Raw genomic sequence first — 56,672 nt, forward strand, 5'->3', positions numbered from 1 at the left:
GTAGTGCTCTGCGTAGGTTGTCTTCGAGCATACCGCCCAGAATAAAGCCCAGTAGCATTGGTGCCATAGGGAAGTTGAGCAAGCGTAAGCCCAAGGCTGCCATACATATCGCCACCATGATCATGATGTCCATGCTGTTAAACGACACCAGATACACCCCAGTAATTGAGAACAGCAAAATCATCGGTACCAAATAAGGGCGAGGAATGCTTAGTAGCTTGGCGAGGTAGGGGATTAGCGGCAAGTTTAAAATTAGCAAAATCACATTACCAAAATACATAGAGATGATGATCGACCAAAATAGGTCGGGGTGCTCGATGTACATTCTTGGGCCAGGTTGAATACCATAAGCGATAAGTGCACCCAGCAATACCGCGGTGGTGCCAGAGCCAGGAATACCCAAGGTGAGCAGAGGTACAAAAGAACCGGTAGACGCCGCGTTATTGGCCGATTCGGGCGCTGCCAAGCCTCTTAAAGAGCCTTCACCAAATTCTTTCTTTGCGTCGCCTTTGGCGAGATTTCTCTCTACGCCATACGCCAGAAAAGAGGCGATAGTCGCGCCTGCGCCGGGTAATACCCCAACAAAAAAACCAAGAAATGATGAACGAAGAGTAGGGGCTGCTACCGACTTTACCTCTTCCTTAGTGAGCTTAAGGCTACCCAGCTCCGACATCATTTTTTGTTCGGTAGCGCTGTTATTGGGGTTCTCGGGTTTTAATACCGACATTAAGGTTTCGGCTAGGGCAAAGGTTGCCATGGCTAACAGTAAGAAGCTAAAGCCGTCGATTAAGTCCATCTGGCCAAAGGTAAAGCGCTCTACGCCTTCACTTCTGTCGGTGCCTACGGTGGCTAACATTAAACCCACAATGGTCATCATTACCGCTTTTAATACTTGACCTTTGCCTGAGAAAGCAGCCACGGCAGAAAGACCAAGCACCATTAAGGCGAAGTAGTCGGCGCTTTGAAAACTCAAAGAGACAGAGGCCAAAGCAGGCGCGGCAATTAACAGCATAATTGCGCCCAAAGTGCCGCCAGTGAATGAGGCATAAGCAGCAACGGCTAAGGCTTTACCCGCTTGGCCTTTTTTAGCTAAGGGGTTGCCATCAAAAGCGGTCACTACGGTGGCACTGCAACCTGGCGCATTAATTAATATCGACGAGGATGATGCGCCAAATATAGCGCCGTAATAGACACCCGCCATTAAAATTAAACCTGATGAAGGCTCTAAACTATAAGTCAGTGGGATCATTAAAGCGATGGCGGTAATTGGCCCAAGGCCGGGTAACATGCCAATAAAGGTGCCCACTAAGCAGCCTACAATTACCATCATTAAATTCATTGGCATAACGGCGGTGCTAAGCCCAGCTAAAATTCCATCTAACATCATCGTGTCCTTATTTTGCTAGCCATTAAACCAGTGCCACAGTTGCCCAGGTTCTAAATAAATATCTAATACTTGGGTTAATAGCGCCCAAAAAGCCACAGTGAACAAAATGGCTACTACCAGTGCTTTTTTATGGTGGGTTTCACCCATGATGCGAAAGCTCACTACCAGGAAAATAATGGTGGCTAATACAAACCCCATCCAATTGACGAGTAGGCCATAGGCGAACATAGCTACTAGCAATTTGGCGGCGGGGCGCCATACCAAATGTTTTACGCTGGTTCTAAAATCACTACCGCCGGTGAGCATCAAAATGATTGAGCAAGCAATACCGCACAGGGCTAAAAACTGCGGCAGAGTGCGCGGGGTGAACGGTTCATATTCTGCGCCGGGAAATAGCGGAATGTCGTAGCTAAAATAGCCGTAGAACAAAGAGAGCAGCAAAAAAATTAGGCCGCCAATTCGTTGATTGCTAATTTGCATTGTTAGCTCCAAATGTAAAAAAAGTCCGGTGCCTAGGCACCGGTGCTTAACTGAGTACTACCGATAAGCAAATAAAGCAGCAAGGGAGTTGCTGGCTAATAGGATTACTTTAGAAAGCCTAGCTCTTTCATTAGGCTGCCTACTGTTTTCTCTTGTTGTTCTAGAAAGCCGAAGAACTGACCATAAGGTACAAAGTTATTTACCCAGCCATTACGTGAACGCACGGTTTCCCATTCTGGGGTGGTGTACATTTCTTTAAGCATGTCTGAGAACTTCTCAGCTTGCGCTTTGCTGGTGCCCGGTGCCGCAAAAAAGCCACGCCAGTTAGCAAACACAGTGTCGTTACCCATTTCTTTTAAGGTTGGTACTTCGGGGGCGTCTTTAACTCGTTTTTCTGCGGTAATGGCTAAGATACGAATTTGGTCGTTTTTCGCCATTTCTAGCGCTTCGCCTAAGCCGGTTGAAAGTAGCGCTGTTTCTCCAGAAAGCAAACCAGCCATGGCTTTACCGCCGGCATCGTAAGCTACGTAGCGTAATCTTAGTGGGTCTAAGCCTTCGTTTTTAATAGCAGCGGCTGCTACTAGGTGATCTAAACTGCCGCGCGCACTACCGCCAGCAACTTTTACTTTATTGGGGTTGTCTTTGAAGTCGGCAATTACTTGGTCCCAATGAGTATATTTGGAATCGGCTCTAACAATTAACGCGCCGTAGTCAGCAATTGTGGCAGCGATGGGAGTAAGATCGCGGAAAGACTGCGGGAATACGCCGGTTAATGAGCGAACCACAATCGGCGTTGAGTTCACCATTAAGGTATGTTCTTGGGTTTTAGCGGTTTCTATTAAGTGAGCAATGGCTTTACCGCCGCCTCCGCCACTCATGTTTTGGTAAGACACCTTATCGATAATGCCCGATTTCATTAAGGCTTCGCCGGTGCCACGGGCGGTTCCATCCCAGCCTCCGCCTGCGCCGCCGGGGATTAGAAAGTGCACTTCTTCTGCGTGAACTGTGCCGCTTAGGCCTGCGGCCAATACTGCGGCCCCTATTAATGTTTTGACCAATTTAATCTTGGCTAACATGTTTGCTCTCCTTGTTGCATAGGGCTTTCAGCGTGGCTGAAAGTGGTTGCTGCCATGCTTAAATACCGCTAGCTGGCGAATAAAGTTAAATTAATGTTAATGGAAGCCTGAGATTTTGAAATGTAAGCCAAGTAATGGCTTTAAAGTCCATATTGGTAATTAAGTGCATATTGTTCACGGGAGCTGCTCGCTAAGCTCGTGCTAAGCTAAATTGAAACAAACAGGGAAAAGTTTAGATGTATCAACAAGCTCGCTTACCAAGCTACCGTGCTCGCTTATTGTTAATAATGCTGATTTACAGCCTTATTCAATTAAGCATTGTGGTAGTGACCAGCTATTGGTACGTAAGTGATTCTGAATACCAAGACAAAGGGGAGCGGGCCTTAGATGTAGCGCGAGTGGTGGCTAAGCTGCCCGATGTAGTGAGTGCGGTAGAGCGCCGAGATAGTGCAAACTTACAGCCTTTAGCAGAAGAATTACGCCGCACTATGGGCGCAAGTTTTATTGTGGTGGGGGATGTTGATGGGATCCGCTTGGCTCACCCCAAAAGCGAACGTATTGGCAAACCGATGGTGGGAGGCGATAACCATGCGGCTCTGGTACTAGGGCAAGAGTATGTGTCGCAAGCCAAGGGATCTTTGGGGGTATCGGTACGCGGTAAAGTGCCAGTTAAAGATCAACAAGGGCAGATCATAGGTATTGTCTCGGTTGGATATTTGCTAGAGAAAATCGACGTACAACTGCAACCCTATTTGCACTTTATGGTGCTGTTGGTGATGGCGGTGTTGTCTCTCAATATGCTGATTGGTTGGTGGCTGGCACAACGGATTAAAGACACATTGTTGGGTTTTGAACCAGAGCAGATGACCCGTTTATATGCGGAACTGCAAGCCACGCTTAATACCATTCGTGAAGGGGTGATAGCGATTAACCGAGAAGGCATTATTACTAATGTGAATGCTAATGCGATTCGCTTATTAGGCAAAGACCTGCAAGGAAAATCGATTAGTCCGGTTGGTTTACCGCTGCGAGATTGGCTACCCGATAGTGATATGGCCGAATTACTCGATCAGCCGCAAGCGCAAAGCGATGTGGAGTTACTGCTTAACGGGCACTTAGTGATTGCTAACCGAGTGCCAATGAGAGACCAGCAACAAAACTTTATTGGTATGGTTTCCAGCTTTAGGCGGAAAGATGAGATCACCTTGCTCACTAAGCAGTTATCGCAAATTAAGGCGCATTCAGAAGCCTTGCGGGTACAAAACCATGAGCATTCTAATCAGCTAAATACCATTGCTGGTTTAATTCAGTTAGGCGAAAGTGATAAAGCCTTATCTTTTATTGGCCAAGCTAATGATCAATTCCAAGAACTGATTCGCTTTTTGATAGAAGCAGTGGAAGATTCGGTAATAGCAGGCTGTATTTTGGGTAAGTTTCACCGGGCGAGGGAGCTTGGTTTAACCCTAAATATTGATCCCGACAGCAGCTTGCGCGACTTACCAGCACACTGTGGCTCGGAGCAAATCGTTACCATAGTGGCTAACCTGTTAGATAACGCTTTTGAGGCAACTCGCGCTAGCAATGGCCGCGAGCCGATTAATCTCTCTATGACCGATTTGGGTAACGACATAATCATAGAAGTGGAAGATTTTGCTGGTGGTATTCAAGATAACTTACAAGCCAATATCTACGAGCAGGGAGTGACCACCAAAACCCAAGGCGACCACGGCATTGGCCTGTACCTAGTAAAAGAAACCGTGCAAATTTTGCGTGGAAATGTTGAGTTTAGTAGTGACAATTTGGGCACCCGTTTTACGGTGTATATTCCCAAGCAGTTAAAGCAGGAGTAGCCATTTGATTCAGGTATTAATTGTTGAAGATGATGCGGGGATTGCCGAGATCCATCGCCAGTACTTGCAGCGCGTGAGTGATTTTGAAGTATCCGGCATTGCCTTGAGCATTGCCGATGCGATGATTCACATTAAGGCTAAACCTCCACAACTTTTGCTGTTAGATGTGTACCTACCCGACGGCACCGGCCTAGAATTGCTAAAACACATTCGCAGCCAAGATCTTGCCATTGATGTTATGTTGCTCACCGCCGCTAAGGAAGCCTCTACCTTGCAAGAAGCGCTGCGTAATGGCGTGTTTGACTACATTCTAAAACCGGTGGTATTTCCGCGTTTACAAGAATCCTTGAATAACTATAAAAATTATTTACGCAGGCTTGATCAAAATAGCTCTTTTGAGCAGCAAGATGTAGATAAGTTAATGCCAATGAGTGAAGGCGCAGTAGCCGAAAGCAAAAAGCGCTTACCCAAAGGCGTGGACGCGGTAACGCTAGATAAAGTGCGCGCACTGTTTAGTGAACATGCTTCATTAACTGCCGAGTTAGCCGGCAAACAAATTGGCAGTAGTCGCACTACAGCAAGGCGTTATTTGGAGTATTTAGTGAGCTGTAATGAGCTTACGCCTGAGGTGGCTTATGGTGCAGTAGGCCGGCCAGAGCGGGTCTATCATCGGGTTAATTAAAAGTTATTCACCAGAATTTAAAATCAAAAAGGCTCGCTATTGCGAGCCTTTTAGTTACGGAGCGTTGCTTATTGGTTGCAAAGACTTGCTTAGTTTACAGCGTTGTCTGCTTGGCTGGTCATGCTTGAGCCAAAAGAAATACCTTGGTCGTTCACGGCCATATTCATTTGCGCTTTAATTCGGTAGTCTTTTAAGTCCATCAATTCTTGTGGCACTTCTTCTCCGCTTAATTCAATACCACTAATAATCGGTTCAAACATTTGCTGGTAGTCGATGAACATGCTTAAAAGCCCATTGTTGGCCACTGGCTCTGAAGCTAGTTGCTGACTCACTTCTGCAGCACGCTGGCCGTTAAACAATACAAGGTGGTTACCTTTAAGTGCTAGCTGAGGCTGTATGTTGGTGGTAGGTGGTAGCGGTAATAAATGGCTAACATCAATCGGTGTGCCATCGGCTGGCAAGCTTACACTGGCTAGCTCTGGTGAGAACTGTTTGGCAATGTCGAACAAGGCACCTGGGTTGTCGGCAGACACACTAATAATGGCATCTAGGCTTTCAAGCTCTTCTGGGCGGCTGATGTCAGCGAGTTTGTAATCAAACACGGCCATGCCAATGCCCTTAAGGCCGTTAGCCATGCCGGTCATCATGCCAACCATGCCTGGGTTTTGTTGCTGCATAGCCATTTGCACGTTTTGTAGCGGCTCACACTGGTAATCAGGGGTAAGCATTTCTTCCCAAACGGATAGCAATGAAGGCACTAATTGGTTTACATCAATGCCATAAGCCATGCTAAATACCGCATTTTCGGTGTTTGAAGCATAAGAAGGAATAAAGCCGCTCATCGCTTGGTAGGCGCTAAGTAATACGCTGTTGTTGCTCTCTACCACCATGCGCACGCCAAAGCTGCTTTCTTTGTCGTTAATGCTTAAGCTATCAAAACCCATTACCGTTTTTGGCCAGTTAGCGGTAATACTGGCAAACTCTTGTTCACAAACTGGAGTACGTAAGCTTGTAAGCTCGTTGCTATTATCCATTTGGGCTAACTGAGTAAGGTGTTTTGCCAGTAGGTTTCCATCTTTTGTGGTTATTGCTTTAGCAATCTCTTGGTGGTTAATAAAGCCAATGCCTTCTTCCATGAAACCGTGCTTGGTTAGGCTGTCTTGGATTAATGTGGTGGCGTTGATCGGCTGCTCTGCTGGTTTAAGGCCTAACGCTGTTTCTAACAAGCTGTTTTGATTAAGTGAGGTATTTAAAGTAATGGTAAGTAGACCATTATTTACGGCTACGATTAAATCTGCGGTTTCTGAGTCGCTGTCATCGCTCAAACGATAAGCGCGATACTCTACGCCGCTAAGTGTTTGCTTAGTATGGCTAAAACCACTTTGCTGTTCGGCTTTATCTAACCAAGCCCAAATAGCATCGGCTTTGCTTATCTCTACTTTCATCACCGGGATGATGCCTAAGGTGTAAAAGTAGCTGTGAATATCGTTGGCTAAACCAAAGGTATCTACAAAGGTTTGCCCGTCTTTTAGTGCTTCGTTGTAGCTTTCGAACAAGGCAATGAAAAACTTACCGCGCGGGTCACTTACATCTGTTTCGGCAAAGGCGTCACTTGGTAAATTGTTGTATGAACCTGCCATTGAATCAACATAGGCTTTGATTGGGAAAGGTTTTAGTTGAGCAGAAAATACCGCAGTATCGGCAGGAATATACGCGAGTGCACCCGCTTCGCTATTAAGGTTTGTAGCCTGCTGAGAATACCAGTAGCCACCCGCTCCGGCCCCAATGGCTAACAAACCGCCTGCGATAAGAACATTCTTCATCTAAAACTCCGTGTATATTTGATTAACTACCTTTAGATGAAACGCTTTTAGCTTCAACTTTACAGGTGCAAAGGGGCTATTAAATCATTGATAAAAATGCACTTCAATTAATAAGTGATTAAACAATTAATTGGCGGTTTTGTATTAGCCGTAGGGTTAAGTTGCAGGGTGTTTTGTAGGGCACTTTAAAGGCGATATAACGCTCAACAATGAGCTTTAATTTGGCTGCCAATTATCCGGTTAAGGCATCGCCTAAGTGTGTTATTAGGGGGGAGAGTAATAATCTTGCCTAGTTTTCCCAATAAGGGGGAGCGCCATAGTATTCTGCGAAGTAATCAAGAAAGGCTCTCACTTTAGGTGCCAATAGCCGAGAGCTGGGATACACCGCCCAAATAGCAGCCGCATCATTAAGGCTATAATCTTGTAGCACTTCGACCAAGCTGCCATTTTCTAGCTGCTTGTAGACTAACCACTCTGCACACATTGCAACACCCAAACCTTGCAAGGCTGCGTCGCGTACCGCTTCTCCGTGGTCTACTCTAACTCTGCTTTTTAGCTTTATGTTTTGCAGGCCATTAGGGGTATTGAAGCTCCAAGTATCAAAACCCATCTGCTTAATACAGCTATGGTGCTTTAAATCTTCGAGGGATGTTGGGTTTCCGTATGCTGCAAGGTAATCCGGTGAGGCGCAGATAATCCGTTTATCGGTAGCCAGCTTTTTGGCAATAAGGGTTGAGTCTTTAAGATCTGCATCTCGGATGGCGACATCAAAGCCACCTTCAATCATATCTATCATGGAGTCGGTCAAACGAATATCGACAGATAGCTCTGAATGCTTATCTAAAAAACCTTTTAGAGCAGGTATAACATGCATTCGGCCAAAGGAGGCGGGAGCGGTAATTCTTAATGTACCCGTTGCTTGGGCTTTGCCTGTTCCCACTGTTGAGCGGGCCGCATCAACACTAGCTAGTATCTCATCGGCATAGGGCAAAAGTGCTTCGCCTTCCTCGGTGAGTGAAACCTTACGGGTGGTGCGATGAATAAGTCGAGCGCCAATGCTTTCTTCAAGTTTATTGATATGCATGCTGGCTACTGGTGCAGACAAGCCAAGTTCTTTTCCCGCAAGGCTAATATTATGGGTGGCTGCGACCCTTACAAACAAGCGGAGGTGCTCAATATTCATCGTGTTATTTAGACCTTTTTGTTAGGCAAGTTGTGAACGGGTAAACTGAAGCGCAGTGCACTGTTTTAGCTTAAACCATGCGTAAGCGCCTGCAAGTGTATTGGCAATACAAGCCGCGACAACTGTTTGAATAATGCTTTGTGTTGCTGTGCCAAGCCAAATGGCTGGAACATATAAAACCAATAAACGAACCATAGATACAAACAAGGCTCGGCGAGCTTCCCCTAAGGCATTAAATGCTGAAACCACCAGCATGCAAAGGCCAAGAGGTGCATAGCTAAAAGGAATAACCCACAGAGCGATACTAAACCAGTTTTGCATCATCATATCAGCACTTATCAGCGGAATAATATAAGGAGAGCTACTCGCTGCGATAAGAGCAATTACTAGATGAAACACCAGTAAAAATTTAGCGGTAACCGTTAACACCTCAACAATTTCGTTTAGCTTACCTTCGCCAAGGTAGCGGCCAATAATAGGCGGAATGGCCATGGTTAAGGCTAGGGTAAAAACCAGAAGAAAGCTTTCTAGTCGAGATAATAGGCTCCAGAAGGCGATTTCTTCGGTGCCAATCTGAGCAATTAGCAGCATACAAATAAAAGCACTTAATGAAGGCAGCAACTGATTCAATATGGTTGGCACAGTAGTGCGAATTAACTCTTTGCCATAGTAAAAATAGGGAGAGTTTTGTATGGCTTGCTGTTTAGTACTGCTGCTGGGAGAGCTAAAGCTTATAGCAGCAAACCACTGTTTGCCGCGTGCTTTATTCAGCATATACAGAGTACAAATGCCGTAACTTAAGGCAGAGGCAAGGGCTGCTCCTACAATGCCCATGTTAAAACCAAAGATAAGCCAAGGGTCTAGTATCAGGTTGATAATACTGGCCAACAGGAACATTTGTCCGGTGGTTTTTGTATCTTCATTTGCTCGATAGACACAAGATACCAAGTATAGCGCGGCCACAGAGATAGCACTTAACAGCCAAACTGGCCAATAGCGATTAAAGATCGCTGCCAACGCTAGTTGTTTTGCCGAGCTTACATCGGAGGCAATGAAGGTCGCTAATATTGGCTCTTGTAACAGCCACAACACCACGCCCAGTAGAGTGATAAGCAAGGTGCCGCCAGCCGCTGCTAATGTGGCAACGGTTTGAGATTTTAGCTTATCGCGGCCGCCACAGGCCTTAGAGATAACAGACGTTGCCGCAACCCCAATACCTACTTGAATACCTATAAACGCCGCTTGAAAGGGTAAGGTAATGCCATGAACCGCAAGCTGGTTAACGCCAAGCATGCCGATAAATACCGAATCAACCAGTTGCACCAACATAATGGAAAACAAACCCACGGTGAGTGGCAGCGTGCGCTTGATGATGAGTGTTAAGGTTGGCGATACGGCAAACATCTAGATAACCTTGGTTTAGGTGAGGGCAGAAACAACAGTGGCTTGCTTTACGGCAAGCTACTAAGCGTTATGGGTAGCGACTAGGGTCTGTTGGCCATTGCTGATGGTTTTTGCAGCAATTTATTAGCCATTTAGGCAAGGCAGTGAGTGTGCATTTAAGTGGGCTTAATAATCACTCGCTAACGCTGAATAAATGGCTAAGAAATGCTGCCCGAAGGGTTCGGATAAGCGAACTTTACTCTTAGTTAAGCACTTCTTGCTTAGCCCACTAGGCTTCTAAGTGCTCGCCGCGATTAAAGCCCGCTTATCTCGAACAGAATTTCAACACCAAAGATCATCAGACCCTAGTTAATATCAATGACAACCTTGCCAATTGCTTGACCACTGGCTAGGCGATCGTGCGCTGCCGCGGCATCGGCTAAGGCAAATTGTTGGCTATCAAGTACTGGTTTTAGTTCGCCAGCCTCAACAATTTTTGCCAGTGCTTCAAGGATCTTACCGTGTGCAGCTCGACCTTGGTTGTATATCATCGGTAAAAGCATAAACACAACATGTAAAGACAGGCCCTTCATGTGCACCACGGTTAAGTCTTGTTCGTGCATAGACAGCGTGGTAGTAATTTGACCGTTTAGCTTGGCCGCTTCAATTGAGTTATTGATATTGGCACCGCCCACTGAATCAAAAATCACGTCAAATCCAGCACCCTTGGTGTACTTTTCAACATAGTCTGCAACGCCTTCGGTTTTAAAGTCGATAGCTGTAGCGCCAAGCGCTGCGATGAGATCAGTTTGCTCGCCAGCAGCACCAGTTGCAAAAACCTCAGTACCAAAATGTTTAGCAAGTTGTAGTGCAACATGTCCCACGCCACCGGCGCCGCCATGAACAAGTACTTTTTGACCTGTTGTAATGCCTGCTCTAACCAAACCTTCGTAGGCGGTAATACCCACTAACGGCAGCGCAGCGGCTTCTCGCATTGAGATGTTGCTTGGCTTGTGAGCCACTAAATTCGCGTCTGCCAGCATGTATTCTGCCAACGAGCCTTGCAGTTCACCAAGACCACCAGCACAGCCGTATACTTCATCTCCAACCCTAAAGTTGTTTACGCCTTCACCAACCGCTTCAACTGTACCTGCGAAATCCATTCCCAAAACACCTGGGAGCTTAGGGTGAAATGGTAAGGCTTCACCCATGTCACGAATCATCATGTCGATGGTGTTAACACTAGACGCCGCAACCTTTATTAACAGGTGACCTGATTTAAGTTCTGGTTTGGCTATTTCTGCTGTTTCAAGTACCTTGCTGTCACCGAATGCGCGAATCACAGTTGCTTTCATGATGATGAACCTCTATCCGTTATTGTTTGTCATTGATTGGGGTTCAGTATAGGCAGCATGTTTAGTTTGATAAGAAGGACAATTACAAAATCAGTTTTAAGTTTTTGTTAATAATGAAGTGTCTCTTGGAATAGTGAGACCTATCAGGCCCTAATAACATTTTGGAAGTAGGTTTTTCAGCGACCTTACCTTAGCTGCATTATTAAATTTTTATTAACACTGATTCTGCGTTTCAGTTTCTTATCCCTGCTCAGACATAGCAGTAGACTTCTCGGCAATAAACGCCCTAGGTTGAGGAGCCTAATATGCATTATGAAGGTAAAATCTATCGTCCTTGGATGGAAGCCAAGAGTGTACTTATTCAAACCACGCTAGGTTGCAGCAATAACCAGTGTACCTTCTGTACTATGTTCGACGACAAGCGTTTTAAAGTGCGTGAGCTTGAGGCGATCTTTAAAGACATTGATGAAGCGAGATTGTTACATCGCCAGGTCGAGTCAATATTTCTTATCGACGGCAATGTAATGGCGATGCGCACCGACAAGCTGTTAAAGATCCTTGATAAAATTAAAGTGACCTTTCCTGAGCTAAAGCACTTGGCGCTGTATTCAGGCTTTAACGATTTTCGTCGTAAGAGTATGTCGGAACTAAAAGAATTGCGTTCGGCGGGGCTTACTACAGCTTATTCTGGATTAGAGTCTGGCGACCCTATCGTGTTGGAGCGGATTAAAAAGGGCATGACACGTGAGCATGCCATTAAAGGTATGGAGATGGCGCGTGAAGCTAACATTCAAGTGCTTGCCTCGTTTATTTTTGGTCTTGGTGGCAAAGAGCGTTCTGTTGAGCATGCGAAAAATACCACTAGTTTGCTTAATATTATGCGTCCAGATGCGATTGCGCCAATGGCGCTTGCTATTCAACCGGGTAGCGAGTTGGAGCGGGAGCTACACCGGGGAGAGTTTGCACTACCCACACCGCTACAGATTTTAGAAGAGGAAAAGTATTTGCTGGAAAACATGGATGATTTCCCGTGTTATTACTGGGGTGACCATGGTAACAACATAGCGTCTATGCGTGGGGTTTGGCCCGAGGTTCGCCAATCTTTCTTGCAGAATATTAATCAGCATATCGCGCATAATCCAATGGCGAAGAAAAATGCGATTGAGACCTATGCATGGTAGAAAATTGCCCATAGATTTAATCTAAAAACAATCAATATCAAGTTAATAAGCGGCTGCACTAGAGCCGCTTTTTTATTGGTTTAAATAAAGCTTAAAGTGACTTTTTAATGCTAGTTTGGCATTCACCACCACCGGTTATTTCTCAAGATATTTCTTATTAAGTGAGTTTCGGTTTGTAGTGATGAACTGCATTTTTTGTGTTCAGATTAGAAACACTTTTCGACCTTGCTGTAGCCATTCATTAATTAGGTTTCCCTTATGTTTAATCTTGAAAATAATGTTTATATTCAATCTCTTATATTATTAATCTTTTGTTTATTTAGTTTCGTTTTTTCTTTGATTGTTTAAACAATGAGCTAGGAATACTTTGTAATTAGTTATCCACGGGCTGATAACGAAACAATCATAAAATGGAAGGAACTGAATATGGCTTACCAAGGCTACACAACATTTAGCGCAAAACAAGATGACGCGATTTTATATGTCACTTTTGATTTTGGAACGGTTAACGTACAAGGTCAGGAGATGCTAGCTGACCTAAACGGTTTGGCGCTGCGTTTAGAACGCGATCGCAGTGTAAAAGTGGTGGTATTTCAATCGGCAAATCCAGAAATTTGGGTATGTCATTATGATACGGACTTGCTTAAAGACATGTCGACTGAGGCGGTATCTCGAGAAGACGCAAAACTACTCGACTTACAAGCAGTACTTGAGCGCATTAGCAAGCTGCCTCAAGCGACCATTGCGAAACTTGAAGGCTTTGCCCGTGGCGGCGGTCATGAGTTTGCCTTAGCTTGTGATATGCGCTTTGCGGCACGCGGCAAATACAAATTTATGCAAATGGAAGTGGGCATGGGCATCTTGCCATGTGGTGGCGGTGCTTCGCGTATGGCTCGCCAAGTGGGTTTGGGGCGCGCTTTAGAAATTGTATTAAGCGCGCGTGATTTTAGTGCTGACGAAGCAGAAGCTTACGGCACCATTAACAAGGCCTTAGAACCTGATGAAATTGGCCCCTATGTTGATGCGCTCGCGCAACGTATATCTAAATTCCCTGCAGAATCAATTAACGCTTGTAAGCAGATGGTGTACGAGTCAATCGATAAACCGATAGATGAAGCGCTTAGAGCAGAAGCATATTGGCTATACCAAGCTACCAGCAAAACGCCTGCTGTTAAGCGTTTCCAAATTGCCGACGAGCAGGGCTTAGAGCACGATATCGAGAACCAGCGTAACTGGGAACAGTTAGTTATGAATGTTCAAGATATTAACTAGAACAAGCTAACAAGAAAGCTCCTACGGTTTTAACTCGAAAGAGAAACGCGGAGCTTTCTTATTTCTATAGCTCATCAAGCCAAGCGCTAAAGCGAATAGTTTATTCACCCCAATCAACAAAATAAGAGGTTCACTATGCTAGGTGAAAGCCATTCATTACTGCACGAATTCCCCAAGTCTAAAGCAAGTATTTTAAGCTTAGTTAACAGCGACGAAAACTTTGCTAAAGATGCTCAGCACTACGAAAACTTAGACAATAAAATTAGAGATTTAGAACTCAGTAATTCGCCAATTGACGATCAAGCCATGCACCAGTTGAAGCACGATCGCTCCTTGCTAAAAGACTCGCTTTATCAGCGGATTTTGCAAGCGGAAACGGAACAGTAAGAGCAAATAGTTCATGGGCTCAAGCCTTAGCGCTTGAGCCTACAGGTGTGGTTAGTCTTTAAGGCGCCGGATATTCTTTGATAGCAAACGCTGGTGTTGTTACACCTTTAATATCATCAAGTTCTATGGCAAAAACGCCGCCACTTAGCGGATAATCGCGCAGCTGTTGTTCACTCATGCCTTCACGAGCGCTCACTACATATAAGGTGCTTAAGTTTGGTCCGCCAAAGGCACATTTAGTGACATTAAGCGCTGGAATGGCAATTTGCCGTTCTAGTTTTCCCTCCGGCGTATAGCGACTTACTTGAGCGCCGTTATAGTGGGCAACCCAAATGTGTTGCTCTGCGTCGATAGTGATTCCGTCGGGGTTACCAAAGCTGCGGTCAATCTTCAGCCAAGGCTCTAATGTTGATGCATCACCATCATCAGTTAACTTGCTACGAAGAATGGCAAAGTTTTCGGTATCTACAAAATAGCCGTAGCCTTGTTTATCACAGAAGGTTGGGCCATTGGTGACCCAGTATTTTTCACTCAATGAGCTAAGGCTAAGCGCTGGCGTTAAGCGGTAAAATTTTCCTGAGTCTTGTTTAATTTGGCAATCCATTGAACCTAACCAAAGATCACCATTTGGGGCAACCCAGGCATCATTAAGGCGGTTGTCTGGTAACTGAGGTTCTGGGTCGAGTAAAGGATAAACCGTTCCGTCGCGTAACAGTTTAACGCCGTCGGCATAGGTGGCGACAAAGGTGGTGCTTTCTCCGGGTATTTGGGTCGGTAAAACTGCGCTAATCATTGGCTTTTGCGACCAGCTTTGTTGTTCTCCTGAACTTGGCTGATAGCGGTGTAAAGTTTCTTTAAGAATGTCTACCCAATAGAGCGCTTGCTCTTGCTCTATCCATACAACGCCTTCGCCTAAACGCGCTTCGGCTTGCCAAATACATTCCACAGTATATTGCTTCGACATTCTTGTTCCTTTGCTACACATGCCCACTGAATGGGATTATCTCATCTCATTAAACCCTTATCGATGGTAACACTTCGTAGCTTGGGGATGTTTTGTTTCATCGGGTTTCAGCATGTTTGTGAGTTAAGGACAGGTGGAGTTACGAGGTGCTTGTAGAAGAGGGCGTTATTATTAAGAGCGCTTTAAACACTTGGCCGAACAGTTTTAGTCGGCCAAGTTGTTTTACAGGCTATTTTGCTCGCTTAATGCCAATATCTTGGTAGTTAACTTGGCTAATGGCTAAACCTTGCCAGTTACCAAAGGCTTTTGCTTGGCTTGTTTTTGCTTGATAAAAATAAGGTTGGCGCAAAGCGGCTTGCTCTGCGGGCATGGCAAAGTATAAACGGGCACTTTCGCCATTTAGTTGAGCACTAGTGAGATAGGCGACGAGTGCATGCTCGAGCGCGTGGTAATCACTTTTCCAAAGATGAATTTTGAGCCCCTGATTGGCAACCGGATAGGTGCCGCCATCTTCGGCGATAAAGCGCTCAAACCATTGTGGATAGGTATTGGCTAGGTAACGTTTAGCCTCAGGTTCAACTAAAGCTAGGCTTGCTGCCGCTTGGTTTAGCTCTGCATATTCCCACCAAATAGCTGGAGCGCCATTGGGCAAGCGACGCCATCCGCCTTCGCCTTGTTCAATAAAGGCGGCTTGCAAGGTGGCCTGAAGGCCTTGCTTACTTTGGCTAACTAGTTGCTGTTGGCCTAAATACTCGGCGGCTAACCAACTCATCCACCAAGATTTAGCCGTGTGACCAAAATCATTATGGCGGGCAGAGTCTGGTTGGTAATTATCGCCGTGCTTGGTTCCCCAAAAACGAAAATCATCGGGGCGCAGAAACTGCTGCGTGATGGTGTTAAGCAGTTTAGAAAGATCATTATCCCACTGGCTTTTGTGAGGTTCTGGTAACAATGGCGATATTAGCAACATATAGGCGTTTATTTGGTCGAGTTGCGCCACAAGCTCAACTTCTTCTCCAGTGCCGTTGGTGGATGCCGCATTTACCCAGCGCAAGCGTTGTTGTTGCTCGTCCCAATATTTATCAAATATATAATCTTTAACTTTTAGTAAGTCGTTGAGTACTGCTTTATCGCCAGTTAAGTAGTAGTAAAAGGCCATGCCTAATTGAGCGTAGGCAAGGTCTTGAGTGGTACGTTGTTTAGCTGAAAATTTTGATTGTCCGTTTTCGGTCACGCTCACTACTGAACCTTGCTCTTCTAGTAAATGCGTGCGTAAGTAGTCAACGCCAGCCTTGGCGAGTTGCAAGGCCTGCTTATCACCAGTGAGGTGAAAGATCACGCCATAAACAAAGGTGTGCCTAGCCTGCATGCGGGTGTAGCTTTCTCCCAAATGGGGCTTCATCCAGCTGGGAGCTGCGTTGAGCTCAGAACAGGGGGTAGCTTGAGTAAAAGCCGAGCCATCGTTACAACGAAAAGTTGGGAAGTTACCTATCGGTGAACCATGGGCATCTTGGTGCAGCCAAAAAGGAGCCAGCTCGTTCTCTACGCTATCAAGCCAGCGTTGGGCAGAAGGGATTTGCAAATCGCCCGCTTGGGCATTGCCGTTAGCAATTAAACACACACTGAGTAATACTCGTTTCACAGTCTATTTCCTCAAGCTAAAACGCCATCGCTTAAGAGTTTATCTGAGCATGAATAGAAAAAATCAGTGTTAGTACACAGTTTTAGGTGACTTATTGATAGATAAGATGGTTGGAAGATAGGCGATAGCAATGCGCTATCGCCTATAAGGTTTACCCGCGTTGTTTCAACTGCTTAACACTGTTTTGAACACGTCGATAAAACTTGCCTAAGTCTCTATCGGTGGCTCGTCGCTCAGCTAGGCTGGCGGCGTTAAACTGTTGCTCGCGCATTAGTTTGTGGTAGTTCACTAAGCGCCTTTCATCGAGTAAGCCCTGGCTTATGGCTTGTTGCACTTGGCAGCCGGGCTCACTGTTGTGTTGGCAATCGGCGAACTTACATTGCTCGGCGAGCTCAGTAATATCGTTGAAGGTGGCATTTACCCCTTCTTCACAATCGCTGAGTTGTAGCTCACGCATACCGGGAGTGTCTAGCAGTAAGCCGCCGTTCTCCATTAGATGCATTGAGCGCGCCGTGGTTGTGTGCCTACCTTTACTATCGGCTTCTCTAATTTCCCCTGTTTGGCTAGTTTGTTCACCTAACAGCGTATTAATAAGGGTAGATTTACCCACCCCAGAAGAGCCCATAAAGGCAACCGTTTGGCCCTGCTTACACCAAGGGTTAAGTTTGGCCACCTCGTTGGCATCCAGCGAGTTGACTGCTTCAACCATTAACATGGGATCAAGCTTTTGTGCTTGCTGGATAAAGCTGGGTACGTCGTCACAAGTATCGGCTTTAGTTAGCACCACTACTGGGTCTACTTTTGCTTCATTAGCTAAGGCCAAATAACGTTCAATACGGCTTAGATTAAAGTTATTGTTCAATGAACATACGATAAATACCGTGTCTACATTGGCGGCAATTAGCTGTAATTCTGCACGGGTACCTACTGCCTTACGGCTAAATAAGGTAGCGGGTTCGAGTTGCTTTACAAATTTAGCCTCGAGTGTATTGGCTTGCTCTAACAATAACCAGTCACCTACGGCCATTTTAGGCATATTTGGGTGAATGGTGATGCGTTGTAAGCCAAGTTCACTGGCGACCAAATATTCACTGCGGTGCTGTTCAAATACGCGCGCAGCAGTGTACGAACTTAGTTCGTCTAAATTAAGTTGTTGTTGAAAAAAGGGTTTCCATCCAAGTTGAGATAGAGAAAAAGAAATACCCATTTGAGATTACCCCAAGCACAGTTGTGCTATAAAAAGAATATAGGGGTCGTTGTTACGCCCCGGTAATAACCGGGCTGAGCAGGAGTAACAGAGTTACGCTTGTTCCTGAGCCCGAAAAGGTGTGATTACAATCATTTTGTATCCTCGCTATTGACTAAAAATCGGCTAAATAATAGCAAATGATGTGGGCGAACCCCACAATTACTTGAATAACTATTGAGACAAATCAGGTCTTGGATCTTTAAGGCTTAACAGCCACACTGTTTAAAACGATCTTATGAATAACTGCGTATAGCTTATTAAAGCTTAATTACTAACACGAGCAAGAGAAGTGGAGTAGGGTATGCATTATTTTCGACCCGCACGTGAACGCGGATCTGTTGATTTAGGTTGGCTTAAAAGCCAGCACAGTTTTTCCTTTGCCAATTATTACGACCCCAAACACATGGGGTATTCAGTATTGCGAGTTATTAATCAAGATAGTGTTGCGCCCAGTAAGGGTTTTGACACCCATCAACACAAAGATATGGAAATCATTTCCTACGTAACCCATGGCGCCGTTGAGCATAAAGATAGCATGGGTAATCGTTATCAAGTTCCTGCCGGTGATATTCAAGTCATGAGTGCAGGCACTGGGCTTAGTCATTCCGAGTTTAATTGCTCTGATGTTGATGACTTAGAGTTTTTGCAAATTTGGATTAAACCGCAGCAAACTGGTTTGGCTCCTGCCTACCAGCAAGCGCGGATTAGCCAAGGGGAATTGCTAACCCCACTTGTCACTCCTGATGGCCGTGATGGTTCGCTAATTATGAATCAAGACGCTGCTCTCTATCGCCTTGCACTTAAGCCGAATAGCCAATTTGAATTAGAAGTGATGAAAGCGTGTGGTTATTTGCATGTGGTAAGCGGTGCAGCAAACTTGCAGCAAGCTTCTGGCAGTGCTTATACGGTTAGGCCCGGCGATGGGGTAGGTGTATCAGGTGAAGAAGCCTTAAGCATAAAAACGGAAAGCTATGCCCTAGAAGCGCTTTGGTTTGATTTGCCCAGTGCCTGAACCTACAGGGGAACTTTTAATCTAAATTGGATTAAAAGTTCTCCGGCAAATTAAACGATATTGACTGATTTGGCAGCGTCAGCTGCCATATTTCTATACTTATCATTAATGTGAATTGTATCGCCGCAAATCTCACTTTCTATTCGGCAGCTTCCAAGTAATAGACTACTCTTTTAGTGAGTATTTAAGCCAAGTAGCTCTCTACTTCATGCAGTAAATCATCAGCTTAAATGCCCGTTGAAATTACACATCAGACTTGGATAAAGGAATATGCTGAGCCGAATCACCGCTGCAATTGTAGCGATATTAAGTTTACTGCTAGCTGCCAACGCTTGGTCTCAATCTCAAGTTGAAGAGTTTACTCAACAAGAAAAACAATGGATTGCTGAGAATACGGTGGTATCAGTAGCCCCCGATGCAAACTTTTACCCCTATGCATTTATTAACCTTCAAGGTGATTTTGATGGAGTGACTCGTTCGTACCTTGATGTTATTGAAGAAATTTCTGGGCTTCGTTTCGATTACACACTGGGTATGCAATGGAAAGACATGTTGCAGGGCCTAAAAAACGGCGAGTTCTCTTTGATTCCAATGATGTACTTAGATTCAGCCAAACAAGACTTTGTTAATTACTCGCATCCATTTTTGCTACATACCGAATATGTCTTTACCCAAAGCGATGTTCCTACCATTGCCAGTGTTGATGATTTAGCCGGAAAAGTGGTTGCCATTGTTGAAGGGTTTGAGCAAGTAAATTGGTTAAAAACAAACTTTCCCCAGCTAAAGTTTAAAACCTATCCAGAGCTGTCGCATACGCTACAAGCTGTGGCCGACGGCGAAGCCTACGCGGCTATTGCTGAGCTGAGTTCCGCGCTGTATATCAAAAACAAGTTGCGTTTAAGCAACATTAAAAATAACTCTGTGGTGTTGGGGCGGAAAAACATTCCTATTCATATGGGCTTGGCTAAACACTCTCCTGTATTGCTATCCATCATCGACAAATCAATCAAAAAAATAGACATCGCTACCCGCAACAAAATTCGTGGGCGTTGGTTAACAGATAGTTCGTCTCAGCAGTTGCTGCCGGGAGCATTTGGTTTTGGCCGACCACCCTACATGTATGATCAAAGTTCTGAAGTGGGCCTAGAGCTGGAAATCGTTCGCGAAGTCTTATCCTCTATTGGTTATCAACTAGGGGACATAGAACAAATTCCTACTGTGCGGGCTCATGAAATATTAAGTGAGGATCAAAGCTTAGATTTTTCTGCCGGCTTAGTGGCAAAAGAAGATGATGAGTTATTTTATTCCGATAACATTGTGCAGTTTCACAATGTGGCATTAACCCGTAAAACCGACCAGCTCAATATTACTAAGGTCTCTCAGCTTGCTGAGTTTAGCGTAACGGCTTTTGAGGGCGCATCAGAGGTGCTAGGTAAGTCCTTAGCCGGCGTTGCTAAGGTATCCTCGAACTATCAAGAATATGGTGTTCAAGAGCAATCCTTGGAGCAGTTCTTTTCTGGTAATGCTCAAGTGATTATCGCAGACCAAAACTTGCTGGAGTGGACGATAAAACATTCGGGATTAACGGCCTTACTGCAAAGTGATTTTGTGGTTCACGACATCTTTGAGCAAGCCGACGTGGGTTACGCCGTTGCATTTAGAAATGAATATTATCGCGACATTTTTAATCAAGCATTACAGGAGTTTAAGCAAAGTGCTGATTACTCCAAACTGAATGACTTATACGCCAAATCAGACTTTAGTAATCAAATAAAGCGCGCCAGTTTATTGAGTGATCTGCTTGCGCCACATATTTTCAATGATGACCTTAAAATCATTAAACATATCGTGGGTGTTTTTCAGAAAAACTCGAATATAAAAGCCATTGTTGTTAGTTCAGACTCCCCACCTAAGGTGATATTTAAAGCTCAGGAAATAGACGGTCAACTCAAAGAGGTTGACGTGCTGCAGATTAGCCACCTGAGCAAGCTGTCTAAAGAGAGCTATTTTGTGCATAACAACAACCCCGATAAAGTGGGAGAGGTTATTCTGTATTTTGAGGCTACAAGCTCCTCGCAAATTGGTAGCCCCAGCATTCCAAATATCAGTCGATTTACTTTATTAAACGAAGAGCAAACGGCCGTTCTAAGAGACAGTTACGAGCGCCACCAATTGTCTGGCCAACAAATCAACTTCACCAAAGAAGAATTAGCCTGGATGGCTGATAATCCTGAAGTTGCGGTAGCTGTTGATCCTTCTGCTTTACCCTATGAAGCCTTCGATGAAGATGGCAACTACATTGGGATAGTGGCTGATTACTTGCAGCTATTAAGTGTGAGCACGGGGTTAACGTTTAAACCCGTGCCCGTCGAGAGTTGGCAAGATTCTCTTAAGTTGATTCAAAATCGCGAGGTAAAGCTGGTATCTGCGGCACTTAATAATAAATGGTTAGAGTTGGATTATCATCCTGCGCTGCCTTTGGTGGAAAGCGAGTTGGCCTACATGGGCTTAGAGCGAGATGGCTTTTTTGGTTCAGCTGAGCAGTTGGCGGGTAAGAAAATAGGCATTATAAAAGGAGCTTCGCAAACCCGCAGTATTGTTAATCGTTATCCCGATATTGACTGGCAATACCCAGAAAACACCGAGCAAGGTTTTATCGCTGTGGCCGATGGTGAATATCACGGCATGGTTGATAGCTTGTTGGTGCTTAACTACCTGATTCAAACGCGTGGTTACAGCCAGATGGCGATCGCGGCTGACTTTGACCGAGAGATTGTATCTACTTTGTTTGTGATTAAGTCAGAGCCTTTGTTACATAGCATCATTAATAAAGCGATTGATGCCGTAAGCCAACAGCAAAGTGATGATATTACTTTAAGCTGGGTACCTAACAAACTGGTTGAAAAAGTAGACTACGGTTTGGTTACTCAAATTTCTATGGGTGCCTTGGTATTAATATTTTTAACGCTGTTTTGGAACCGAAAGCTGGCCTCACATATCAAAGCGAGAGAGTTAGCAGAGCAAAAAATTCAACAACGTGAGCAACTGCTGTTCGATATGCTCAATGCTGCGCCGATTGGGGTGGCTATTGTACAAAATAACAAAACTGTTTTTTCCAATAAAACCTGCCGTGACATGTTTGGGGTGGAAGCAAACGAGCTGGATGATTTTCAAGTTACCAATATTTATTGTGATATTAGCCAGCGCGATGAATGCTATCGAAAATTGGCGCAAGGAGAAGCTGTTGCCAATGTTGAAATGAATTTTAAACGCACCGATGGCAGTCAATTTATCGGCTCGGCTAACTACTTAAATACCCAGTTTAAAGACCAGCCAGCGGTATTGTTTTGGTGTTACGACATTAGTGAACTTAAAGATCTGAATAATCAGCTGAGCTTGGCCATTGATGAAGCCGACAATGCCAACAAAGCTAAGTCTGATTTCTTGGCCAATATGAGCCATGAAATTCGTACCCCAATGAATGCCATTATTGGCATGACTCACTTGGCGCTAAATGCGGAGCTGGACCGCAAAACTCGCGGTTACCTAAATAAAGTCTCCCATGCTGCGGCTTCTTTGCTTGGGATCATTAACGATATTCTCGATTTCTCGAAAATAGAAGCTGGCAAACTAGACATGGAATGCTTAGATATTAGCATTCAAGATATCTTGCAAAATCAGCTCAATTTAATCGAGTTAAAGGCTCAGGATAAAGGGGTTGAGGTGCTCACAGTAGTCGAGCCTTCGGTGCCGCATAACCTAATGGGTGATCCGCTTCGCTTAGGGCAAATATTCACTAACTTAGCCAGCAATGCGATTAAGTTTACAGAGCAGGGCGAAATTGCTTTCTCAGTTAAGTTATTGGAACAGCAAACCAACCGTGCCAAATTGCAGTTTTCGGTGCGCGACACGGGTATTGGTATTTCGCCCGAGCAACAACAAAAACTGTTTCAATCGTTCACTCAAGCGGATGCCTCTACCACTCGTCAATACGGCGGAACCGGCTTAGGTTTAACTATTTGTAAGCGATTAGTTGAGCTAATGGAAGGTGACATTTGGCTAGAGAGCGCCTTGGGTGAAGGCACCGAGTTCTTGTTTACTGCGTGGTTTAAGTTAAACCATGAACGGCCCGTCATGCGCAGTGCAATTAGCCCAACCAGCTTAGAAAATATGAGCATTTTAGTGGTGGATGATAATGAAAGTGCGGCTGAAATTATGGCCTCTATCGTGTCGTCTTTTGGCCCAGAAGTTAGCGTGGTGCATGCTGGTTCCGAGGCGCAGGCATTAGTGGCTGAAAACCCAGATAAGTACGATGTGGCAATTGTTGATTGGAATATGCCAGATATGGATGGGGTGGCTACCTGTGAAGCTATTCGCCAAGAGGCTGGCAGTCATCCGGTTAAATTTATTATGGTGTCGGCTTATGACCATGCCCGCTTTAAAGCGCAAAGTGAAGATGCTGGCGTTAGTGCATATTTAGCTAAACCGATTACTGCCTCAGAGGTATTTAATTCGATAGCGCAGGTAAGTGGCCGCGATGTCGCTTTATATACCCCGCTTGCCAAGTTGAGCGACAAACTCACTTTAGCCAAGCAAAAGCTGCAAGGAGCACACGTGCTGCTGGTGGAGGATAACGAACTTAATCAAGACTTAGCCATAGAGCTGCTTAATAGCATTGGAGTAAGTTGCGAGCTGGCAGAAAACGGCAAATTGGCTCTCGAGAAACTTCGTCATAGCTCTTTTGATGGGGTATTAATGGATATTCAAATGCCGGTTATGGATGGCTACACTGCCACCCAAAAAATCCGCGAGTTTGATTTGGAAATCGCCATTGTCGCCATGACAGCTAACGCTATGAGTGGCGACCGAGAGCGAGTGATAAGCGCGGGCATGAATGATTACATCAGCAAACCTATTGATGTAGAAGCTATGATAAACACCATGGCCGAGTGGATTAGCGCTTCTGGTTTGCAACAAACAGCACCTGTTAGTGCGCAAGAAGAGCCAGTGCCTTCGGGGATTACCGAAGGGTTAAATCCCGAGATTATTGATCAGGCTGCTGGTTTGGCAACCTGTAATGGCAACGCCAACTTGTACTTCAAACTGCTGAATAAATTTAGCATCAACCAGCGCAGTTTTGCGGAACAGTTTGAGCAAGCCTGCGGTGAGTCAGACTGGGTATTAGCTACACGTTTAATTCATACTCTAAAAGGTAACTCTGGGAATATTGGAGCGCTTTCATTGCAAGCCGCAGCTGCCGAACTTGAAGCGGTTGCTGCCAGTATCTTGTCGGCAGAGGGCAGCAACAGTTATAAAAATAGTCACGAGCGGATCCAGTCTTTATTGTCAGATGTAAGCACTTTGTTAGAGTTGGTCTTTCAAGAAATAGACTTGATACTGCCTAAAGGCACTGCTCATGAGATAGCTGAAGACGACAGTCAGGAACAAAACAACCTGCAGCAACTTAAGGCTGAAGTGAGTACCCTAGAAGCACAGTTGGAAGAGTGCGACGTTGATGCAGTAGAGCGAATTGATGAACTAGCAGAGCTTGCTTTTCCGCCCGAGGTGAAAAAGCAATTGTTAGGCATTAACAAGGCCGCAGCTGAGTATGACTTTGAAGCTGCGAGTGAGCAGTTGCAAAGCTTAAAATCACTCCTCAGTTGATGCATGTCATGAGAACCAGTGTTTCTACTGCAAGCGCTCGATTATTCACTTAGGCTAGGGGCTGTTTATCTTTCGCGATTAAATTTTGTTCGTGAAAAAATCGTTTTAGGCGCGGCAAGGAGTGTGTAGCCTAGCATTCTAAGTAAACAGGCCTTAACAAAGCATAAAACAATTTTAGCCGAACCCTTCGGGCAGCGTTTGTGGCTTATTTCTACTGCGTTATCAGCTTCTCATGTAGGCTCACTACACATCAAAGCTTCTGCCTTGTATAAATAGTCCACAAACAGCTGCAAAAATCAGCTCGAAAGATAAACAGCCCCTAGTAAATCGCATTTGGAAAAGGATAAACCAATGATTAAGCCATTTTGCCTCAGTGTTGTTGCAACGCTTAGTGTGCTAGTGAGTTTGCCCGCAGCAGCATTTCCACAAGCTTCGGAGTCTTCAAATCAGCAATTATTTGCTCAGTCGATTATTTATCATTCACTAAGTGGCCTTTGCGCAGCAAAACCGGGAAACAAAAGTTTAACAGGTGACTTTCAAGCCTGGAGATTGGGTAATCAAGAAGCGATTAAACTAGGGCGAGAAGAAGTTGCCGCTATGGCTAAACAGCAGGATAAACCGATGGATTCGGTGGTGTCTAACCTAGTTCACGTTGCGGAGCAGGAGTGGGGCCAGCTTGATAGCCAACAGCGTCAGCAAAAATGCCAAACCTTGCAGGCTTTTCTTACTCAAGCAGAGGCTACTGTTCACTAAGTTGAGAGTAAGGCCCGTTTAGCCAATCCGCTCTCACGGGCTGTAAGACTTAGATAGAGGCTAGCTGATAGTGCGGGGTAATTTGGCTTTTAGCTATATGCTCTGCAACATCTAAACCACGCAAAAAGCCGTGCTGTGTGACCAGTACGGTTTTAAAACCCATCGCATTGCCACCCAGTATATCGGTATGCAGAGTATCGCCAATCATTGCTATGCGCTGCGGATTTACTTCACCATAGCTTTGTTTTATTCGGCTGAGTGCTTCTTCAAATATTGGCGCATAAGGTTTACCAAAACAGCGAACGTTAGGGTACAGCTCTTTAGGTAGGGTAAGGGTAAAACTACCGGGCTCTTGTGATACACCATCTTCTAGGGGCGCAACTAGGTCAGAGTTGCCCACCCACACTCTGCGAGGGTTGTGATTAAGCTCGGTAATAAAACGCTGTTGTAAGCTTTCATTCCAAGCCTGCCCACTTAAAAACAAGAACTCTTCGGCTTGCCAAAACTCTTGGTCCTCTGGGTATAAACAAGGGCGTTGAATATCTAAGCGAAACTCAGGGAGGGTGATTACCCCTAAGCGCGAGTCGCTGTGTAAATCCATGTATTGCAGCAATACTTCTCGGCTGTTTACGATCTCTTGGTCACTAAAATCAAAACCAAGCTGAACAAACTTGTTAAACAGTTGCTGCTTGTTTTGGGTGGCGGCATTGGTGACCACCATTACTACTTTGCCAGCTTGTCGTAACTTATCGATTTGCTGTTTAGCTCCATCTATCGCTGTTCCACCAACATTTAATACGCCGTAGGCATCAAATAAAAAAACATCAACTTCGTCTACGATATCAGTAATGCTATCAATGGTTTGACACTTCTCTACCGGAATATTTTTAGGCATACGTTCAGGAATGCTTAAATAGGCGTTAAATGCCTCAGATGGGCTGTAAAACATGGTAAAACCTCAGCAAAAAATAGAGCGCTACTTTGGCAGGTTTTTAACTAAATTAAAACTCGAATTTGAGCTTAATCAGCATCAATTATTCACCATCAAATTTAGTCTTTGTTAGCCAGCAATTGTTCTTCGAGAACCTTTTTAATGAGTTGGCTTAACCATAGTTGTACGGGGTTGTTGCGGTTCTTGATGTGATACAAGCTTTGTATGCTTTCATTATAAATCAACTGGCTTTGTTCTATTTTTAAGACTCTTAAATTGGGATAAAACTCCTGAGGAAATAAGTTTGAATGAGGTAAAAACATGTTCGTGTGTAGTACAACATCAATCAGTGCCATCATTATTTCAGACCGAAAGCCGACCCTACTAGTTAAGCCTTTTTCTTCCATAACCTTTTGTAACCAAACAAAATTATCGTTCCAACCTGGGATGATCATTGACGCAATGTCGTACTTTGCTAATTCAGCTAGGGTGACAGTTTGAGCTGCTAAGGGGTGACCTTGTCTAACAATTGCTCGTCCTTCGAGTTGAACAAGGCGCTTACTATATAGCTCTTTGGGGTGTTTTAAATCGTAGTTCACACCAAGTAGCGTTTTTCCTTTTCTTATATCTTCAAGTGTTGAGTTAGACCACGCAGTTAATACTAACTTGGCGTTTGGGGCTTGTTTGGTTATGGCTTTATACAGAGAGCCAGAAAGGCAAGCCATTACTACTGGCGAAAGAGCTATTTCGAGAGTTTGATTTAGTGATTGAAGATCAAGTTCGATGTTTTTGTTTATAACACTTTCTAAGCCCGACAGGTGTGGATAAATATCGGCTTTTAGTTCATCTGCAAATGCAGTGGCTTCAAGGCCAGCAGATACTTTTACAAATAATTCATTATTGAAGTGGTAGCGTAATTTTTTTAAGGCTTGGCTTACGGCCGGTTGCGATATAAATAAGCGTTCAGCTGCTCTACGCATGTTTAGTTCTTCATATAAGATCAAAAAGGTTCTCAGTAGGTTTAAGTCTAATTGCTGGTAAAGGTTGTTATTCATTTTCATTTCATCCGGAACTTAGGTTCTCTTATGAGTTTTAGCTTTGTGATAAGTATAGCTTATGATCTTGATTTGATTTACTAATTAGAACTGCAAAATGTATCAAATAATAATGTCGCCAATTTACTGAGTTAATTAGGAAACATTATGAAAAATACGTTATTGGCATTAGTAATTGGCGGCTTGACCAGCCATTCTGTATTGGCCAATGAATTTTTTATTGGTGGTGGTGCTGGCTATCAAAATGTGAAAGTTGATGCTTCAGACACACTGTTAAGTAATTATTCGACTGATGCTGGGCGAGCTGCTATCCACGTTCGTGGTGGTGTGTATTTAAGTGAGAACCACCGTGTTACTGCAACGATAAACTACATGAGCGACGCTACTGTCTATCGCAATGCTTTAGGAGAGTATCCAAGCCATTTTGATTCTAAAGCCCAATTGGCGCAGAACGAATACTTACTTTCGTATGACTATCTTCATCCATTGAGTGAAAATTTCTCTTTGTTTGGTGGGGCTACAGTGGGGCTAGTGAATAACAAGGCTAAGCTATCGATAGAACACAAGCCGCAAGATGGTAATCCAAGCTCGCGTTATTCTCATCAATCAAGTAAAACCGATTTTACCTACGGCTTACAGCTTGGCATGCAATACAAGTTAACTGAAAGCCTATCTGTAGATGTTCAGTATCGTCATATGTTTGAGAGTTATTCCGAAGGCTTCACTAGAGAAAGTGGAGAATCTACATCGCTATCTTTTCCTTATAGCAATACTTACACTGTTTCTTTAGATTATCGCTTCTAGGTAATGATCTAATTGCTATTTGCTAGCTAATGCTGGTTCTAGGCATTTAGCTTGAGTCGATACGCTCTTTCACGGCAAGGGATGGTTTCTTTGCCTTGCTGTTGAGAGAGGGGGAAATGGATTTAGTCATTCTTCAATTAAAACGCCTAATGTAGAGCCTCCGCTATAGATGAGCAGCTAAGATACTCCATCACAGAGTCTCATCGCATTGTTTCTCTTGGCCTAACCAAAAAAATACAGAAAGAACTAGGTTTAAATCAACGTTGAATTGTTTGAACTTTTACTTGGTTTACAGCCAATAGCCATTACACTCTAGCCTTTGTTTATTATCAAAGACTTGTATGCAGTACTTACTATCTATCACTTTATTGTGGGCTTTTTCTTTTAGTTTAATTGGCGTGTATTTAGCTGGCCAAGTAGACGCGTGGTTCTCGGTGTTAATGAGAGTTGCTTTAGCCACCTTGGTGTTTCTGCCTTTTCTAAAACCTAAGCAGGTTAGCCGAGCACTAGCGCTTAAACTTATGCTGGTGGGGGCTATTCAACTAGGCTGCATGTATGGCTTTTATTATCAGTCATTCTTGTTCTTGTCGGTTCCCGAAGTATTGCTGTTTACAGTGATGACTCCCATTTACGTCACCTTGGTGAATGATGCTTTTGAGCGACGTTTTAATTGGCAGTTTTTGTTAAGTGCTTTTATCGCTACTTTAGGTGCGGTGGCGATCCGTTATGAAGGGATAGACCAAGGTTTTGTGACTGGCTTTTTATTGGTGCAAGGGGCTAATCTTTGCTTTGCCACTGGGCAGGTGGCTTATAAACGCATAATGGCCAAGGAGCCTAAGCTCTTGGCTCAGCAAACAGTATTTGCTTGGTTCTTTGTAGGTGCTTTGGTAGTGGCTGTGATTGCCTATTTGGCGATGGGCAATCCAGAACGTTTGCCTACTACCGCAACCCAGTGGGGAGTATTGGTGTATTTGGGCACAATAGCCTCTGGTTTGGGATACTTTGCTTGGAATAAGGGGGCTACCTTAGTCAATATTGGTGCGTTGGCCGTGGCTAATAATTTGCTTATTCCGGCCGGCATTGCAGTAAACTTGCTTATTTGGAACCATGATGCCGACATTATGCGCTTAAGCATTGGTGCCGCTATTATATTAGCTGCTCTGGCGATTAATGAGCGTTGGGCAAAGCGAAGAATGACTAAAGGCATGCGCAAGGTCTAAAAGCTAGGGCATGGCTCTGCTACAATTACCGTTTAATTCAAGCGCTAAATATTGGAAAACTTGATGAACGATTTGCAACAAAACAACCCCTTGCACGGCTTAAAGCTGGAAGTGCTGCTCGATGAAATTGTTGAGCATTACGGCTGGGAAACCTTAGCGTTTGCCTTGAATATGAATTGCTTTCGCAATAACCCAAATACTAAGTCTTGCCTTAAGTTTCTGCGCAAAACCGACTGGGCTCGCGAAAAAGTAGAGAGCTTTTATCTTTATCGTTTTAAGCATTTGCCGCGTCCCGATGATGTTCAATATGCACTGCCGCCGCGCGATCGCCTAGTGCCCTTAGATCAAAAGCCCCGCTCGCCAGTGGTGATAGATATTACCGCCAAACCTCAAGTGCAAAACAAACCTAAGCCGAAAGCTAGACCTAGCCGACCTGCTAAAGCTCGCAGCGCAAAACCTAAGACTGAGAAATCTAACCAGAGTAATAGTGCAGATCCATGGGCTGATTCGCCTAAATAACCTGATCTCAGGTTAAATAGTTTGCTCTAGTGAGTGGGGCGAGGCAGTAAACTCAGGTACAATTTCGCCTCGTTAATTTTGCAGTAATCAGTAAAGCGTTCCCTATAGGTTTTTATGTCTCAAAAGTTAGTTCAAATTGGATTAGTTAACCCTAAAAGTCCCAGCAATGTGGGTTCGGTAATGCGCGCCGCTGGGTGTTTTGGCGCTACTGCGGTTTATTACACCGGCCAGCGTTATGCTCGCGCAGCCCGCTTTAATACCGATACTAAAAACCAAAGTTTGAATATTCCACTAACTGGGGTTGATCAACTCGCAGAACAAGTTGGCGATGAGCTAAAACTGGTGTGTATCGAGCTGGCCGAAGGGGCTACGCCTTTACCGGAGTTTGTTCACCCAGAGCAGGCCTTATATGTTTTTGGCCCCGAAGATGGCTCCATTAGCCAAGCTTTAGTCGATAAGGCTGATGAAGTGGTTTATGTTCCCACCAAGGGGTGTTTGAACTTGGCCGCCACAGTGAATGTGGTGCTCTACGATCGCCTAGCTAAATCAGATAAAGCCAGTGGTGGCGAAGCACTTATTCGCAGTAGTCGCGACGTAAATAACCGCTTAAAGGCTAAGTAATCGAGTAAGGCTTGTTAGTCGATAGCTAACAAGCCCCAATTACTCGCTATTTTTTATCGGCTCGTTGCGCTTGGCGAAGTTGCAGCTTTTGTTCTCGGCGCTGTTGGCTATGCTCTGCCGCTTCCATCCCCACATGTTGCTCACCGCGCTGCTTAGCTAAGCGAACTTGTTTTTCACGCTCTCTAAAACGCATTTTTTGCTCGTCGCTTAGGCTGTCGTGGCAATGTGGACAGCTAACACCTTGCTCAAATTTGTCGCTTTGCTTATCACTGGGCGAGATTGGCATTCTGCAGCCGCTACAGAGTTCGTAGTCACCGGGCTGTAACTGGTGATCTACGGTTACCCGCTCATCAAATACAAAGCAGTCACCTTGCCATAAGGAGTTCTCTTCAGGGACGTCTTCTAAGTATTTAAGAATACCGCCTTCTAAATGATAAACTTCTTCAAAACCTTGCTCTTTTAAGTAAGCGGTGGATTTTTCACAGCGAATGCCGCCAGTGCAAAACATTGCTACTTTTTTGTGTTTTTCTGGGTCGAGTTCTTCAGCGACATAGTCTGGGAATTCGCGAAAGGTATCGGTATGCGGATTTACCGCATGCTTAAAACTACCGAGTTGAATTTCGTAGTCGTTGCGGGTATCAACCACCATCACTTCTGGATCAGCAATTAAGGCGTTCCAGTCTTCAGGTTTAACGTAAGATCCAACCACATGGTTCGGGTCTATGCCCTCCACCCCCATGGTTACAATCTCTTTTTTGAGCTTAACTCGAGAGCGGTTAAAGGGCTGCTGCTCACTGTATGAGCGTTTGTCGGTAAGTTGGCTTAATCGACTATCGCTTTTAAGCCAAGCCAACACCGTGCTTATGCCAGTGTCTGGACCGGCAATGGTGCCATTTATGCCTTCTTCGGCCAGTAATAATGTGCCGCGTACCTGTTGTTGTTTCATTAAGGCTAATAGCGGTTCTTGCAGTTCTTTATAATTATCTAGGCGAACAAATTTATAAAGGGCACAAATAGTTATTTCTTTCATAGACTTAGCTTCCTGCCTTGTGGGGCGTAATCCCAGAGCATGATTTTTAAAGAAGGCTATTGTAATGAAAATGCTAAAAGATGCAGCAATCTTGTGGTGCTTTGTTGAGTCTTTGTTGTGAATTTTTTCCAAGAAAACAGCTAAAATTGTGTTCTAGCCCGCTAAATCAAGTCTCTACAGCTACTTGCGTTTTTGCTCAGTGGGGTGTGGTGACTATAATGAAGTAATTATCTAACATGGAATAGGTTGAGTAGTATGTCTAGTGTTTTAGCCACAGTGGATCAACGCACCAAACTTGTCGGCGAGAACCGTTTAGAACTGTTGATTTTTAAACTCAACTCTATGCAGTTGTTTGCGATAAACGTATTTAAAGTTAAAGAGGTGGTTAAGTTACCTCGCATGAACAAACTACCGGGTTCTCACTCACACATTAGTGGGGTAGTAACCATTCGTGGTCATTCCATTCCGGTTATTGATTTACGTGCTGCGGTAAAAATGCCACCGGCCAAAGAAGAAGCCAAAGTCGACTGTAACCTGATCATCACTGAGTATAATCGCAGCGTTCAAGGTTTCATGGTGGGCGAAGTAATGCACATTGTGAATACATCTTGGAAAGATATTTTACCTCCACCAAGCTCGGTAGGGCGCAGTAACTACCTCACCGCAATCACCCGTATCGAACATGAAGAAGCCAGCCGAATTGTAGAAATTATTGACGTAGAGAAAGTGCTGGCAGAAATCGTCAGTTACAACATCGCAATTTCAGACGAAGCCTTAGACGAAGAAGTCTCACATCTGCTTAATGGTAAGCGAGTATTGGTAGTTGACGATTCTTCAACCGCCCGCGGTCAAGTAAAAGCCACTCTAGGCCAGCTCGGCATGGAGATTATAGAAGCTGAAAATGGGCTACAGGCCTTGAACATGCTAAAAGCTTGGGCCGATGAAGGTAAATCAGTTTACGATGAAATCTTACTAATGATTACCGATGCCGAAATGCCTGAGATGGATGGTTATCGCTTAACCGCAGAAGTACGTGGTGATGAACGCATGAGCGAACTGTTTATAGCCTTAAACACCTCGCTTAGTGGCAGCTTTAACGACGCCATGGTGGAAAAGGTGGGCTGTAATCGCTTTATCTCTAAGTTCCAGCCAGACTTGTTAGTAGACGTAGTACAGCAGCGAATGCGCGAATCGTTAAAATAACAGCCAATAAAAAACCAGCCATTAGGCTGGTTTTTTGCTTTTTAGCATTCTTTATTTGAAGAACAGTTGGCTAAATGGATTGAGTAGCGATGCTAAGCCCGAGGTGAAATGCAAAGGTGCATCCAACAAGGTTAAGCATAAGCAATCTTGGTTAGCGGCTGTTCGCGGGGTATGTTTGTTTTGCGCATCTTGAATGATGAAGTCCCCCGGTACGTAGGTTCCTGCGTCATCAATAAAGGTGCCTGCCAGTACTAAGGTTATTTCTTGCCCCTGATGAGTATGCTCTGGCAGTGCGCTGTCTTGATCCATGTAAATGAAGTTCATTTTACTGTCACTTACCGCATCCACTCGAGCACGTTGAATTTTACCCGGTAAACGACCCCAAGGGCCTATATGCTGCGGGTGAGCTTGCAAGGCTCGGGGCATTGGGAAACGCTTATTGCCAAGGGTGATTTCTTGCTGCAAGGCGGGCTGTGGGCTTTCAATCACGCTGTCAGGACTTTGCTGCATAATCATCGCTAACATCGAATCGAGTTCGCTGTTCATGGCTTCGGGCTGGGCTTGCTCAAGTTGAGTGGCCATCTTTTGCTCAGCAGCCTCTACGCGGCGGCGGCATTCTGGGCAGTATTCTAAGTGAGCACTAATCATAATGCTCATGGCTGGGTCCAGTTGACCGGCGGCGTAAAGTTCAAGGCTTTCATCAGCCGGATGAAATTGAATGTTAGTCATCCAATGCCTCCTTCATTTTTTTCAGCGCTAATCTTAGGCGACTTTTTACAGTGCCAAGCGGTAGGTTTAATATTTCAGACACTTGCTGTTGTGATTCACCGTGTAAGTAAACCCGCCTTACGATATCTGCTTGTTCTTCTGGCAACTTAGCAATTAAGTGTTTTAGCTCGTTGGTTACCAACTCTTGGTCTTCGGTCGACACTTTATCAGCGTCTTCTTCTTCACTAAGAATCGGCCATAAGTCATCGCCTTGTACCCAGCTTTGTTGGTGCTTGCCTTTTCGCATCAAATCAAACTTTACGTTTCTTGATACCGAAAATATCCAAGTCATTGCATTACCCTTGGACGAATCGTAAAGACCCGCTTTAAGCCAAAGTTTAAGCATGGTTTCTTGAACCATTTCTAGGGCAAGAGATTCATCAACAAATTGCTTCCTGGCCAAATTCAATAAACGTGGTGCTACTTGGCGGAACAATAAGTCATAACTTTTACGACATTGCTCACTGGCAATGTTCGCCAATAACAAAGCGATATCATCGTCGTTATTGGGCTGAGCTACTTGACTAGCCATAGGTGATTTTGGTCCACCGATTTTTGATACTGAACTGTGTATTTCCATATTGCCAAAATCGTTTGCGGATTGATAACAAGTTAACGAGCAAGGTGTGTAAAACGATCACTTTGTCGCAAAATAAATCCTAAATAACGAATACACAAAGAAGCAGAGGGTGATTTAAGCAAGCGCTGTTTGGTGCAAATGGGCAAAGGTAGTAGTTCTAACCAACGCCAGCAAAGGTTTTTTACTTGTTCGCTTTGCACGCTTTGTTCTAAGTTGGCGGTTTGTAATTCTGGGTACTGTAAATTGATGTTAGCCAAAGCGCTTTGCAGTGCTGCAGTGTTCTTTTGTGGGGAGGTGTTGGGCCAAAGCTCAATTTTATCGGCGCAAAGGGTAGGCGATACCCAAGTAGAAGAAAACCCCGGTTTGCCCGACGTTACTTTGCCCCAGTGCAGAACTTTAAATTCCACTTCAATTTGTGCTTTGCTTAGCCAATCAATATGGCTGACTTGGGCAAAACTCACTAAGTCGTTAGCTTGTACCGCACTGTTTCCATCACTGTCTTGAAAAGCCAGCCAAACCCCACCGGCTTTTTCAGCAGCACGCAAACTGGCGATGAAAACCATGCCTTGCCCCTTCATCCGTGCAAAGCGCTGCGGCATAAAGTGCTCACGAGAAATCATTAATGGAAAACAACAACTACTGCTCAAGTAAATATTCCTAGAAATGGATGGTTTGTCTTATATAACGCTAAAAGTTGCCAAAAGGATGAATGATCTTTCTTAATTTATCTGACGTACTATGATTAACGACAATAGAAACAAATGCTTAGATTTGTTTGGGAAAGGAAAATTAAATGAGTATCACGGCATCTGCACCGCATATTGTTAAGCAACTAGAGCAGTTTTACAGTGAGCTAGGTATGGCGCAGGTTGAGCGCTTATCTGATATTTATGCCGACGATATTGAGTTTATCGACCCTCTGCATCATCTTCACGGCTTACAAGACTTACGTAGCTATTTTGAACATCTTTTACAAAATACCAGCCAATGCCATTTTGAGTTTCACTCTCGGCTAATTGCAGAAGGTGAGTTTAGCCTTACTTGGCAAATGCAGTTTGCTCATCCCAAGTTAGGCAACGGGCGGATCTTGTCGCTAGATGGCATAAGCCACCTTAAGTTTAACGAAAAAATTTATTACCACCGTGATTACTATGACGTAAGCGCGATGTTGCATGACCATATTCCAGTAATTGGTTGGCTATCCAAAAAGCTTAAAAATGGGCTAGCACAATGAATATTCTCATCACTGGTGCAAGCTCCGGCATTGGCAAGCAGTTAGCGCTTGATTACCAAAAGCTAGGCCATACGGTGTGGGGGCAGGGGCGTAACCAACAGCGTTTGCAAGACCTAGCCGAACAAGGCATCACGCCGCTGCAAGTAGAACTTGGCGAGCTAGAACAGGTGCGCAGTAGCTTTGCCGATTTGCCATCAATGGATCTCATTGTGTTGTGTGCCGGCAATTGTGAATACTTAGACCCTCAGCATTTCGACGCCAAACTGTTTGAGCGAGTGTGGCAAAGCAATGTGCTTACCATAGCTAACTGCTTAGATGCCTTATGGGCTAACTTAAAGCCCGGCTCTCAACTGGCGTTAGTTGGTAGCCTTGCTCATTTATTGCCCTTTAGCCAAGCAGGCGCTTATGGCAGTAGCAAAGCCGCGGTGCATTATTTAACCCAAGCTCTAGGCACCGATTTGGGTGACAAGCAGGTGAGCGTTCATTGTATTCAACCAGGATTTGTTAAAACCCCACTCACCGACAAAAACAACTTTGCTATGCCCAGTATTATTAGCCCCGAGCAAGCTAGTCAAGCAATCATCAAAGGCCTCAATAAAGGTAAAACTGTGATTAAATTCCCTAGCTTATTCAGCGGCTTTCTGCACATACTCAATTGCTTGCCATATCGCTGGCAGCAAAATATCTGTCGCCGTTTAGCTCACAAGGAAGGAGCATAGATAGAATGAAAATCGCCATTATAGGTGCCGGCATATCCGGCATGACCTGTGCGCACTTATTAAAAGAGCAGCATGAGGTAACGCTATTAGAACAAAATGACTACTTAGGTGGCCATACCGCCACTAACCATGTGACTATAGAGGGCAAAGAGCATGCAGTAGACACCGGCTTTATTGTGTTTAATGACCGCACCTATCCTTTGTTTAACAAGTTGTTAGCCAAGTTGGGCATTCAAGCTCAAGAAACTGAAATGAGTTTTAGTGTGGTAAACCCAGAGCTCAACTTGCAGTATAACGGCCACGATTTAAATACACTGTTTGCCCAACGCAGCAACTTACTTAAACCCAGCTTTTATAAATTTATCAATGAAATACTGCGGTTTAATAAGCTAGCTAAAGCAGCGGTAGACATCGATACCGCGGTAAGCCTTGGCCAGTTTTTAGAGCAGCATCGCTTCTCGCGCATGTTTCAAGAGAACTACTTATTGCCAATGGGCGCGGCTATTTGGTCCTCTTCGTTAAACGGCATTATGCAGTTTCCGATGCAGTTTTTTGCTCGCTTTTTTGTGAATCACGGTTTGTTAGACGTAGCCAACCGGCCGCAATGGTATGTCATTCCCGGTGGCTCAAAACAATACATTAAGCCGCTGCTAGCGGGCTTAGATGAGCAGATCCGTTTGAATAGCCAAGTGAGTAGTATTCACCGAGATGATTCAGGCGTTAAGATTACAACCAGCGATGGCTGGCAATGGCAGGGCGACGCGGTAATTTTTGCTTGTCATAGTGACCAAGCGTTGTCGGCATTAGGCGCTCAGGCCAGTGATGATGAGCGTTCGGTACTAGGCAAACTCAAGTATCAAAATAACGAAGTAATTCTGCATACCGACGAGCGCTTGTTACCAAGCATTCATCGTGCGCGAGCTAGTTGGAATTACCTATTACCACCTAGTGGTGATAGAGGCGACCGCCTAGCCAGTGTTACCTACGACATGAACCGTTTGCAGGGCTTAAGCGATGCGCCGCAGTTTTGCGTTACCCTAAATCCCCTAGAGCCGATAGCCGAAGATAAAGTAATTAAGCGCTTTAATTACATGCATCCGGTGTTTTCAATAGATGGCCATCAAGCTCAACAACAACGCGACAATATTTGCGGGCACAACAACAGCTATTTTTGTGGCGCTTATTGGCACAACGGTTTTCACGAAGATGGCGTGCGCTCGGCTGTGGAGGTGTGTCGTAAGTTTGGAGTGGACCTATGAGCATAGAGCACTCGGCTATCGCCTTCGGCGATACCTTTCATCAACGCTTTGTGCCGCGCAAACACGGCTTCAATTATCGGCTGTATTACGCCTGGATTGATTTGGCGGAAGAACAAGCCGTGCAGCAAACGCTGCGCGGCTTTGGCCGTTTTCTGCCGTGGTTTCGTTTAAAAGCGGGCGACTATTTAGGCAGCGAACAAGGCACTATCCGTGACAAAGCCTTGCGCGCTCAGCAGCGTTTTCAGCCCGACTACCAAGCCAAGCAAGTGGTCTTGCTTGGTCAGCTACGCTGCTTAGGTTGGTACTTTAGCCCGGTTAACTTTGTGCTCTATGGCGACGGCGATAAGTTTGATTACATGCTGGCCGAAGTCACCAATACTCCTTGGAAAGAAAAACACCAATATTGGCTGGATTTAAACGAGTTAAAAGATCACGACAAAACCTTTCATGTTTCCCCTTTTAATCCCATGGACATGCGTTATCACTGGCAAGTAAAGCTAGTGCAACAACAGGTGAATATTGTGATTAATTGCTGGCGCGAACAGAAAGAATTTAGCGCCGGAATAAATTTAATTAAGCAGCCGTTAAACTCTTCTAGCCTTCGCCGCGTAATAAGTTCATACCCCTTAATGACTCTCAAGGTTGTTACAGGAATTTACTGGCAAGCATTGAAGCTATGGATGAAAAAAGTGCCTTTTTATGGTCATCCAGCCAGTGCTAAAAAATAATTAAAATTGCCCTAAGGAAAAACTATGGCTACTGCAAAATCGCTTTCTTCTGCTTCAGTTTCCAGTGGTTTAGATTGGACCCGCCACCTTGTATTAAAAACCTTTGACGGTTTAAAGGGCGGCGCCATTTTAATGAGTCAAGCAGGTTACGAGTCGGTTCATTTAGGTGAAGCAGACCACCCCGAAACCGTTGAAGTTCATATCCTCGATTCTCAAGTTTTTTCTCGTATTTTAAAAGGCGGTAGCATTGCCGCGGGCGAAACCTACATGGAAGGGTTGTGGCGCTGTTCTAATCTGCACCGCTTACTGCAGCTTTTGGCCGACAACCAAGATCACCTCGATAGCTTAGACAGAAAACTGCACTGGTTTACCGATGCGTGGTTTAAAGTGCAGCACTTCTTTCGCCGCAACAACAAACGCCAAGCGAAAAAGAACATTCTGGCTCACTACGATCTCGGCAACGATTTCTATCAATCGTTTCTTGACCCGCAAATGCAGTATTCTTCAGCCATTTTTGGCGGTCAAGACATTACCTTAGCCGAGGCGCAAGACAACAAACTTAAGCGCATATGCGAGCAGCTAAAGCTTGAGTCGGGTGATCACCTTTTAGAGATTGGCACCGGTTGGGGTGGGTTGGCGATGTATGCAGCCAGCCACTACGGTTGCAAGGTAACCACGACCACCATTTCCGACAAACAGCACGCCTACGTGGTGGAGAAGGTAGCAGAACGTAAGCTCAGTCACTTAGTGACTGTGCTAAATAAAGACTACCGCGATTTAGAAGGCCAGTACGACAAACTGGTCTCTATCGAAATGATCGAAGCAGTGGGCGAGAAATTTTTACCGGGTTTTGCCGAGCTATGTGCCAACAGGTTAAAGGCCGGTGGTTTAATGCTTATTCAAGCCATTACCATTGATGACCGCCGCTTTTCGGCCTATCGTAAAAGTGTCGACTTTATCCAGCAGTATGTATTTCCTGGTGGCTTCTTACCTTCGCCATCGCTGCTCAAACAACTCTTTTCTAAGCAAGGCTTACAATCTCTACAGCGATTAGAGATAGGTATCGACTACGCCGATACCCTGCAGCATTGGCATCAGCGGGTGCAACAACAGCACAATAACAATCAACGCTTCGGCTTCGACGAGCAGTTCTACCGCTTATGGCATTTCTACTTTGCTTACTGCGAAGCAGGTTTTAGAAGCCATAACATTGGTACCGAGCAACTTACTTTGGTTAAGGCCTAAGCTCATGCAATGGCCGGTATTGCTGCTATTTAAACTTAACTGGTTAGCGGCCTTCTTTTGGGGGCCGCAAGCGGTGATGTTTATGGCGCTGGGGTTAATCGGCTTAGTGGCTTTGCAAGTTCGCCGTTACCAATGGGCTGTGCTTATTCCCTGTGCCATGCTCAGCGTGGTTGGGGTTATTTTAGATTTCAGTTTGGTAAAAATGGGAGTGCTTAGTTTTAGCTCGCCCAATTTACCGCTGTTTATGATGTTGCTTTGGGCAAGCTTTGCCTTGTTGTTGCCAAGCCTCGCCAGTTTCCCCAAACCCTTCATGCCCTTATTTGTGGCGGTAATGGGCCCGGTGTCTTACTACCTAGCCAGTTTAGCGCAGGTATTTTCGATACAGCCCGATGCAATATTAGGTCTGCTTATTCTGTTCCCCTTGTGGGCGGGCTTTGCTTACTTAGCTAATTCGCTATTGGAGAAACGCTATGTTTAAAGCCATGGCACTAGCCAGTATTTTATTGGCGTTTTCTAGCCAAGCAGAAACACAAATGCAGCTGGTGGGTAACGCTAAGTTGCAAGTATTGTTTTGGCCTATTTATAAAGTGAGCTTGCACAGCCCAGATGGACGTTACCAGCAAAACCGTTACCCAATGGAACTCACTATTGATTACCTACGCAAAATAAAACGCGATAAATTGCTAGAAGCAACCGAGGACGAGTGGCAGCGCCTAGGAGTATGCGAGCAAGCACCTTGTGATCAATGGTTAGCAGAGCTTTCACAACTTTGGCCAGACTTAAAAAAAGGCGACCAACTAAAGCTGGTGGCTGAGTCAGCTAATCAAGGTCAGTTTTACTTAAATGGTAAGCTGCTGGGCTCTTTGGAAGATAAGCTATTTAGCCAACACTTCTTGGGTATTTGGCTATCCGAAGACAGCCGATTCCCTAAACAGCAACGTAAACTGATTGGCGCTAACTAAGTCTAACTAGCTTTTTCTAGGCATTTGCTTATCTGAAGACAGCCGCTTCCTTAAGCTGCAAAGAAAGTTGGTGGGCGCTAACTAGCGTTGTTGGTACATTCGTTAATTACTTGTAGTAAGGTTTCCACAGGCTGCGCGCCAGACAATAAGTAACGATTATTAAAGATAAAGGCTGGCACTGCTCTAATGTTCTGATTTTGCCACTGCTGCTGGCTGTCTCTTACCGCTTCCACATACATTTCATCTACCAACACTCGCTCGGCTAAATCTCGGCCTAGGCCAATGCTTTCAACCACATCTAACAAGGTATTGCGGTTTGAAGGATCTTTAGCTTGGCTAAAGTAAGCATCAAACAATGCCAGTTTTAATTCGGTTTGCTTGCCGTAAGGCTGTGCCCAATGCAGCAGTTGATGGGCCTCAAAAGTATTGTAGATACGAGAGTCAGGGCTAAAGTTAAAACTAAAACCAAGTTCATCACCCAAGCTTTTTAGTTGATCTCTAACCGCTTCACTTTGTTCAAGGGTGCTACCGTATTTCTCTTGAATATGCTCACGTAAGTTTTGCCCCTCGCTTGGCATGTTCGGGTTTAGCTCAAAGGGGTGCCATTCAATATGTGGGCGAATGTCATCGCTTAATTGGCTAAGTGCTTGTTGCAAGCGTAAGTAACCCACTATGCACCAAGGGCATACCACATCCGACACAATATCGATGCGCAAAGAAATACCAGCAGACATAAGCAACCCCTTCATTAAACCAGCTTAGAGTATGCGGAGTTGCCGAGAAATTGGCAACCATCGCGCTAAATTGACCGCCCAGCTTCTTTGCCGCCAGTGCAACATTAATTTGTTGTTTTTGATCTAAATAGATAACTGAGCTCTTGCTATTATGCTGTTAGCAAATGACTAGGAAGCTCACTCATGACCACATCATTGTTTGACACAATAAAGCTTGGTACTCAAACCCTAAATAATCGCATCGTTATGCCACCTATGACTCGCTCTCGTGCTACTCAGCCGGGCGATGTAGCAAATCAAATGATGGCCAACTACTACGCACAACGTGCCAGTGCTGGTTTAATCGTATCCGAAGGCACTCAAATCTCGCCAATGGGTAAAGGCTACGCTTGGACACCGGGCATTTATAGCGAACAACAAATTGCTGGCTGGAAAAAAGTCACCGATGCTGTTCACGCGAAAGGCGGCACTATGTTCGCCCAGCTTTGGCACGTAGGGCGAGTGACCCACCCAGACAATATTAATGGCGAACAGCCAATCTCATCTTCTGCCATTAAAGCCGAAAATGTAAAAGTGTTTATTGATAACGGTAGCGACGAACCAGGTTTTGTAGACGTAGTCACCCCGCGTGAAATGACTCAGCAAGACATTGATGAAGTTATTCAGCAGTTCCGCCAAGCAGCGCTTAATGCCATTGCCGCAGGCTTTGATGGCATCGAGCTTCACGCCGCCAACGGTTACTTGATTAACCAGTTTATCGATTCAGAGTCTAACCAACGCAGCGACAAATACGGCGGTAGCTTAACCAACCGTCTGCGCTTTTTAGATGAAGTAGTTGCAGCCATGGTAGACGCCATTGGCGCCGAGCGAGTAGGTGTGCGCTTAGCTCCGCTCACGACTTTAAATGGCACTGTAGACGCCAAGCCAGAAGAAACTTACACCGCTGCTGCTGCGCTGCTAAATAAACACAATATCGTGTACTTGCACATTGCCGAAGTAGACTGGGACGACGCGCCAGAAACGCCAAAAGCCTTTAAACAAGCGCTGCGTGATGCCTTTAAAGGTGTACTTATTTACGCTGGCCGTTACAAAGCCGACAGCGCCCAACAAGCTATTGAAGAAGGCCTCGCCGACATGATTGGTTTTGGCCGCCCCTTTGTAGCAAACCCCGATTTACCCGCACGATTACAACACGGCTACCCGCTGGCCGAACACGATCCAAACAGCCTGTTTGGCGGCGGCGAAAAAGGCCTAACGGATTACCCAAGTTATAAGGCCTAGTTGCTAGGTTGCATTTTAGCTATTGGAGCCAGTGAGTGAATAGACCCGCTCGCTGGCTTTTGGGGGTTGAAATAGCTATTACATCCCTTTGGCTTTTAGGGGATTTCGCCTATCGGCGACGTCATTAAGCTTTGGCGACCAAAGCTTAACGAAGCAAAAAGAAAGGTCGCCCCTCATTATCTTATTTCCTCGTTCCTCAGTACCAAGCGCGCCTGCGCAACTCGCTACGCTCAAACAATGCTCGGCTTAATCGCTTAGCACTTGCGTGACTTGTCGATAATAAAGGGGGAGGCTTGCTCCTTTATACACACCTGCTATCCGAAGCTTTATTAACTTTTGATTACTGAGCGTTAGTGAGCTAACTCAAGTAAAGGGTAGCTTGTTGAGTTAATAGTTATTTATTGGTGTGTTGTTACTGTATGATTAAACGACGTTTTTCTAGTGCTTGTTTGTGCTTACATTTTATGAGGGGCAACCTTGTAAGGTAGGCCACGTTTGCAAGGTCGCTGCAATTAAATGTTTTAACGCAAGGAAGGTATGGAAGCGTTAAGTAAACCCAGAGTATTAGCATACATAGTTGGTGTATTCATTTTACCAGTTGTCATTTCAGCGAGCTTTAAGTTAGCGAACACTGGATCAATTGGGCCAATTGTATTTTGGTATTCGTTGCTCTCATTTCCGGTACTGGCTTTTCTGTTATTTTTCATATTTGGGGAGCGAGTTGACGGTCGTGTAGCCGTTTTACTGAGCGTTGTAACAGGTCTAGTGTTCTCAACATTGTTGCTGAACTTCTTCATGTGGGTAACTTGGTTGTTTGGGGTCAATGATTATCAGGCTATGTAACTTGGGTTATAACAAGTTGCTCAAAGAAAACGTCGGCGAAAGGCGCTGGCTCGGACGCACGAACTGCGCACGCCCGTTAGCAAAGCGTTAAATGTTCATAGGAGGTGAACAATGAAATCATGGTTTATTATTTTGGCTGGTTTGTGGTCAACATGGCACTTCATGGAAATCGAGTCTGATAACGGGTTTTTCAGTGTGTTTCTTCCAATCCTATTTGGCTTTTTTGTTCTTGCCTTAGTGATAAAGCTTGCAGGTGTTTCAGGTAACGGCGGTGGCTTTGGTAGTGGAGATTCAGGCGGTGATTCGGGTGGTTGTGGCGGTGGTGACTGAAGCTACACATTTGACAGTCGCACCTAGCGGAGCAATTAAAGCTGTCTCGCCGCTAAATGTAATTGTTTGCTAAAGGCCTGCATTATGTTTGTCTCGAAGGATTGAGTACTTAAGTGTCAATTAAGAATGTGTTAACTATTTCTTTATGCATCTTTTTTAGTATTCCTACCTTAATCGGAATAGGTTCATCAATTGAAGTTGAATATGTCCAAGCAGGCAATTCACATCCATTTCGTGCTCTTGTTGGGGAAGAGTGCAATCTTAGAAAATCTTGGTATGTATATGGCTGGGCGTCTTTTGACAACATTAAAGAAATAGGAAGCTATCAACTTCGAGAAATAGATAGCACCTCAAGTCGTTATATCCTTTCTAGAGAAAAACTCGCTACAAATACTCAGATAACGGTAACGGACGTGTATCTAGCTGATAGCCTATTTATGAACGAGGTAAGGTTACACCTTGCTGTTGAAAATTATCCTCATACGGTGCACTTTAAAATAGCTGATGTTAATCAGTTTTGTCGTACACAGAGATAGTTAAAATTACAGGTGAGGGGGTAATTTAAATCAATTGAATGAATACGATAGCGAGTTTAGCTGATGTGTTGTGGTCTAACGCCAGATAGCCAGCTACCTCGTTTACTTTGATTTATCTGACCATTGCTCGTGATGAACCAGTTGGCTTAAGTTTTCTCGCTCTAGCCAACCAAATTGCTATAGTTCTGGTTTGTCTTCAAAGCCTGAGACATAGCCAATGCACAGGTAACTAATAGTTTCTAAAGTAATACAAGGACGTGTTATGCAAAGCCTTAATAAAATGAAAGGTAAGGGAGAAGAGTTGATAGCTGTGCTCGCCGCCGCAATAATCGCGGGATTTGCCGCAGGATTGATAGCTTTTCTCTACATGAAGTTTGGAAAAAGGGATTACAAAGGCCTCTCTGCTCTGCAGATCGCACAGAAAACACTTGTTATCGCGCTATCCGTAACATTCTTTATGATTATAGGTTGTTATGCAGGCAACATTATCAGTGCTGTTCTCTATCCTGATGTTGTCAGTATCCTAGATAACCCCAATAGGGAAATATTTTCCAAGAGCATGGCTTTCGGGTTTTTGATAAAGTCGTTCCTGTCACTATTTTTTGTTGGCTTGCTTACTAGAGGCTATGAATTCGGCTCGACAAAGAGAAAACTGGTTATGTGGTTTGGTCTCTACTTTTGCTTTGTTATGATGGCAACTCTTTCATACATCAATTTTGGCGCAGCGATAGATTACTCTATCAACACCATGACCAATGTGCCTATCGGGGACACTTTAAAGTTGATAGTAGATAACTTCCCCATCGCGCTGCCTTATTCGGTTATCCATAATTCGATATTTGTCTGGGAATTTATATTGTTAGATCCTATGCGCTATCTTGAGTACTTGATGCATGACCTAGAAGGTAATCAATTTTACATTGTTCGCGAGTTTCCCACTTGGTCGGTGCTATTGATTTCGGTTTATTTGGTGTGGAAGCCAACTTTTGGTGGTGGCTTTTCGAAAGAGCAAATTACAGACAACACATATTAGTTTTGATGCTGGTGGATGTTTGTCCCCAGAATGAAAGGTGTCAGAGTTAAACTAACTGTCCCTGTTAGTCGTTGAGCTTATGTGCTTTGGTTTACATAAGCTCAAGTCTCTTATACCAAACAGCCCCATGGCCATTGCTATGGGGCTGTTTGTATTAGTGACTATTGCTTAAAGTCGTCTTGGTAGTTTTTAGGCGGTGGTGTCCAGCCGCGTTCGGTAAGCGAGTGACCGTCGCTGCGATCTTTGCTCATGGCTTTGCCTAGTAACTCTTCTAACTGCAAAAACAGTTCGCGGTAGTCGTTGCTAAAGCGGTTGTCTTCGTTACCCGCTAACCAAGTTTGGTAGAGCTTTTCTTTATTGTCTTTTTCTATTTGGTCAAAAGCGGCTTTAAGCTGTTCAGACTTAAAGGGATGAAAGCCCAATTCGTTAAGTGCTCGGCCACCCATTTCTAATGCTGAATAGTAGGCTTCGGTAATAATGTGATCGGCACCTAAGCTGCGTAGTTCGTAAGCATGGCCGCGGTCAAACGCCCGCACCATTAAACGTACATGCGGATGAGCGTGTTTTACGTATTTAACGATGTCGCGCACCTTCTCTTTATCATCAATGGTGACCACCATTAGCTTGGCTTCTTCAATGCCAGCGGTATGCAATAAGTCTGGCTGAGTGGCATCGCCATAGTAGCTTTTAATGTTAATTTTACGCATTAATTCTACTTGGCCAGCTTGGTGATCAAGCACCACGGTTTTAACCCCGTTGGCTACCAAAAAGCGGTTTACGATTTGGCCAAAACGACCAATGCCCGCCACTATCACGGTGCCTTTTTCATCAATTTCATCGGGTTCTTGATGATTCTCGGTGCGTTCGTAACGCGGCAAAATGACTTTGTCGTAAAGAATGAAAAGGCTAGGTGTTAAGAACATTGAGAAGGCCACGACTAAAGACAATATTTGCGATAGGTCTTGTGGTATTACATGGTTTTGTACGGTGTAGTTAAGCAATACAAAACCAAATTCACCAGCTTGAGCCAGGCTTAAGGCAAATAGCCAACGATCGCTATTTCTAATCTTAAAGATTATGGCTAGCACAAATAGGATGGTGGCTTTAATTAGCATGATGCCTAAGGCCATGGCGATAACTTTACCCCAATGCAGCTGCAATACGCCAAAGTCGACACCCGCACCAACGGTGATAAAGAACAGGCCTAGTAGTAAACCTTTAAAGGGCTCGATAGTGGATTCTAACTCGTGCCTAAATTCACTGTTGGCTAGTACCACTCCCGCAAGGAATGCACCTAGAGCCGGAGATAAACCTACCAAGCCCATTAAGGCGGCAATGCCAATAACCAGCATTAAGGTGGCGGCGGTAAATATCTCACGTAGCCCAGAGCTTGCTACATAGCGGAACAGTGGTCGACTAAGGAAATGGCCGCCAACCACTAAGGCCACAATAGCTACAACCACCACAATGCCATACGCCCAGCCGGGTAGGTGAGCTACAAGGTTTAGGCTGTCGCCGTGTTCGGCTGCCGCTTCACCCAGTTTTTCGGATAAGGCCACTAACTCTGGCAATGCTAATAAAGGAATTAGCGCCAGCATCGGGATTACCGCAATATCTTGGAACAGCAATACCGAGAAGGAAGAGCGTCCTCCATCGGTTTTGGCTAGGCCCTTTTCGTTAAAGGTTTGCAATACAATCGCAGTGGAAGATAGCGAAAAGATTAAACCAACGGCTAAAGCGACCGACCACTGTAGGCCAAAGGCCAAGCAAAGCAGCATCACTACCACAGTGGTAATGCTTACCTGTAAGCCACCTAAGCCAATTAGCTTATGGCGCATATTCCACAGCATGCGCGGCTCTAACTCTAGACCAACTACAAACAGCATCATCACCACGCCAAACTCGGCAAAGTGTTGAATAGTGGCGGTTTCGCTGCCCACTAAACCGATGACTGGGCCAATAATTACCCCTGCAATTAAGTAGCCTAATACCGAACCTAAACCTAAGCGTTTAGCCAGCGGCACAGCCAGTACAGCGGCAATTAAATATACAAAGGCTTGTAAGAAGTAACCTGTCATAGCAAGCCCCTTATAAGGTCAATATTTTGTACATCTAACTTGGCTAAGCCAGAAGCAAGCTCTAGATCTAGCTTGTTGTTTATTAGTGAGTTAAGTAGTTGGTTCCAATCTTCTAGATGTTTTTTGTCGCGCTGTTCTTCGGCGGCAGTTCGCGAGCTAAACAGGGTGAAAGGCGCAAGGTAGCGCATGCCAATCAGTGAGGCGGTTTGTTCTATTGGGTGCAGTAATTCGCGAATGGTGAAATGGTTATAACCTTCTTTGCGATAAGCCGCCTCTGCGCCGCCTGCCGTAATGGCGCATAGCAAGGTTTTACCATGCAGCATGGTGCCTTCGTGCCCATAAGCAAAGCCGTATTCCAGCACTAAATCTTGCCATTCTTTTAAGATAGCCGGAGTGGAATACCAGTACAGTGGAAATTGCATAATTACAATGTCGTGCGCCAGCAAGCGCTGCTGCTCTTTATCTACGTCTATTCGAAAAGTGGGGTACTCGCGGTATAAATCAACGGCGGTTACGCCATCGGTTTTACTGGCGAGCTTGAACATTGGGCTGTTGATTTCGGAGCGATCTTGCGACGGGTGCGCAAATAGCAGTAAAACTTTATTTTTCTGCTTCGGCATTAGCAATTCCTTTTAGCCTTGCATAACAAGCGACGATAAAAACTAGTTTCAATATAGGTAGTTTTGGCAACTAGGTTCAAGTAAAAAGCGAATAAAATTAGCTTATTAGGCTTATCTGGAGGCTTAACTATTCTACCGTTGCTGAAGCGGGCTGCGACAAAATACCAAATATTTGTTGTTTGAGTTGAACACGCTGTAGTTTCATTTGCATGAAGTATTGATCTTCTGTAGGAACTTGAGTGGCTTCTAAGCCGCGTATTTTATGGTCTAGTTGATGATAGCGCTTGGCGAGGGCATTAAAATCACTGTCTGCTACTTTAAGCTGATGAATTTTATCCCGATGTTCTGGAAACTCAAAAATAAGCGCGTGGTTCTCACCTAACATATTTGCCTCGTTAGCTTGCTGGCCTAGCTTTTAGCTTAGTCGAAACTGGCTAAACTAGGCCACTTAGCTCTTGGTTTAAGGCAAAAACCTACGCGCAGATCTTAGTGTTTAAGGCTTTAAGCAAGGGCAATCACCGGCCACGATTAGCGCTAAGGCATTGGGCAAAACTTCAAAGCGGGCGTGGTTAAACTTATGCGGTTCGCCGTCTAAGTTGGTTGGAATGAACTGCTCGGATTTGGTTTCTAACCAAGGGGTTTGCCAAGAGATTACGTACTCGGCATTTATTTGTTCGCCATTGCCAAAGGCTGCAGCTTCTTGCAGTACTTGGCTTAGGGCGGTTGCGGGAAAGTCACGTACTAAACAAATGTCCATTAGGCCGTCGTTAAGGTAGGCATTTGGCCCCAATATTTGTCCGCCACCGGCTTGTTTTCCGTTGCACAATGCACCAATGATAATGCCGCCAGAAAACTGTTTGTTGGGGCTGCGAAGCTCGCCAATATAAGGCTTAAAGTTGAGTGCCTGCACAATGCCCGAAAGGGTATAAGCACCGCCGCCTAAAAAGTTTTTAAGCTCTACTGGGGTTTCTGCGGTGATCTGCACACCAAAACCGGCAGTGAGCACATTCATAAAGTAGTAGTGTTGCTTAGTCTCTAAATCGCTCGCTTGCATTACATCAACCGGTTTGGCGCTGTTGGCTAAGGCAAACTCTAAGGCTGCTAGAGGCGTGTTGGGGATTTGGCAGGCAGTGGCAAAATCGTTGGCTGTGCCTAGTGGCAATACTCCTAAACTAGGACGTTGTTCGGCTGGGTAGTGCATAAGGGCTGACACCACTTCTTGCACCGAGCCGTCTCCACCGCCAATCACCAATTTTTTCTCTGGCTTGTTCCAACCTTGTTGGTGGGCCTCGGCGACTAAACGTTCAACATCACCGCCTTCCCAGGTAACTCTTACCTGAATGTCGTGACCTTGCTTGCGCAACTGCTGCACGGCTTCACGTATTTCCGGCAGGTGGGCTTTCTTTCCATTTAGTATTAATCGAAGTTCCACAATTAGCCTCTATTTAATTATCAGTAACTTAGCTGCCTTATTACTATATGCACGATTGAATTAGCTGGCTAGCAAGTAGCTATATAATAGCTAGTTTTGCTTAGGCTAAGCCTTTCATCCTTAGGTATAAAGCCTCTACTTTATCGCGCGCCCATTGGGTTTTACGTAAAAACTTAAGGCTAGATTTAACGCTAGGGTCATGGGTAAAACAGCGAATATTGATACGAGCGCCTAGCTCTTCCCAGCCATAAAATTCAACGAGTTCTTCAAGGATACTTTGAAGGGTTTTGCCATGTAGGGGGTTGTTTGCTTGGGTCATTATTAAACCTATTGTTCTTGCTCCGCATAAGTGTATCAGCTTCAAATAGAGGCAGCTAAAGCAAATCTGGATTAATTGGCTTATTGTTTCATATCTCTTATTGTTTGCGCAGACTCAGTAGCGCAGATAGGTTATGGTTAAACGGAATGTAATTAACGGGAAAATGGCTTAAATGGAAGGTTTTTTACGCATGGTTCGAGTGCTTACCGCCTTGGGTTTGTTTGCATTAACGGCTGCGATTTTATTTTTTACCCTAGAGCTTCGCCAAGTGCGACTGCAGCTGCCCAGCATGTTAGAGCAAGTGGATAGCACAGCGCAGCGTGTTGACCCCATAGTGGCGCAAGTTGCTGAGCTGCAAACCTTTATCCCGCAAATTATTGAGCAAAGCGAGGGGTATCAAGAACTGATCCCCGAGGTACTAAGCCGAGTTGATGACATTAACGCTCAACTGCCTTTGATCATGGATGAAGTTGCCGCAATTAGCCAAGCCATTGAACCGGTATTAGAGCAAACCGAGGCGTGGCGTGAAGAACTACCAGCGATCCTCAAGCGAGTAGATGAAACCAATACTACCGTGCGTGGAACCAATAAAGAGATTGCTAAAGTAGTGCCACAAGTGCCGCTTATTTTGGCAGAGAGCGAGGCCTTAAGGATTGAAATCCCTGAAATGATTGCCAGTGCCGATGACTTAGTGAGCAAAGCCGAAGATGCGGGCAAAGAGGCCAGTAAGGGCTTGGTGACTGGTTTTGTAGGAGGAATCTTAAGTTCGCCGTTTAACCTCATTGGTAAAATTGGCGACAATACTACAGAACGTTTAGGCCTCAAGAGCACTGACAGTATTACTGATGAAGACCGAGATGAGTACGAAAAGGCCATGAAGAAGCTGATGAAACGACCTAAGCAAGGCGCTAAGGAGCAATGGAGTAATCGCAAGTCGGGCAACAGTGGAGTGATTACCATCAAGACCGTGGCGATGCAGGGCGAGGTGCAATGCTACCAATTTGTCAGTGATTTTGTGATTGCCAAGGGTGAGGATAAGGGCGAGCACCAACTCATTACTGAAGCTTGTGAGAATTAATGACAAAATATTTCTAAAGGAAATCTCAGTATTGCCGCTATAAGCTTGATATCCAGGAATAGGAGGTAGAATGGAAATCAGTGGAGCAAGCACTTCGCAGTCTATGGAAGTGATTTCAGCCAAACTGGCGAAAAGCCAGCAGGAGCAAGACGGTAAAGCGGTGCAAGAATTAGTGGCCGCTGCTGATGTACCAGAAGCCGCTCCTGCGACTAGAGCTGGACTTGGCGAAAATATAAATATAAAAGTGTAAATAGACTAAGCCGCATCCGCGGCTTATTTTTTGTCTGACTATTCAATACTTAAACTGTTAGAGCTAAGCCACTTAGTCAGCTTAAACCAACTAATATCTCACATCAGAAATACGATCACTTTCTGCTTCAAATTGTATCAGCACATTGAGATAACACGCCATTGCAAAAGCCATCACAGTGCTTCTTATAGTGAAATAGAGCGCCCATGTTTGACGAAACCAAGGCGTATAAATAGCTTAAGGTCGCTCAGTTGCTAGCGAGGGCTAAGTGCGAGTTTTTAGCTAAACTGTAAATTTGAACACTTTGGGTCAAGGCTTAATCTGTGTTCCGATTTTTGTGAACATAGATCACTTTTCGAACTGCAGTATTAGATCTTAATCTCATTTATCAACATTCTTTCACATTTGTATTATTAAATTATATATCTTTGTGGTTCATTAGATTTGAAAACGCTCTCGTATAGAGTTTCAGACAATGTGGAAACGGAGATAGCTGTTATTTCCACGTCAACACACAGCACTGAGTCGACTATGTACAAAAACTATATGGTTGATTTATACAACATTAGGTGAATGGATAAATGAAACATATCTATCTAAAAAGCTTGCTAGCAACTTCTGTTTTTCTAGCCGTAGGCTGTACATCAACTTCTGCTCCTGATTCTGTTGAAAAATTTACCAACAACAAAGAAACCGGTGAAGCTCTATTAGCGCCAGTAGCAGTTACAGCAAGCAGCCACGATGGTAACGGCCCTGACCGTTTAATCGATCAAGACATTACAACGCGTTGGTCAGCAGCCGGTGACGGCGAGTGGGCGACGCTGGACTACGGTTCTGTTCAAGAGTTTGATGCTGTGCAAGCTGCTTTTAGTAAAGGTAACCAGCGTCAGTCTAAGTTTGATATCCAAATGAGTGTTGACGGTGAAAATTGGACAACAGTACTAGAGGGTCAAGAGAGCTCGGGTAAAGCCCTAGGTTTAGAACGTTTTCAGTTTGAGCCTGCGGTAAACGCTCGCTACGTAAGATACGTTGGCCACGGCAATACCAAAAACGGTTGGAACAGTGTTACTGAATTAGCTGCAGTAAACTGTGGCATTAACGCTTGTCCATCAAGCCACATCATTACCAGTGCAGTTGTTGCTGCTGAAGCGTCAATGATTGCAGAAATGAAAGCAGCCGAGAAAGCACGTAAAGAAGCGCGTAAAGACCTTCGCTCAGGTGATTTTGGTGCACCAGCAGTATACCCTTGTGAAACCACAGTAAACTGTTTGCGTTCTGAGCTTCCTCCAACGCCGGCTTTACCAGAAACTCCGCTAGCTGGTAACGCGCCAAGTGAAAACTTTGATCTGTCTTACTGGTACCTATCTCAACCTTTTGACCATGATAAAAATGAACGTCCAGATGACGTAAATGAGTGGAACTTGGCAAATGGTTATTCACACCCAGAAATATTCTATACAGCTGATGATGGCGGTTTAGTATTTAAATCTTACGTGAAAGGTGTTCGTACCTCTAAAAACACTAAGTATGCGCGTACCGAGCTTCGTGAAATGCTACGTCGCGGTAACATGTCGCACAAAACTAAAGGTGTGAACAAAAACAACTGGGTATTCTCAAGCGCTCCAGAAGCAGACTTAAAAGCTGCCGGCGGTATTGATGGCGTTTTAGAAGCTACCCTTAAAATTGACCACGCCACCACTACTGGTGCGGCTAACGAAGTAGGTCGCTTTATTATTGGTCAAATCCACGACCAAAACGATGAGCCAATTCGTTTGTACTACCGTAAGCTGCCAAACCAAGCAACTGGTGCAGTTTACTTTGCTCACGAAAGCCAAGACGCTACCAAAGAGGATTTCTATCCGCTAGTAGGTGATTTAACTGCTGAGGTTGGTGAAGATGGTATCGCGCTAGGCGAAGTATTTAGCTATCGTATCGAAGTGGTTGGCAACACCATGACAGTTACCGTTTCTCGAGAAGGCAAAGAAGACGCTGTTCAGGTAGTTGACATGAGCGACAGTGGCTACGATGTTGGTGGTAAGTACATGTACTTTAAAGCCGGTGTTTACAACCAAAACATCTCTGGCGACTTAGATGATTACTCTCAAGCTACCTTCTATAAGCTAAAAGCAACTCACGATAGTTACACTGAGAAATAAGCTTTAGTTGTCACCTTGTTTAAACATACCCCGCTCTAAAGCGGGGTATTTTTTTGGCTTACTAAAGCTTACGGCTTATTTTTGTTGGTAATCTAAACCTAGGTAATCGAATACAAAACCCATCAACCACAGTGGACCTATCAACAGGTACTGAATATCTTCAAAGAAAGACGGTTTAGCCCCTTCTATTTTGTGGCCGATAAATTGGCCTATCCAAGCTACTACAAAGATAAACACGCTTACCTTCCATAGGGCTAGCGGACTGAACTGAGTAATCAAGTCACAGACTAAAAAGCAGCTTAAGGTAAACAGAGCCATGGCTAAGGTAAGTGGTTTAGACAAGCGTAAGTAAAAGCCATGAACCGGTATTGCTAGCAAGCTGGCAAGATTGAGCCAACATAGCGTATTGCTGTTGGCCGAATTAGTTCCCGGCAAGGGAACTGACCACAACAGGCCAACAATACTAAAATAAATGGCAGGTACCATAAACCAGTGGATGGCTTTGTTAGTAGGATGTTGATGGCTACGCGCATATTCCTTAAACCATTGCTGGACTGGCTTGGACACAATAAGCTTCCTGCTGACTTGTTAAAAAACTGTTACTGTAGCAGTTGGAGCTCTGACCAGTAGCCTTTGAGCGTTAGTTTGCGAGCTAGATCTCGCAGCATTCACTGTTCATCAATAAATTTGAGCTGTTTGATAAAGCCTTCAATCGCTTTGTCGTCATGACTAGAGAACTGATACTTGTTATGAAAAAACACGCTTAGCTCAAGCTGAGAGTTAGCAACAACAATGGTATAACCGTCCCAGTCTGAACTGGCATTTAGGCCTTCATACAAGTAGTGGTCTTGCTGCTTTTTTCCCAAGCGACAAATCTTTTCGTAGACCCGAAGTACTAAGTTGACATCGACTAGTCGTTGCATCTTAAGGCTGCCCTTGTTGGTCAATCAAACTGTTTGCCCACGCCGCAGCTTTGTTCATCGCAGCGCTCTTTACCGGTTAACAGTTTAGATATTTTGAAGCGGTTTTTGGCAAAAACCAAATAGGCTTTGTCGGATACTTTGCGCAATAAGGGCGTGCGTAACAGTTGTATCCAAGGTTTCTGATTGACCAAGCCCCACGCTTGCGCGGTAACATCCAAGCCTAGTAGCAAGGTGCCTTCTTCTGTTTCCGCGTGCAGTATGTCGCTGGCTTCGGAGCGGTCAATATGTGGATACTTGCTGGTGAAATCTGCTTGATTAATATCTTGCAGCTCAATGAGTTGGCGATGATCAAAAAACTTAAGTTGACGCATTTCCTCTGCGCAAAGCGGACATTGGGCGTCGTAAAATATTCGTAATTGCATAGTGATTTCCTATTACTGGTAGCCAAGAACCACTAGGTGGCTTAGTACTGCTACTGTGGTTAATTTAAAGCGCATGGCTTGGTAGCTTTTGCCTAAGTGGCTTGGGTTGCTGCTGTGCCATTCGCTGTAGTAAAGGTAGGTGAAGGCACAGGCTAGTATCACTAATGCACTGCTACTTGAATTAAGCAATAAACAAGCGACGCCTAGTAAAGTGAAAGCATTGCTTAGATACAATTGCGCTGGGCTAGAGGCTTCACTATTTAAGGTTTGTGCCCACAAGCTGCCCGACAAAAAACACAAAATGGCTACGCTGTAGTATAAAAATACTTGAGTAGCGGAAAAGCCGAGTAGCGGAACTTGAGTCGCAACCGCCAGCGCTAGCGCGATAAAAGCGCTTAAGCCGGCGTAACCCAGTAGCTTGTAGCTTCGCTGTAATTTATTCAATTTATCACCTCATCAATCGCTTGTTACTAAAACGCATCAAGGTGGCAAATAGATCGCCAAGCTAGTTGTTACTGGCAGACTTATCTAATGGCAATACGTTGCAGAACAAGTCCTTTTCGTATTGTTTTTCTAGGTGTTCGCGCCAGTTTCGTTGGCTTATTGGTACTAGGTAGAATGTTTCTCGATTGGTATCGGTCACAAAAGCCATACCGTGGGGCATTAGTTCGTAGTGAATATCGTGTACAAAACTTAACGAAAAGCTTTGCCGACCAGTAAGGTGATTGATGTCTTCTCGTGATAAACACACCCCTTTTTTGTCTTCAGCAAAACGGTCTCGTAACCATGATGAAAACTGTTTAGCGCTAATCATTGTCATAGGAAGCGCCTCCTTAGGTTTGGGTTAATTTTGAACAATTAAACATTAAAGTTATAGCAGAACAATGGGCAGGTGAGATGAGTAAGCCTAAGAAGGTGTGCTGATTTTGCTGTAAATGGATATAAGAAACAAAAACTTAAGAATTTTGAGGGTAAGGCTTAATAACCTTACCCTCAATGACGCTAGAAATTAGCTAGGAAGAATGGGATCAGCAGTGCGTTCACTAAGTCGATAAAGAAGGCACATACTAGCGGCACAATGATGAAGGCTAGATGAGAGTTACCATAGCGCTGCGAAACTGCCGACATGTTAGCCATGGCCGTAGGTGTTGAGCCTAAGGAAATCCCGCCAAAGCCCGAACAAATTACCGCTGCATCATAGGATTTACCCATAGCTGGGAATACCACAAAAATATTCACTAATATGGCAATCATAAATTGTGCTGCAAGAATCGCTAAAATAGGACCGGCTAAATCAATTAAGGTCCAAAGCTGCATGCTCATCAGTGACATTGCTAAAAAGGTGCCCAAAGAAATGTCGGCAATTAAAGCAATGGCTGGTTTGCGAGATGGCCACTGAGTACCGGTTAAACGCGGTAGCGATTTAGGTACCAAGTTGGTCATTACAATACCGGCAAACAAACAGGTCACAAACAAGGGCAGCTGTAGGCCAGCTTGTGAAATGGCTTCATTTAACAAGAAGCCAAGAATAATACATACATGAATGGCTAAAATGGCATCTAAGAAGTCAAAACCAGTAATGCTGTTGTCTTTATTTTTTTCGGCTATACCAATATCTAAAGGCTCTTCTTTTTTAGGTTTTAAGTTGTGTCGATTAACCAAGAACTGGGCAATAGGACCACCCATTAAGCTGGCCAAGATAAGACCAAAAGTCGCACTGGCAATACCAATTTCCATGGCGTTACTGATGCCAAAGTCTTCAGCAATTCTAGGTGCCCAAGCAATGGCAGTACCATGACCACCAATTAACGATACACTGCCGCCCAACATGCCTACGGCAGATTCCAAACCGAATATTTTGGCAACAGTAATACCAGTTAAGTTTTGCAGGATCATGTAACCAATGGTGATACCCAATAGAATCACTAGCGGCATACCGCCTTTAAGCAAGTCTCTAAGGCTTGAATTAATACCAATGGTGGTGAAGAAATACACCAGCAAAATATCTCGAGCGACCAGGGTAAATTCAATTTCAACTGAGGTGAGCGCGTAAATCAAACCAATCATTACTGAGAATAAAATCCCTCCGGTAACCGGTTCTGGAATACTAAACTCGCGCAGAAAACCCACCGCTGCATTTATTCGTCTACCGATAAATAGCACCAAAATACCAATGGTGGCGGTGAAAAAGGAGTCAAATAGTAGAACTCCATTGTCAAACTCAATACCCATAAAACGTCCTATAACATTAATGATTTAAACATGCCGATGGCATGTCGAGCAGGATCCATCCTACTTAGGTGTATAAGTGGCGGAATAGTTGCAATTTTTCGCAAATATTTCCAAGTTAGTGTAGAGAGTGATTGCTATTGAGTAAACGTAATTTAGCGAATTACTTCAGACGAGGCCTTACTCT

55 protein-coding genes and 2 pseudogenes (1 of these 57 running past the window's edge) are annotated in these 56,672 nt (G+C 44.6%); 29 read left to right on the forward strand and 28 right to left on the reverse strand.

Going from position 1 to position 56,672, the window contains the following annotated elements; genetic code table 11:
- From K5609_RS05515 to K5609_RS05525, 3 genes are all read right to left on the reverse strand, one after another.
- Window positions 1-1,384, reverse strand: the 5' portion of a protein-coding gene (locus K5609_RS05515; RefSeq protein WP_221077208.1) for a tripartite tricarboxylate transporter permease. The gene continues 167 nt to the left of window position 1, outside the view; only the first 1,384 of its 1,551 coding nucleotides appear in the window; its start codon is at window positions 1,382-1,384; its stop codon lies beyond the left edge, outside the window.
- Window positions 1,385-1,402: 18 nt separating this feature from the next.
- Window positions 1,403-1,867, reverse strand: a complete 465-nt coding sequence (locus K5609_RS05520; protein ID WP_152779958.1) for a tripartite tricarboxylate transporter TctB family protein — start codon at window positions 1,865-1,867, stop codon at window positions 1,403-1,405.
- Window positions 1,868-1,971: 104 nt separating this feature from the next.
- A complete protein-coding gene (locus tag K5609_RS05525) occupies window positions 1,972-2,943 on the reverse strand; it encodes a tripartite tricarboxylate transporter substrate binding protein (RefSeq protein ID WP_221076313.1) in 972 nt (323 codons plus the stop codon).
- 236 nt (window positions 2,944-3,179) lie between these two features.
- Between K5609_RS05525 and K5609_RS05530 the strand changes: the two genes are divergently transcribed.
- Window positions 3,180-4,793, forward strand: a complete 1,614-nt coding sequence (locus K5609_RS05530) for an ATP-binding protein (protein ID WP_221076314.1) — start codon at window positions 3,180-3,182, stop codon at window positions 4,791-4,793.
- A gap of 4 nt (window positions 4,794-4,797) precedes the next feature.
- Window positions 4,798-5,475 carry a response regulator gene (locus K5609_RS05535; RefSeq protein ID WP_152779954.1) on the forward strand — a complete coding sequence of 226 codons (678 nt, stop codon included), beginning with the start codon at window positions 4,798-4,800 and terminating at the stop codon, window positions 5,473-5,475.
- An 89-nt stretch (window positions 5,476-5,564) separates the two neighbouring features.
- Here K5609_RS05535 and K5609_RS05540 read toward each other — a convergent pair whose 3' ends face one another.
- The 4 genes from K5609_RS05540 to K5609_RS05555 form a co-directional block, all read right to left on the reverse strand.
- Complete coding sequence (locus tag K5609_RS05540; protein ID WP_221076315.1) at window positions 5,565-7,298, reverse strand: hypothetical protein; 1,734 nt, start codon at window positions 7,296-7,298, stop codon at window positions 5,565-5,567.
- Between the two features lie 289 nt (window positions 7,299-7,587).
- Window positions 7,588-8,481, reverse strand: a complete 894-nt coding sequence (locus K5609_RS05545; protein ID WP_016400914.1) for a LysR family transcriptional regulator — start codon at window positions 8,479-8,481, stop codon at window positions 7,588-7,590.
- Between the two features lie 21 nt (window positions 8,482-8,502).
- On the reverse strand, window positions 8,503-9,885 hold the full coding sequence (locus K5609_RS05550; RefSeq protein WP_221076316.1) for an MATE family efflux transporter: 1,383 nt from the start codon (window positions 9,883-9,885) through the stop codon (window positions 8,503-8,505).
- Window positions 9,886-10,229: 344 nt separating this feature from the next.
- Complete coding sequence (locus tag K5609_RS05555; protein WP_221076317.1) at window positions 10,230-11,219, reverse strand: zinc-dependent alcohol dehydrogenase family protein; 990 nt, start codon at window positions 11,217-11,219, stop codon at window positions 10,230-10,232.
- A 305-nt stretch (window positions 11,220-11,524) separates the two neighbouring features.
- On the opposite strand from K5609_RS05555, the gene K5609_RS05560 reads away from it, so the two are divergent.
- From K5609_RS05560 to K5609_RS05570, 3 genes are all read left to right on the forward strand, one after another.
- A complete protein-coding gene (locus tag K5609_RS05560; protein WP_152779946.1) occupies window positions 11,525-12,400 on the forward strand; it encodes a radical SAM protein in 876 nt (291 codons plus the stop codon).
- 426 nt (window positions 12,401-12,826) lie between these two features.
- Window positions 12,827-13,672 (forward strand): enoyl-CoA hydratase/isomerase family protein, encoded by an 846-nt coding sequence (locus tag K5609_RS05565; RefSeq protein WP_221076318.1) that lies wholly within the window; start codon window positions 12,827-12,829, stop codon window positions 13,670-13,672.
- A gap of 135 nt (window positions 13,673-13,807) precedes the next feature.
- A complete protein-coding gene (locus tag K5609_RS05570) occupies window positions 13,808-14,059 on the forward strand; it encodes an HP1242/YdcH family protein (RefSeq protein ID WP_221076319.1) in 252 nt (83 codons plus the stop codon).
- Between the two features lie 58 nt (window positions 14,060-14,117).
- Here K5609_RS05570 and K5609_RS05575 read toward each other — a convergent pair whose 3' ends face one another.
- From K5609_RS05575 to rsgA, 3 genes are all read right to left on the reverse strand, one after another.
- Window positions 14,118-15,023, reverse strand: coding sequence for an SMP-30/gluconolactonase/LRE family protein (locus K5609_RS05575; RefSeq protein ID WP_221076320.1), 906 nt, complete (start codon window positions 15,021-15,023; stop codon window positions 14,118-14,120).
- 229 nt (window positions 15,024-15,252) lie between these two features.
- Window positions 15,253-16,665: an AGE family epimerase/isomerase gene (locus tag K5609_RS05580; protein ID WP_221076321.1), complete on the reverse strand. Its 1,413-nt coding sequence runs from the start codon at window positions 16,663-16,665 to the stop codon at window positions 15,253-15,255.
- A 151-nt stretch (window positions 16,666-16,816) separates the two neighbouring features.
- Window positions 16,817-17,872 carry a ribosome small subunit-dependent GTPase A gene (rsgA, locus tag K5609_RS05585; protein ID WP_221076322.1) on the reverse strand — a complete coding sequence of 352 codons (1,056 nt, stop codon included), beginning with the start codon at window positions 17,870-17,872 and terminating at the stop codon, window positions 16,817-16,819.
- Window positions 17,873-18,215: 343 nt separating this feature from the next.
- On the opposite strand from rsgA, the gene K5609_RS05590 reads away from it, so the two are divergent.
- The 3 genes from K5609_RS05590 (at window position 18,216) to K5609_RS05600 (ending at window position 25,343) form a co-directional block, all read left to right on the forward strand.
- Window positions 18,216-18,926, forward strand: a complete 711-nt coding sequence (locus K5609_RS05590; protein ID WP_221076323.1) for a pirin family protein — start codon at window positions 18,216-18,218, stop codon at window positions 18,924-18,926.
- Between the two features lie 270 nt (window positions 18,927-19,196).
- A complete protein-coding gene (locus K5609_RS05595; protein WP_221076324.1) occupies window positions 19,197-24,590 on the forward strand; it encodes a response regulator in 5,394 nt (1,797 codons plus the stop codon).
- A 351-nt stretch (window positions 24,591-24,941) separates the two neighbouring features.
- Window positions 24,942-25,343 carry a hypothetical protein gene (locus tag K5609_RS05600; RefSeq protein ID WP_221076325.1) on the forward strand — a complete coding sequence of 134 codons (402 nt, stop codon included), beginning with the start codon at window positions 24,942-24,944 and terminating at the stop codon, window positions 25,341-25,343.
- A 49-nt stretch (window positions 25,344-25,392) separates the two neighbouring features.
- On the opposite strand, the gene K5609_RS05605 is transcribed toward K5609_RS05600, so the two are convergent.
- Both K5609_RS05605 and K5609_RS05610 read right to left on the reverse strand, forming a co-directional pair.
- Complete coding sequence (locus K5609_RS05605; protein ID WP_221076326.1) at window positions 25,393-26,292, reverse strand: HAD-IIA family hydrolase; 900 nt, start codon at window positions 26,290-26,292, stop codon at window positions 25,393-25,395.
- 101 nt (window positions 26,293-26,393) lie between these two features.
- A complete protein-coding gene (locus K5609_RS05610) occupies window positions 26,394-27,329 on the reverse strand; it encodes a LysR family transcriptional regulator (protein WP_221076327.1) in 936 nt (311 codons plus the stop codon).
- A 147-nt stretch (window positions 27,330-27,476) separates the two neighbouring features.
- Here K5609_RS05610 and K5609_RS05615 point away from each other — a divergent pair, with 147 nt between their 5' ends.
- The 5 genes and pseudogenes from K5609_RS05615 (at window position 27,477) to K5609_RS05630 (ending at window position 30,493) form a co-directional block, all read left to right on the forward strand.
- Window positions 27,477-28,133: an outer membrane beta-barrel protein gene (locus K5609_RS05615; RefSeq protein WP_221076328.1), complete on the forward strand. Its 657-nt coding sequence runs from the start codon at window positions 27,477-27,479 to the stop codon at window positions 28,131-28,133.
- A gap of 168 nt (window positions 28,134-28,301) precedes the next feature.
- Window positions 28,302-28,400: pseudogene (locus K5609_RS21705) on the forward strand (MmcQ/YjbR family DNA-binding protein); the annotation flags it as partial.
- 74 nt (window positions 28,401-28,474) lie between these two features.
- Entirely contained in the window at window positions 28,475-29,353 is an 879-nt protein-coding gene (locus K5609_RS05620) for a carboxylate/amino acid/amine transporter (RefSeq protein ID WP_221076329.1), read from the forward strand.
- A gap of 63 nt (window positions 29,354-29,416) precedes the next feature.
- Window positions 29,417-29,872, forward strand: a complete 456-nt coding sequence (locus tag K5609_RS05625) for a VF530 family protein (protein ID WP_221076330.1) — start codon at window positions 29,417-29,419, stop codon at window positions 29,870-29,872.
- Between the two features lie 114 nt (window positions 29,873-29,986).
- Entirely contained in the window at window positions 29,987-30,493 is a 507-nt protein-coding gene (locus K5609_RS05630) for an RNA methyltransferase (protein ID WP_221076331.1), read from the forward strand.
- A gap of 46 nt (window positions 30,494-30,539) precedes the next feature.
- Here the strand turns inward: K5609_RS05630 and trhO are convergent, their stop codons facing one another.
- Window positions 30,540-31,523, reverse strand: a complete 984-nt coding sequence (gene trhO, locus K5609_RS05635) for an oxygen-dependent tRNA uridine(34) hydroxylase TrhO (RefSeq protein ID WP_221076332.1) — start codon at window positions 31,521-31,523, stop codon at window positions 30,540-30,542.
- A 255-nt stretch (window positions 31,524-31,778) separates the two neighbouring features.
- On the opposite strand from trhO, the gene K5609_RS05640 reads away from it, so the two are divergent.
- The gene (locus K5609_RS05640) at window positions 31,779-32,726 is read left to right on the forward strand and encodes a chemotaxis protein CheV (protein WP_016400940.1); all 948 of its coding nucleotides are present in this window, start codon (window positions 31,779-31,781) and stop codon (window positions 32,724-32,726) included.
- Between the two features lie 51 nt (window positions 32,727-32,777).
- On the opposite strand, the gene K5609_RS05645 is transcribed toward K5609_RS05640, so the two are convergent.
- The 3 genes from K5609_RS05645 to K5609_RS05655 all read right to left on the reverse strand — a co-directional run bounded on the left by K5609_RS05645 (window position 32,778) and on the right by K5609_RS05655 (window position 34,721).
- Window positions 32,778-33,455, reverse strand: coding sequence for a ChrR family anti-sigma-E factor (locus tag K5609_RS05645; RefSeq protein ID WP_221076333.1), 678 nt, complete (start codon window positions 33,453-33,455; stop codon window positions 32,778-32,780).
- Window positions 33,448-34,026 carry a sigma-70 family RNA polymerase sigma factor gene (locus tag K5609_RS05650; RefSeq protein WP_016400942.1) on the reverse strand — a complete coding sequence of 193 codons (579 nt, stop codon included), beginning with the start codon at window positions 34,024-34,026 and terminating at the stop codon, window positions 33,448-33,450. The genes K5609_RS05645 and K5609_RS05650 overlap by 8 nt, the downstream gene beginning before the upstream one ends.
- An 80-nt stretch (window positions 34,027-34,106) precedes the next feature.
- Entirely contained in the window at window positions 34,107-34,721 is a 615-nt protein-coding gene (locus K5609_RS05655; RefSeq protein ID WP_221076334.1) for a hypothetical protein, read from the reverse strand.
- A 146-nt stretch (window positions 34,722-34,867) separates the two neighbouring features.
- On the opposite strand from K5609_RS05655, the gene K5609_RS05660 reads away from it, so the two are divergent.
- From K5609_RS05660 to K5609_RS05690, 7 genes are read left to right on the forward strand one after another with little or no spacing between them, the layout of a single operon-like run.
- On the forward strand, window positions 34,868-35,308 hold the full coding sequence (locus K5609_RS05660) for a nuclear transport factor 2 family protein (protein ID WP_221076335.1): 441 nt from the start codon (window positions 34,868-34,870) through the stop codon (window positions 35,306-35,308).
- Complete coding sequence (locus K5609_RS05665) at window positions 35,305-36,027, forward strand: SDR family NAD(P)-dependent oxidoreductase (RefSeq protein ID WP_221076336.1); 723 nt, start codon at window positions 35,305-35,307, stop codon at window positions 36,025-36,027. Before K5609_RS05660 ends, K5609_RS05665 begins: the two co-directional genes overlap by 4 nt.
- Before the next feature lie 5 nt (window positions 36,028-36,032).
- Window positions 36,033-37,286: an NAD(P)/FAD-dependent oxidoreductase gene (locus K5609_RS05670; protein ID WP_221076337.1), complete on the forward strand. Its 1,254-nt coding sequence runs from the start codon at window positions 36,033-36,035 to the stop codon at window positions 37,284-37,286.
- Window positions 37,283-38,014, forward strand: a complete 732-nt coding sequence (locus K5609_RS05675; protein WP_221076338.1) for a DUF1365 domain-containing protein — start codon at window positions 37,283-37,285, stop codon at window positions 38,012-38,014. Before K5609_RS05670 ends, K5609_RS05675 begins: the two co-directional genes overlap by 4 nt.
- Before the next feature lie 24 nt (window positions 38,015-38,038).
- Window positions 38,039-39,259 carry an SAM-dependent methyltransferase gene (locus tag K5609_RS05680; RefSeq protein WP_221076339.1) on the forward strand — a complete coding sequence of 407 codons (1,221 nt, stop codon included), beginning with the start codon at window positions 38,039-38,041 and terminating at the stop codon, window positions 39,257-39,259.
- Between the two features lie 4 nt (window positions 39,260-39,263).
- The gene (locus tag K5609_RS05685; protein WP_221076340.1) at window positions 39,264-39,737 is read left to right on the forward strand and encodes a DUF2878 family protein; all 474 of its coding nucleotides are present in this window, start codon (window positions 39,264-39,266) and stop codon (window positions 39,735-39,737) included.
- Entirely contained in the window at window positions 39,730-40,221 is a 492-nt protein-coding gene (locus K5609_RS05690) for a chalcone isomerase family protein (RefSeq protein ID WP_221076341.1), read from the forward strand. Before K5609_RS05685 ends, K5609_RS05690 begins: the two co-directional genes overlap by 8 nt.
- Before the next feature lie 77 nt (window positions 40,222-40,298).
- Here K5609_RS05690 and K5609_RS05695 read toward each other — a convergent pair whose 3' ends face one another.
- Window positions 40,299-40,955, reverse strand: a complete 657-nt coding sequence (locus K5609_RS05695) for a DsbA family oxidoreductase (protein WP_221076342.1) — start codon at window positions 40,953-40,955, stop codon at window positions 40,299-40,301.
- A 183-nt stretch (window positions 40,956-41,138) separates the two neighbouring features.
- On the opposite strand from K5609_RS05695, the gene K5609_RS05700 reads away from it, so the two are divergent.
- The 5 genes from K5609_RS05700 (at window position 41,139) to K5609_RS05720 (ending at window position 44,978) form a co-directional block, all read left to right on the forward strand.
- On the forward strand, window positions 41,139-42,236 hold the full coding sequence (locus K5609_RS05700) for an alkene reductase (protein ID WP_221076343.1): 1,098 nt from the start codon (window positions 41,139-41,141) through the stop codon (window positions 42,234-42,236).
- A 537-nt stretch (window positions 42,237-42,773) separates the two neighbouring features.
- On the forward strand, window positions 42,774-43,079 hold the full coding sequence (locus tag K5609_RS05705; RefSeq protein ID WP_221076344.1) for a hypothetical protein: 306 nt from the start codon (window positions 42,774-42,776) through the stop codon (window positions 43,077-43,079).
- A 111-nt stretch (window positions 43,080-43,190) separates the two neighbouring features.
- A complete protein-coding gene (locus K5609_RS05710) occupies window positions 43,191-43,409 on the forward strand; it encodes a hypothetical protein (protein WP_221076345.1) in 219 nt (72 codons plus the stop codon).
- A 113-nt stretch (window positions 43,410-43,522) separates the two neighbouring features.
- Complete coding sequence (locus K5609_RS05715) at window positions 43,523-43,945, forward strand: hypothetical protein (RefSeq protein WP_221076346.1); 423 nt, start codon at window positions 43,523-43,525, stop codon at window positions 43,943-43,945.
- 262 nt (window positions 43,946-44,207) lie between these two features.
- Entirely contained in the window at window positions 44,208-44,978 is a 771-nt protein-coding gene (locus tag K5609_RS05720) for a hypothetical protein (RefSeq protein ID WP_221076347.1), read from the forward strand.
- A 161-nt stretch (window positions 44,979-45,139) separates the two neighbouring features.
- On the opposite strand, the gene K5609_RS05725 is transcribed toward K5609_RS05720, so the two are convergent.
- The 5 genes and pseudogenes from K5609_RS05725 to K5609_RS05745 all read right to left on the reverse strand — a co-directional run.
- Window positions 45,140-47,056, reverse strand: a complete 1,917-nt coding sequence (locus tag K5609_RS05725; protein ID WP_221076348.1) for a monovalent cation:proton antiporter-2 (CPA2) family protein — start codon at window positions 47,054-47,056, stop codon at window positions 45,140-45,142.
- The gene (locus K5609_RS05730; protein WP_221076349.1) at window positions 47,053-47,676 is read right to left on the reverse strand and encodes an NAD(P)H-dependent oxidoreductase; all 624 of its coding nucleotides are present in this window, start codon (window positions 47,674-47,676) and stop codon (window positions 47,053-47,055) included. The genes K5609_RS05725 and K5609_RS05730 overlap by 4 nt, the downstream gene beginning before the upstream one ends.
- Window positions 47,677-47,803: 127 nt before the next feature.
- Window positions 47,804-48,061 (reverse strand): HP1242/YdcH family protein, encoded by a 258-nt coding sequence (locus K5609_RS05735; protein WP_221076350.1) that lies wholly within the window; start codon window positions 48,059-48,061, stop codon window positions 47,804-47,806.
- Between the two features lie 108 nt (window positions 48,062-48,169).
- On the reverse strand, window positions 48,170-49,108 hold the full coding sequence (gene yegS, locus K5609_RS05740; protein ID WP_221076351.1) for a lipid kinase YegS: 939 nt from the start codon (window positions 49,106-49,108) through the stop codon (window positions 48,170-48,172).
- Window positions 49,109-49,214: 106 nt separating this feature from the next.
- Window positions 49,215-49,427: pseudogene (locus K5609_RS05745) on the reverse strand (VF530 family protein); the annotation flags it as partial.
- Between the two features lie 172 nt (window positions 49,428-49,599).
- Between K5609_RS05745 and K5609_RS05750 the strand changes: the two are divergent.
- From K5609_RS05750 to K5609_RS05760, 3 genes are all read left to right on the forward strand, one after another.
- The gene (locus K5609_RS05750; protein ID WP_221076353.1) at window positions 49,600-50,505 is read left to right on the forward strand and encodes a hypothetical protein; all 906 of its coding nucleotides are present in this window, start codon (window positions 49,600-49,602) and stop codon (window positions 50,503-50,505) included.
- Window positions 50,506-50,575: 70 nt separating this feature from the next.
- The gene (locus K5609_RS05755; RefSeq protein WP_016400965.1) at window positions 50,576-50,755 is read left to right on the forward strand and encodes a hypothetical protein; all 180 of its coding nucleotides are present in this window, start codon (window positions 50,576-50,578) and stop codon (window positions 50,753-50,755) included.
- 581 nt (window positions 50,756-51,336) lie between these two features.
- On the forward strand, window positions 51,337-52,911 hold the full coding sequence (locus tag K5609_RS05760; RefSeq protein WP_221076354.1) for a polysaccharide lyase family 7 protein: 1,575 nt from the start codon (window positions 51,337-51,339) through the stop codon (window positions 52,909-52,911).
- A gap of 75 nt (window positions 52,912-52,986) precedes the next feature.
- Here the strand turns inward: K5609_RS05760 and K5609_RS05765 are convergent, their stop codons facing one another.
- The 6 genes from K5609_RS05765 to gltS form a co-directional block, all read right to left on the reverse strand.
- Entirely contained in the window at window positions 52,987-53,478 is a 492-nt protein-coding gene (locus tag K5609_RS05765) for an Mpo1 family 2-hydroxy fatty acid dioxygenase (RefSeq protein WP_221076355.1), read from the reverse strand.
- Between the two features lie 101 nt (window positions 53,479-53,579).
- Window positions 53,580-53,834, reverse strand: a complete 255-nt coding sequence (locus K5609_RS05770) for a DUF3081 family protein (RefSeq protein WP_221076356.1) — start codon at window positions 53,832-53,834, stop codon at window positions 53,580-53,582.
- 20 nt (window positions 53,835-53,854) lie between these two features.
- Window positions 53,855-54,256 carry a thiol-disulfide oxidoreductase DCC family protein gene (locus tag K5609_RS05775; protein ID WP_016400969.1) on the reverse strand — a complete coding sequence of 134 codons (402 nt, stop codon included), beginning with the start codon at window positions 54,254-54,256 and terminating at the stop codon, window positions 53,855-53,857.
- A gap of 12 nt (window positions 54,257-54,268) precedes the next feature.
- Entirely contained in the window at window positions 54,269-54,700 is a 432-nt protein-coding gene (locus K5609_RS05780; protein WP_221076357.1) for a DUF3429 domain-containing protein, read from the reverse strand.
- Between the two features lie 61 nt (window positions 54,701-54,761).
- Entirely contained in the window at window positions 54,762-55,076 is a 315-nt protein-coding gene (locus K5609_RS05785; protein ID WP_221076358.1) for a hypothetical protein, read from the reverse strand.
- Window positions 55,077-55,258: 182 nt separating this feature from the next.
- On the reverse strand, window positions 55,259-56,488 hold the full coding sequence (gene gltS, locus K5609_RS05790; protein ID WP_221076359.1) for a sodium/glutamate symporter: 1,230 nt from the start codon (window positions 56,486-56,488) through the stop codon (window positions 55,259-55,261).
- Window positions 56,489-56,672: the final 184 nt, after the last annotated feature.

This window comes from Agarivorans aestuarii, from assembly GCF_019670125.1.
Classification (GTDB): domain Bacteria; phylum Pseudomonadota; class Gammaproteobacteria; order Enterobacterales; family Celerinatantimonadaceae; genus Agarivorans; species Agarivorans aestuarii.

Excerpts from the sequence above, each read along its gene's own strand:
- K5609_RS05670 (WP_221076337.1), top strand. The coding sequence starts at position 36,033 with ATGAAAATCGCCATTATAGGTGCCGGCATATCCGGCATGACCTGTGCG.
- K5609_RS05620 (WP_221076329.1), top strand. The coding sequence starts at position 28,475 with ATGCAGTACTTACTATCTATCACTTTATTGTGGGCTTTTTCTTTTAGT.
- K5609_RS05525 (WP_221076313.1), bottom strand. The coding sequence starts at position 2,943 with ATGTTAGCCAAGATTAAATTGGTCAAAACATTAATAGGGGCCGCAGTA.
- K5609_RS05555 (WP_221076317.1), bottom strand. The coding sequence starts at position 11,219 with ATGAAAGCAACTGTGATTCGCGCATTCGGTGACAGCAAGGTACTTGAA.
- K5609_RS05570 (WP_221076319.1), top strand. The coding sequence starts at position 13,808 with ATGCTAGGTGAAAGCCATTCATTACTGCACGAATTCCCCAAGTCTAAA.
- K5609_RS05760 (WP_221076354.1), top strand. The coding sequence starts at position 51,337 with ATGAAACATATCTATCTAAAAAGCTTGCTAGCAACTTCTGTTTTTCTA.
- K5609_RS05615 (WP_221076328.1), top strand. The coding sequence starts at position 27,477 with ATGAAAAATACGTTATTGGCATTAGTAATTGGCGGCTTGACCAGCCAT.
- gltS (WP_221076359.1), bottom strand. The coding sequence starts at position 56,488 with ATGGGTATTGAGTTTGACAATGGAGTTCTACTATTTGACTCCTTTTTC.
- K5609_RS05540 (WP_221076315.1), bottom strand. The coding sequence starts at position 7,298 with ATGAAGAATGTTCTTATCGCAGGCGGTTTGTTAGCCATTGGGGCCGGA.
- K5609_RS05735 (WP_221076350.1), bottom strand. The coding sequence starts at position 48,061 with ATGTTAGGTGAGAACCACGCGCTTATTTTTGAGTTTCCAGAACATCGG.
- rsgA (WP_221076322.1), bottom strand. The coding sequence starts at position 17,872 with ATGGGTATTTCTTTTTCTCTATCTCAACTTGGATGGAAACCCTTTTTT.
- K5609_RS05775 (WP_016400969.1), bottom strand. The coding sequence starts at position 54,256 with ATGCAATTACGAATATTTTACGACGCCCAATGTCCGCTTTGCGCAGAG.
- K5609_RS05605 (WP_221076326.1), bottom strand. The coding sequence starts at position 26,292 with ATGTTTTACAGCCCATCTGAGGCATTTAACGCCTATTTAAGCATTCCT.
- K5609_RS05700 (WP_221076343.1), top strand. The coding sequence starts at position 41,139 with ATGACCACATCATTGTTTGACACAATAAAGCTTGGTACTCAAACCCTA.
- K5609_RS05680 (WP_221076339.1), top strand. The coding sequence starts at position 38,039 with ATGGCTACTGCAAAATCGCTTTCTTCTGCTTCAGTTTCCAGTGGTTTA.
- K5609_RS05650 (WP_016400942.1), bottom strand. The coding sequence starts at position 34,026 with ATGGCTAGTCAAGTAGCTCAGCCCAATAACGACGATGATATCGCTTTG.
- K5609_RS05550 (WP_221076316.1), bottom strand. The coding sequence starts at position 9,885 with ATGTTTGCCGTATCGCCAACCTTAACACTCATCATCAAGCGCACGCTG.
- K5609_RS05545 (WP_016400914.1), bottom strand. The coding sequence starts at position 8,481 with ATGAATATTGAGCACCTCCGCTTGTTTGTAAGGGTCGCAGCCACCCAT.
- K5609_RS05565 (WP_221076318.1), top strand. The coding sequence starts at position 12,827 with ATGGCTTACCAAGGCTACACAACATTTAGCGCAAAACAAGATGACGCG.
- K5609_RS05590 (WP_221076323.1), top strand. The coding sequence starts at position 18,216 with ATGCATTATTTTCGACCCGCACGTGAACGCGGATCTGTTGATTTAGGT.
- K5609_RS05705 (WP_221076344.1), top strand. The coding sequence starts at position 42,774 with ATGGAAGCGTTAAGTAAACCCAGAGTATTAGCATACATAGTTGGTGTA.
- K5609_RS05630 (WP_221076331.1), top strand. The coding sequence starts at position 29,987 with ATGTCTCAAAAGTTAGTTCAAATTGGATTAGTTAACCCTAAAAGTCCC.
- K5609_RS05690 (WP_221076341.1), top strand. The coding sequence starts at position 39,730 with ATGTTTAAAGCCATGGCACTAGCCAGTATTTTATTGGCGTTTTCTAGC.
- K5609_RS05665 (WP_221076336.1), top strand. The coding sequence starts at position 35,305 with ATGAATATTCTCATCACTGGTGCAAGCTCCGGCATTGGCAAGCAGTTA.
- K5609_RS05610 (WP_221076327.1), bottom strand. The coding sequence starts at position 27,329 with ATGAATAACAACCTTTACCAGCAATTAGACTTAAACCTACTGAGAACC.
- K5609_RS05660 (WP_221076335.1), top strand. The coding sequence starts at position 34,868 with ATGAGTATCACGGCATCTGCACCGCATATTGTTAAGCAACTAGAGCAG.
- K5609_RS05600 (WP_221076325.1), top strand. The coding sequence starts at position 24,942 with ATGATTAAGCCATTTTGCCTCAGTGTTGTTGCAACGCTTAGTGTGCTA.
- K5609_RS05530 (WP_221076314.1), top strand. The coding sequence starts at position 3,180 with ATGTATCAACAAGCTCGCTTACCAAGCTACCGTGCTCGCTTATTGTTA.
- K5609_RS05625 (WP_221076330.1), top strand. The coding sequence starts at position 29,417 with ATGAACGATTTGCAACAAAACAACCCCTTGCACGGCTTAAAGCTGGAA.
- K5609_RS05755 (WP_016400965.1), top strand. The coding sequence starts at position 50,576 with ATGGAAATCAGTGGAGCAAGCACTTCGCAGTCTATGGAAGTGATTTCA.
- K5609_RS05785 (WP_221076358.1), bottom strand. The coding sequence starts at position 55,076 with ATGACAATGATTAGCGCTAAACAGTTTTCATCATGGTTACGAGACCGT.
- K5609_RS05685 (WP_221076340.1), top strand. The coding sequence starts at position 39,264 with ATGCAATGGCCGGTATTGCTGCTATTTAAACTTAACTGGTTAGCGGCC.
- K5609_RS05645 (WP_221076333.1), bottom strand. The coding sequence starts at position 33,455 with ATGACTAACATTCAATTTCATCCGGCTGATGAAAGCCTTGAACTTTAC.
- K5609_RS05710 (WP_221076345.1), top strand. The coding sequence starts at position 43,191 with ATGAAATCATGGTTTATTATTTTGGCTGGTTTGTGGTCAACATGGCAC.
- K5609_RS05520 (WP_152779958.1), bottom strand. The coding sequence starts at position 1,867 with ATGCAAATTAGCAATCAACGAATTGGCGGCCTAATTTTTTTGCTGCTC.
- K5609_RS05730 (WP_221076349.1), bottom strand. The coding sequence starts at position 47,676 with ATGCCGAAGCAGAAAAATAAAGTTTTACTGCTATTTGCGCACCCGTCG.
- K5609_RS05595 (WP_221076324.1), top strand. The coding sequence starts at position 19,197 with ATGCTGAGCCGAATCACCGCTGCAATTGTAGCGATATTAAGTTTACTG.
- K5609_RS05725 (WP_221076348.1), bottom strand. The coding sequence starts at position 47,056 with ATGACAGGTTACTTCTTACAAGCCTTTGTATATTTAATTGCCGCTGTA.
- K5609_RS05675 (WP_221076338.1), top strand. The coding sequence starts at position 37,283 with ATGAGCATAGAGCACTCGGCTATCGCCTTCGGCGATACCTTTCATCAA.
- K5609_RS05720 (WP_221076347.1), top strand. The coding sequence starts at position 44,208 with ATGCAAAGCCTTAATAAAATGAAAGGTAAGGGAGAAGAGTTGATAGCT.
- K5609_RS05750 (WP_221076353.1), top strand. The coding sequence starts at position 49,600 with ATGGAAGGTTTTTTACGCATGGTTCGAGTGCTTACCGCCTTGGGTTTG.
- K5609_RS05770 (WP_221076356.1), bottom strand. The coding sequence starts at position 53,834 with ATGCAACGACTAGTCGATGTCAACTTAGTACTTCGGGTCTACGAAAAG.
- K5609_RS05695 (WP_221076342.1), bottom strand. The coding sequence starts at position 40,955 with ATGTCTGCTGGTATTTCTTTGCGCATCGATATTGTGTCGGATGTGGTA.
- trhO (WP_221076332.1), bottom strand. The coding sequence starts at position 31,523 with ATGAAAGAAATAACTATTTGTGCCCTTTATAAATTTGTTCGCCTAGAT.
- K5609_RS05560 (WP_152779946.1), top strand. The coding sequence starts at position 11,525 with ATGCATTATGAAGGTAAAATCTATCGTCCTTGGATGGAAGCCAAGAGT.
- K5609_RS05575 (WP_221076320.1), bottom strand. The coding sequence starts at position 15,023 with ATGTCGAAGCAATATACTGTGGAATGTATTTGGCAAGCCGAAGCGCGT.
- K5609_RS05640 (WP_016400940.1), top strand. The coding sequence starts at position 31,779 with ATGTCTAGTGTTTTAGCCACAGTGGATCAACGCACCAAACTTGTCGGC.